We start from the raw sequence: 57,671 nt of genomic DNA, 5'->3' as shown, positions 1-57,671 counted from the left end.
GAGGCCATGAGAAGAGGTGCACACCATGTGACACATCTTTATAATGCCATGCAGCCACTGGCGCACAGAGAACCAGGACTGATCGGAGCTGCCTGTGATGATGGGCAGTGTATGGCAGAGATGATCTGTGATGGCATTCACATTCATCCCGCTGTGATCCGCGCTACATTTAAGATGTTTGGACCAGAGAGGATTGTACTGATCAGTGACTCTATGATGGCTACTGGAATGGAGAACGGAACCTACCAGCTGGGTGGACAGGAAGTAACGATGAAGGACTGTAAGGCAACTTTGAAGGACGGTACGATTGCCGGTTCTGCTACGAACCTGTATGATTGTATGCGCAAGGCTGTTTCTTTTGGTGTTCCCCTTGAAGAAGCGATTTTTGCAGCAACACGAAATCCGGCAAAGAGTATTGGTATTTATGATGAAGTTGGTTCCCTTTCTGTTGGAAAGAAAGCGGATATTCTTCTTGTAACAGATGATCTGGAGCTGAGAGAAGTGCTATGACAGAACTTTTTTGCGGAAAATTTTTTCCACTATGTAACGAGAGATAAAGAGGGAATATGAATGGATAGAAGGGTTTTGCGCGAAAGAATGCGCAGGAAACAGCGCCAGATAAGACGAAGGAAGATCATTAAGCTGGTTACCTATGTTGTGGCAATGGTGCTGGCTGTGATTTTTGTAATAAGAGGAGTGATTTTTCCAATCGTAAGTCGTGTGGGAGGAAAGAGTACTGGAAAATCACAGAGCGTGCAGGCGGATGCAGGTGACGGAGCTGCTTCGAATGCGGATTCCAATTCTACAGATGCTCTGAGACAGCCTCTGAAAGGACAGAGCGATGTGACCAAGGTTTCTTCACTGACTCCAGGCTGGCATGAGGATTCCAGCGGACGCTGGTATCAGAATGCAGATGGTACATATTATACCAATGGTTTTGCAGAGATTGACGGAGTGAAATATGCATTTGATTCCAATGGATACATGCAGACCGGCTGGGTGACCAAGGGGGTAAACGATTATTATTTTAATGAGGATGGTTCTTACAATGCTGAGAAGAAACGCCCTTTGATCGCACTTACCTTTGATGATGGTCCGGGACAGTATACAGACAAGCTTCTGGACTGTCTGGAGGAGAACAATGCACATGCTACCTTCTTTATGTTGGGACAGCTGGTTGGACAGTATCCGGACGAAGTGAAGAGAATGGTGGAACTTGGCTGTGAGATCGGAAACCATTCCTGGGATCATCTGGATATGCTGAATCTGAGTATTGATGATGTTATAAAGGAATTCGGCGATACCGATCAGGCATTGATTGATGCCTGTGGACAGGAGTCCACGGTAATTCGTCCGCCTTATGGAGACTGCAATGATGAAATTATTTCGGCAGTTGGGAAACCTTTTATTTTGTGGTCTATTGACAGTCTGGACTGGAAATATCTGGATGCAGATCTGGATTACAATGGCATTATGAATGACAGCAATCTGGGAGACGGAGCCGTTATTCTGATGCATGATATTCATGGTCCTTCAGTTGATGCGGCACTCAGACTGATTCCAGATCTTATTGCACAGGGATATAAACTGGTAACGGTAAGTGAGATGGCAGCGGCGAAGAATGTTACCCTTCAGCCAGCAAAATATGCAGAGTTCTGGCAGAGCGCCCTTGATGCAGGTTATGTGCCTGGATATAATGGAAATGGCTCTTCTGAGGACTCTTCCACAGATGGAACTTCTGATGGCAGTTCAGATGACAGCAGTAATGGAGATGAGAGCGACTTCAGTGATGGTTCCGGTGATGGAAGCGACGGCAGTGAAAGTGACGGATACACAGATGGCAGTGAGAATAGCGAAGGGGATTTTAGCAGCGACTCAGGCGAATAACGGAGAAAATAAGAGGCTCTAGAGCCTGTCTGGCATATGTGTTAAGCTTCGGGACTTCCGGAAATCGCAGATGCTGTATAGTGTGAATGATAGTATACGCTTGTACTTATGAGAAAAATGTCAAAGTACAGGCGTATTTTTTTACAGTAAAAATGAATTTTGATGTAGATTTTTTATGAATAATAGACAAGTTTTTGGTGGCATGGAGGAAAAGAGTATGCTATAATGTGCATAAGAATTTGAAAGTTTAGGGAGGTAACTTTCTGATGGGAGAGAAATTACAGTTTACAGAGCTTGACCAGTATCTCTTTGGTCAGGGAACCCATTATGATGTTTACAGAAAGCTTGGCGCACATCCTGAGAAACAAGGGAAAAAAGAAGGTGTTTATTTTGCTGTATGGGCACCTAATGCGCAGGCTGTTTCTGTAATTGGAGAGTTTAATGACTGGAATGAACAGGCTGCTCCAATGAAAAAGGCAGGTCCGATCGGTGTATTTGAGACATTTGTCCCTGGAGCAAAAATTGGACAGCTGTATAAGTTTTTTATTGTAGGAATGAACGGGGAGCATATTTATAAAGCTGACCCTTATGCAAATGAGGCAGAATTAAGACCGGGAACGGCATCCAGAATCACGGATATCGGGGATTACAAATGGAAAGATACCACCTGGATGAAGAATCGTCAGAAATTTGACGAGACTAAGGATGCCATGGCGATCTATGAGGTACATCCTGGCTCCTGGATGAAGCATCCGGCTACAGAGGAGAATGAGAAAGGCTTTTTCAATTACAGGGAACTGGCGGTGAAGCTTGCCCAGTATGTGAAGGATATGGGCTATACACATGTGGAGCTGATGGGGATTGCAGAGCATCCCTTTGACGGTTCCTGGGGATATCAGGTCACCGGTTATTATGCGCCTACTTCCCGCTATGGAACACCCCAGGATTTCAAATATCTGGTAGATTATCTTCACAGACAGAAAATCGGGGTTATTCTGGACTGGGTGCCGGCACATTTTCCCAAGGATGCCCATGGACTGGCGAATTTTGACGGAACTGCAGTTTATGAGCATGCAGATCCCAGACAGGGAGAGCATCCGGACTGGGGAACCAAGATCTACAATTATGGCAGACCGGAGGTAAAGAACTTCCTGATCGCAAATGCTCTGTTCTGGATCGAGGAGTGTCATGTGGACGGTCTTCGTGTGGATGCCGTTGCATCCATGCTGTATCTGGATTATGGAAAGAATGATGGTCAGTGGGTAGCCAATAAATATGGCGGAAATCAGAATCTGGAAGCAATTGAGTTTTTTAAGCATCTGAATACAGTGGTTCTTGGAAGAAACCATGGTACTGTGATGATTGCAGAGGAGTCTACCGCATGGCCGAAGGTTACAGGTAAGGCAGAGGATGACGGCCTTGGATTTTCCCTGAAATGGAACATGGGCTGGATGAATGACTTCCTGGAATATATGAAGCTGGACCCCTATTTCCGTAAGTTTAACCATAATAAGATGACTTTCTCCATGACATATGCTTACAGTGAGAAATATGTGTTAGTAATCTCCCATGATGAGGTGGTTCATCTGAAGAAGTCTATGCTGGAGAAAATGCCAGGTGAGCTAGATGATAAGTTTAAGAATCTGAAGGCTGCTTATACATTTATGTTCTGCCATCCGGGCAAGAAGCTTTTATTTATGGGGCAGGAATTCGGTCAACTTCGAGAGTGGAGCGAGGAGAGAGAACTCGACTGGTTCCTTCTTGGGGAAGAGAAGCATCGGGATTTGAAGGATTTTGTGCAGACATTGCTGAAGATGTATCGCAAATATCCTGCGCTCTATGGAACGGATACGGATCCGTCTGGCTTTGAGTGGATCAATGCAGATGACGGGGACAGAAGTATTTACAGCTTCGTAAGGAAATCCCCTACAAAAAGAAATAACCTTCTGGTAGTATGCAATTTCACTCCTGTAGAACGTCCGGATTACCGTGTTGGTGTGCCGAAGAAGAAACAATACACACTGGTTCTGGATGAAAACGGACAGACTGCGAAGAAGGTATTTAAGGCAGAAAAGCAGGATTGTGACAATCGTCCGTTCTCCTTTGCTTATCCGCTGCCAGCTTACGGGGTTGCTGTGTTCCAGTATTAGAAGCTGCCAAATTCCGCAAGGAACAATTCTCACAGACAATTTTCAGATTGCTGTGATAATTTAGTATTAAAAATACCCAAAGAATGGGGCAAATTCGGGTTTTGTTTGTGACTGTTGGGGATTTTTTCCCAGAAGGTGAAAAACCTGTTGCTATTTGGAAAAAGTTGAGATATAATGAGCCCGAACAAAAAGAAATGGAAAAAGTTGTACATGTTGAAAGGAGAATATTGACATGAAGGTATCTAATATTAAAGACATTCAGAAATTTTTTGATGTAGTAGACAGCTGCGCTGGTAAAGTAGAGCTTGTAACTGGCGAAGGTGACAGACTGAACCTGAAATCTAAATTATCACAGTATGTATCTCTTGCGAACATCTTCTCTAACGGTGAGATTCCGGAGCTTGAGATCGTTGCATATGAGAAAGAAGACATTGATAAGCTTATGCACTTCATGATCAACGGCTGATTTGCATAAAACTGTGAAATTGGGATAAATATATTAGGGGATGTGACTTGGTCATGTCCCCTTTTTCTGGCATAATAGAAAGGGGAATACAAAATGGTAAAGATTGACATTATCTCCGGTTTCCTTGGAGCTGGTAAGACAACTCTTATTAAGAAACTGCTGAAAGAAGCATTTGAAGGTGAGCAGGTAGTTTTGATCGAGAATGAGTTCGGTGAGATTGGTATTGACGGGGGATTCCTGAAAGATGCCGGAATCGAGATCCGTGAGATGAACTCCGGATGTATCTGCTGTTCTCTGGTTGGAGATTTTGGTGCTTCCCTGAAGGAAGTTGTAGAGAAGTATCATCCGGACCGTATCCTGATCGAGCCATCAGGTGTTGGTAAGCTTTCCGACGTTATCAAGGCTGTACAGGGTGTGGAAGAGGATGTTGATATTCAGCTGAACAGCTACACTACAGTTGTTGATGCCAAGAAATGCAAAATGTATATGAGAAACTTCGGCGAGTTCTTTGACAATCAGGTTCAGTATGCAGGCGCGATTATCATGAGCCGTACCGATATTGTAGACGAGAAGAAAGCAATGGAGTCTATGGAGCTTCTTCGTTCTATCAATGAGAAGGCAGCTATTATTACCACTCCGATTGAGAAGCTGGATGGAAAGAAAATCCTGGAGGTTATGGAGCATCCGGTATCTCTGGCGGATGAGCTGCTGAAAGAGGAGCATGAGCATCATCACCATCACGATCATGACGACGAGTGTGACTGTGGACATGACCACGATCACGAGCATCATCATCACGACCATGATGAGTGCGGCTGCGGACATGACCACGATCACGAGCATAATCACGACCATGATGATGAGTGCGGCTGCGGACATGACCACGATCATGAGCATCATCATCACGACCATGACGAGTGTGGCTGCGGACATGACCACGATCATGAGCAGCATCATCACGACCATGATGACGAATGTGGCTGCGGACATCATCATGATCATCACCATCATCACGCAGACGAAGTATTTACCAGCTGGGGACGTGAGACTATTAAGAAGTTTACAAGAGAAGGGCTTGAGAAAATGCTGGAGAGCCTTTCCGCTTCTGAAGAGTATGGCGTGATCCTTCGTGCTAAGGGAATGCTTCCGGCAGAGGACGGAACATGGATCTACTTCGATATGGTTCCGGAAGAAACTGAGATCCGTGAAGGTTCACCGGAGTACACCGGACGTCTTTGCGTAATTGGTTCCAAGTTAAATGAAGAGAAACTGGTCAAGCTGTTCGGCGTAGCTTAATGATTGACATATAAACGGGATAAAAGACTTTTGGTAAGCTTATTTGTTGCTGTTTATAAGCGATATATGCGAACGTACTGCTTTTAATTAAGAAAAATACAGGGAGGTTTCTGTAAATGGATGAAATTACAGTACCGATTTATCTCATAACCGGCTTCCTGGAAAGCGGCAAGACCTCTTTCCTTAGCTTTACCCTCCAGCAGGATTACTTCCGTACAGAGGGAAAGACACTTCTCATTCTCTGCGAAGAGGGAGAGGAAGAGTACGATGAAGAGGCTCTTGCAAAAGATAATGTTGTAGTTGAGGTTATTGAGAAAGAAGAAGATTTTACACCGGAGCGCCTTCAGGCACTGGATATTATCCATCAGCCGGAGCGTGTGGTTATGGAATATAATGGAATGTGGCTGGTAAGCAAATTTGAGGAGATGAAGCTCCCGGCAGGCTGGGGAATTGAACAGCACATTACCTGTGTAGATGCAAGCACATTCCAGGTATATATGCAGAATATGAAATCCATTTTTATGGATATGGTTCGTAATGCGGATATGGTTGTGTTTAACCGCAGCAAGAAAGAATATCCTCTTGCAAACTTCCGCAGAAGCATTAAGGTTGTAAACCCAAGTGCAGAGGTTATTTTTGAGGACGAAGAAGGCGAGATGACGGATATTTTCGCAGATCAGATGCCATTTGACCTGGATGCAGAGATTGTAGATATTCCGCCTGAAGATTACGGAATCTGGTTTGTAGATGCTATGGATCATCCGGATCGCTATGTGGGAAAAACTCTTCGCTTTAAGGCTCGTGCAAGACGTCCGAGAGGAATGGGCAGCAAGTTCTTTATTCCAGGACGTACTGCCATGACCTGCTGCGCAGATGATACTTCATTCCTGGGCTATATCTGCAAGAGTGCATATGCCCCGAAGCTGAAGCCAGGTGAATGGGTTGAGGTGACTGCCAAGGTCGCCTTTGAAAACCGTTCTGAGTACCAGGGCGAGGGAATTGTTCTTTATGCAGAGAATGTGACCCCATGCGAACCTCTGGCTGATGAGATGGTTTATTTCAACTAATTTGATGATACCAGTGTCAAAAGGTCAAAAAGCTGTTCGTGCTTGCACGATAAGGCTTTTGAACTTGGGACACGCCAAATATGAGAAAGTAGCGATTTACGCAGTAAATCAGCGGATTTCGAATATTTGGAGGATTGCGGGAGCAGCGTAGCAATCCGGGTATCAAATGAGTGTCAAAAGACCTTTTGACACTCATATCATTCGATAATAAATGAAAGTCATCTGTTTTATGCTATTGGCTAAGCCGGTTGCGGCAGTGATTACAGGGCTGTGGCTGACCAGAGCTTTGGAATTGCTGTGGAGGACTTTCGTAGTAGAATAAGGAAAATAAGATTATGTATTTAGTTGTTGGACTGGGAAACCCCGGGAAGCAGTATGAGGCGACCCGCCACAATATGGGTTTTGATACGATCGATGTGCTTGTGGAACGTCATAAGATTCCGCAGGGCGGCGTAAAATTTAATGCTATGTACGGTTCCGGATTCATCGGAGGAGAGAAGGTAATCTTTATGAAACCTTTGTCCTTTATGAATTTAAGCGGTGGTCCGGTACAGGAGATGGCTGCTTATTTCAAAATCGATCCGGAGAGTGAGTTGATCATTATTCAGGACGATATTGATCTGGAGCCGGGACAGCTTCGTATCCGGAAGCAGGGCAGTGCAGGCGGCCATAATGGTCTGAAGGACATTATTGGCAGACTTGGCACACAGAAATTCATGCGTGTAAAAATTGGTGTAGGAGCCAAACCAAAAGGATGGGATCTGGCAGACCATGTGCTTGGCCGTTTTTCATCCGGGGACCGCAAGCTCGTGGATGAAGCAATTGAGTTTGCAGCAGACGCTGTAGAAAAAATCATAACAGATGGTCCGGATGCGGCGATGAATGAATACAACCGAAAGAGGGTTACTGAGTAACAAAGGAAGTCCAGCAACAAGCTGGGCTTCTTTTGCCCCTGGAGCGTCCCCCAAAAGCTTTGTGAAAATTATGACGTGCAGATAGCTTGCAGGAATGGTTTCATGTTTTGGGGGGGCTCTGAGGTGAGGCTTTTGAGAAAAGGAGGAAAGCCATGCTTTCATTTACCCAGCCCCTGAAGGGGATGGCAGAATTTGAAGAAATAGAGAAAAGCCTTGAGAAAAATCAGGGCATTGTGCAGATCACAGGCTGCCTGGAATCCCAGAAGGCACATCTGATCCATGGGCTTTCCGGCAAAACACCTATGCGCCTTGTGATCGCAGGAGATGAGCGCCAGGCTAAGGAAATCTTCGAGGACTTGCGCTTTTATGACAAAAATACCATGTTTTACCCGGCGAAGGATCTTCTCTTTTTCCAGGCAGATATTCAGGGAAATCTGTTGATCCGCCAGAGAATGTGTGTGATAAAGGCACTTCTGGAGCAGAAAGAACTGACGGTGGTTACTAGCATTGACGGCTGTATGGATTATTTGATGCCTCTAGAAGAAATTGGGAAAAAGGTGCTTCATTTCTATTCTGACAGCGTGATCAACATGGATGTGCTGAAAAATACCCTTGTGCAGCTTGGATATGAACGCGTAGGACAGGTGGAAATGCCGGGACAGTTTTCTGTGCGCGGTGGTATAGTAGATATTTATTCCCTTACAGAAGAGAATCCATGGAGAATTGAGCTGTGGGGAGATGAAGTGGATTCTATCCGAAGCTTTGACGCAGAGAGTCAGCGCTCTCTGGAAAATCTGGATGAGATTGCCATTTATCCAGCTGTGGAGTGGAATGACGGCAAAAAGATGGTATCTTTTGTGGATTATTTTCCTAGGGAAAAAATGCTTCTGTTTCTGGACGAACCCAACCGTATTCTGGAAAACGGACTGGGCGTAGAGGAAGAGTATGCCGCCAGCCGCACACATCGTGAAGAAAAAGGGGAAAAGAACCTTCCGGTTCAGTGGCTTTGTGAATTTTCCAAGGTTCAGAAAGAACTGAATAAGCTTCGTGCTGTGTCATTGTCAGCACTGGAGCCAAGAGGCGTGGAGTGGAATTTTGCCCCGGAGAAATACAATCTGACGGTGCAGAGCGTAACTTCTTATAACAGCAGCTTTGAGCTTCTGGTGGAGGATCTGAAAAAGTATAAGAAAAAAGGCTACCAGATTGCCTTGCTTTCCGGTTCCAGGACAAGGGCGGAGCGTCTGGCGAAAGATCTGCAGGAGCATGAGCTGAATGCTTTTTACGGTTCAGATTATGACCGCGTGATCAATCCAGGGGAAATTATGGTCCTCTATGGACACGCCCGGAAAGGCTTTGAGTATCCACTGATCAAATTTGCGGTGATCACAGAGTCCGATATTTTCGGTCAGGAGCAGAAAAAAAAGAAAAAGAAAAAAGTCTACAACGGCAAGCGGATCCAGGATTTTGCAGAGCTGTCTATCGGGGATTATGTGGTCCATGAAAAGCATGGACTGGGAATTTACCGTGGAATTGAAAAAGTTGAAGTAGATAAGGTCTTAAAAGACTATATCAAGATTGAATACCGTGACGGAAGCAATCTGTATATTCTGGCGACGCAGCTGGATGCGCTGCAGAAATATTCCGGCGCAGATACAGCCAGGGCACCGAAGCTGAACAAGCTGGGAACCCAGGAGTGGAATCGCACGAAGTCCAAGGTAAAGGGCGCTGTCAAAAATATCGCCAAAGAGCTGGTGGAGCTTTACGCTGTGCGTCAGGAAAAAGAGGGGTATGTGTGTGGCCCGGATACAGTGTGGCAAAAGGAATTTGAGGAAATGTTCCCATATGAGGAGACAGAGGATCAGCTGAACGCCATTGAGGATACCAAGCGGGATATGGAGAGCACCAAGATCATGGATCGTCTGGTGTGCGGAGATGTTGGATATGGTAAGACGGAGGTTGCTCTTCGCGCAGCGTTTAAAGAGGTGCAGGAGAGCCGGCAGGTTGTTTACCTTGCACCAACTACCATTCTGGCGCAGCAGGTGTACAACACCTTTGTCCAGAGAATGAAGGAGTTTCCGGTGCGCGTGGATCTGCTTTGCCGATTCCGTACACCTGCCCAGCAGAAAAAGACTTTGCAGGATCTGAAAAAAGGACAGGTAGACGTTGTGATCGGTACTCACAGAGTTCTTTCTAAGGATGTGGAGTATAAGAATCTGGGGCTTCTGATCGTTGACGAGGAACAGCGTTTCGGTGTTACCCATAAGGAGAAAATCAAGCAGCTGAAAAAGGATATTGATGTTCTGACTCTGACTGCGACTCCCATTCCACGAACCCTTCATATGAGTATGATCGGAATCCGTGACATGAGTGTGCTGGAGGAGCCGCCTATGGATCGTATGCCGATCCAGACTTATGTAATGGAGTATGATGAGGAGACTGTCAGGGAAGCTATCGGAAGAGAGCTGCGAAGAGGCGGCCAGGTTTATTATGTTTATAACCGGGTTACAGATATTGATGAGGTTGCCCTGCGGATTTCCAAACTGGTGCCGGACGCAAGGGTGGATTTTGCCCATGGACAGATGAGCGAGAGAGAACTGGAACGGGTTATGTACGATTTTATCAATGGGGACATTGATGTGCTGGTTTCCACTACTATTATCGAGACAGGACTGGATATTTCCAATGTAAATACCATGATCATCCATGATTCTGACAAGTACGGACTTTCCCAGCTTTATCAGCTGCGAGGCAGGATCGGACGTTCCAACAGGACGGCGTATGCGTTTCTGATGTACCGAAGGAACACCATGCTTCGGGAGGTGGCGGAAAAACGACTTTCTGCTATCCGTGAGTTTACAGATCTGGGAAGTGGATTCAAGATCGCCATGCGTGACCTGGAGCTTCGGGGGGCTGGAAATCTGCTGGGAGCACAGCAGCATGGGCATATGAACGCAGTGGGCTATGATCTTTACTGTAAAATGCTTAGCGAGGCGGTCAAAGAGGCAAAGGGTATTCATACTATGGAAGACTTCGAGACTACCATTGATCTGAATATGGATGCTTTTATTCCGGATACCTACATCAGCAATGAATTCCAGAAGCTGGATATTTATAAGCGCATTGCAGGGATTGAGTCCCAGCAGGAGTATGATGATATGCTGGAAGAACTGATCGACCGGTTTGGGGAGCCGCCGAAAGCAGTGCTGAATCTGCTGGCTATTGCAAGACTGAAAGCACTGGCACATCAGGGCTACATTACGGAAATCAAGCAGATGCAGCGTGAGATCAGGATCACCCTTTACGAAAATGCACATCTGAACCCGGAAGGAATTCCGCCGCTGGTTGCCAAGTACCGCAGACAGCTGCAGTTTAAACCGGATAAAGAGCCGAAGTTCCTGTTTGCACCAGTGGGGGATATTGTGCAGGCGCTGACGGTGTTTGCAAAGGAACTGATGGAATTGGTGGAAGAGGAAGGAAAGAGCGAAAAGTAGTAGACGGCTGGGCTGTTGAATGCTTTCGGATATTTTGATTTAAAGTAGTCTCTGGGTGGGGAAGATCCGATGGAAATTCGCGAAAATTGTGTGAATTCTATCAGATTTTCCCCTTTCTACTTGCCCTCATGGGAAAAAAGTTTTATACTCTTATTAGCGTGTCCGCATTGGGAAATCATGCTGGCTGTGCGTGGTGACTAAGCGGCACATCAGTGAAAGGGTAATTGGTGATCAATATGAAGAAAATCGTGAAGAACACAACCGTAGTGGCATTAAGTGGCGTAATGGCAATTGGAATGCTTTCCGGATGTGGAAGTAAGTCTATAGATGGAGAGAAGACTGTTGCAACTGTAGATGGCACAGACATTCCTATGGGTGTTGTAAGTCTGTATGCACGTGAGTCACAGGCACAGACGGTTGCTATGTATAAGAGCTTTATGGGAAGTGCAGGAAATATCTGGAGCCAGGTAGTAGATGAGGATGCTGGTACTACATACGGTGAGCAGGCTGTAGGACAGTTCCTGGAGCAGGTTGAGCTGATGTACATCATGAAGGAGAAGGCAGCTGATTACGGTGTTGAGGTTACTTCTGATGATGAGACTGCTATTGCAGATGCAGCAGCACAGTTTATGCAGGATAATGACGAGGACACTCTGAAGGAGCTTGCTGTTTCCGAAGACCAAGTTAAGACTCTTCTGGAGCTTGAGACTTATCGTCAGAGAATTTACGATCCGATCCGCAATGAGGCTGAGGTTAACATAACGGATGAGGAGGCACAGCAGTCTTCTTTCAGCTATGTAAGTATTTCCATCAGTGGAGATGACCTTACCGATGATGATATTGCTACCCGCAAGGAGCAGGCACAGGAGATCCTGGATAAGATGAAAGAGGATCCGACAGCAGACATGGGCGAGACAGCCAAGGCTGTTGATGATACTTACAGCGGACTGACCGGAACTATTTTCACAAATGACAGTGATGATGAGGATATTTCCAATTCTTATGATGACGCTGTTGTAGAAGCGCTGAGAACTCTGAAGGACGGCGAAGTTTACGGCGAGCTGGTTGAGACTGATAGCAGCGTATACGTGCTTCGGATGGACAAAGTAAATGACGAGGATGCAACCGCTTCCAAGAAAGAGTCCCTTGAGAACACCAAGCGCAGCGAATACTATTCCGAGACAACTCAGAAATGGCTGGATGATGCTGATATTACTGTAAATGATAAGGTGCTTTCTACTTTGACAATTACAGATGAGCACAGTTTCACAATTAAAGAGACTACAGCGGATACAAGTGAAGATGCAGCAGCAGATACAACAGATGCTACTGAGGATACTACTTCTGAGGATGCCGAGGCAGCAGATGAGAGCGATGATGCTGATACTGCTGAGACAGATGCTGCAAAGAGCGACAGCGCAGAGGAAGCTGATACTACAGACAGCGCTGACAGTACAGACGAGACTGCAGAAGCGAACAGTGCAGACAGCAAGGCCGAGGACAGCAGCGAGAGCGCTGATTCTGAGGAGAACGCAGAGGATACTGCAGAAGAGACAACTGAGGAGAACTAAAAGTGAGATAAAGACCGAAACTTGTTATATCGTATGTATTGCAAAATGTTTTCTGAAAGAATTGAGATTATATAAAGTGGAGAAAATGATAAAAGAGCCTGCCTGGGGTGATTCGGGCGGGCCCTTTGTCTATACAAAGTAAAATACTTATGAAAAAAGCTTTTCGCTACAAAGTAAGGTTTCAGAAAATGCAGGTACAGCAGATTGAACATGTGGATAACAATTACACAGGGGGACAACATGAAAAAGATACTTCTTATTGCAACCGGGGGAACCATTGCTTCCAAATATACAGCAGAGGGGCTGGCACCGCAGATTTCCGCAGATGAGCTGTTGGAATATATTCCTGAAGCCCGGGAATTCTGCACCATTGATACCGTTCAGCCTTTTGCCCTGGACAGTACCAATGTGTGTGCAGACCATTGGCTGAAGCTGGCCAGACTGATCGAATCCAAATATGAATTTTATGATGGCTTTGTGCTTTGCCATGGAACGGACACTATGGCATATACAGCTGCTGCTTTGTCTTATCTGATCCAGAATAACCGCAGACCTATCGTGATTACCGGTGCCCAGAAACCTATTGACCTGGCAATTACAGATGCACGTTCCAATCTTCTGGACAGTCTCCGCTTTGCCTCTCACGACCGCGCTCATGGAATTTCCATTGTGTTTGGGGGAAAAGTGATCGCAGGAACCAGAGCAAAGAAGGAATTTTCCAAAAGTTACAATGCCTTTTCCAGTATTAATTATCCGGATATTGCATCCATTCACGATCAGAAGATTATTTTTTATATTGATGACAAAGACCAGTCCACCAAGCCACTGGTGTTTTATCATGAGATGAATCAGAAGATTTTTCTGCTCAAATTGATTCCGGGGATTGACGGGAAAGTATTGGATGCTCTTTTTCCCTCTTATTCCGGACTGATCATTGAATCCTTCGGCGTAGGCGGTCTGCCTCATTACGAAAATGATAATTTTATAGATGCGATCGCGCATTGGATTGAAGCTGGCAAGCCTGTGTGCATGGCGACCCAGGTTACCCATGAGGGAAGCGACATGGAAGTTTATCAGGTTGGAAAGGTCATCAAGGAACGGTTCCCGGTGCTGGAGTCGTATGATATGACGCTGGAGGCGTCTGTGACGAAAATGATGTGGGCGCTGGGACAGACACGGGATATGGAGAAGTTTAAGGAGTTATTTTATACGACCATTAATCATGATTTATTGTTTCTGTAAGTAAGTCTTGAAATTTTCTGGAGTGTTAAGCTAAAATAAAAAAGCTGAAATTATGGAGCTGATAATACTTTCAGAGAATCTTTATGGATGGAGCGCAAGGCAACAGACTCAATTCATATCAGAGATGGGATATCGGTTTTGAAAACATATTTTCTGGAATACTGGAGGACATATATAAATGAACAAAAAAGAAATTTCTGAAATCAAGAAACAGCTGACACCAGCCAATTGCAACATTACCAGAATTTGTGGATGCTATGTGGATGCTGAAAAGAATAAAAAAACAGAACTGAAAGAAGCGTTCCTTTCCCTCTCCGAGGAAGAAATGTTCAAATATTTTGAAATATTCAAGAAAACCCTTTCTGGTACTCTTGGAAAGAACCTGATGAATATGGAATTCCCTCTGGCAGAGGAAAAAGAGGGTGGCAAACACGAATTCCTCATGAAGCTCCGCGCCAGTAAACTGAAGGATGACGCTTTAATTGAGAGCTTTTATGACAAAATTATCGAAAATTACGATTATCCGGAAAATTACTACATAATCCTGGTACACGCTGTGTACGATATCCCGGGAAGAACTTCAGATGGAATCGATATGGATGATGCTTCTGAAGAGATTTATGAGCACCTTCTTTGCAGTATCTGTCCGGTGAAGCTGTCTAAGGCAGGTCTTTGCTACAATGCGGAGGCAAATCTGATCCAGGACCGTATCCGTGACTGGATCGTGGAAATGCCAGAGAACGGCTTCCTTTTCCCGTTATTTAATGACAGAAGCACAGACATCCACGGCATGCTCTACTATTCTAAGAATGCAGAGCAGCTTCACGATATTTTTGTGGATGAAGTGTTTGGCTGTACTGCTCCGCTTTCCGCAGGCGGACAGCGTGATTCCTTCAATATGCTTGTAGAGGAAACCCTTGGGGACGACTGTCAGTATGACACCGTTATAGGAATCCATGAGAAGTTGAATGAGATCATCGAAGCCCAGAAAGATTCTCCAGACCCGGTTGTGCTCACCCAGTCTGAGGTGAAACGTCTCTTTGAGGACTGTGGTGTAGAAGACGAAAAACTGGAAACCTTTGATAACCAGTATGAGGCTGTTGCTGGGGAAAAAGCCACCATGGTAGCGTCCAACATCACCAACACTCGTAAGTTCGAGATCAAAACGCCGGATGTAGTGATCCATGTAGAACCAGATAAAGTGGAACTGGTGGAGACCAGGATCATTGACGGCCGCAAGTGTCTGGTGATTCCTATGGAAGACGTAGAGATCAACGGAATCCGTGTGCGGATGGGTGGGGAGAACGGTGAGGAATCCGAGGAAGAGTTTGAGTAATATTCTTGGTTGTGATAAAATTTTTTTGCCGGATATGAAGTATAAAAGGCTTGTTGTAAAAGAAATAGTTGTAAAACAAATAGTTTTAAAACAGGAAGGATGCAATTCTTGGCGAGTTGCATCCTTCCTGTTTTTGCCTGGATGAGGGTTTCACAATTTGGGAATGTAAATTGTGGGAATGATTTTGGGGCGTAGTCTGGAATTAAGAATATCAGAAGTAAAACCTAAACAATTCTACAATTGTAGAAAAAAGTGATTGACATTTAACTTCTACAGATGTAGTATATAACCAACTTCTACAAAAGTAGAAAATGAAAGGGGATTTTACCATGAAAATAAAAATGGTTAAAATGATAGCACTTATGGCGGCGGTGACATTAAGTGGTTGTTCAGCTGGAACTTTAGAAAATACCGGAAATTCCGCCTCTAATTCTGCTGCAAATATGGTATCTTCAAATAAAAAGGCTTCTTCATCCACGAAGGGATCAAATACTGCAAGTTCCACTGGTACGGCAAGTAATACTACAAGTGGTGCAGCAGGTAATACCGCAAATAGCACAGCAAGTAATACCACAGCTGGCACAGCAGGTAATGCCACAGCTGGCGCAGCAGGTAATACCACAGCTGGCACAGCAGGTAATACCACAGCTAGTACAGCAGGTAATGCCACAGCTGGTACGACAAGTAATACCACAACTGCCCCAACAGATGATGCATCCGATATTCTTTCCACCACAACAATCACCCTGTATGATAGTGATGGAAATACAGTTTCTGTGGAAAGAACAATTTACAAAAATTATGACTGCGAATATGTAGATGCTGATGGTATGGAATACAGCACCGATGATGATGTCTATTTTACAGATGAAAATGGAAAGACCTACCAATCCTTAAATGACAGTACCCATTATTTTGGTGCCGAGTTAGAGCAGCATGTATTACAGGATGCCAATGGAAACAGTGTGACAGTTACAGAAACAACTAATGGAGATTATTACTATATGGATGATAATGGCACTGGTTATATTGACAACGGCGACGGAAGCTGGAGTGATGAGAACGGCAATAGTTATACAGAATAAGAGGAGGAATGCGGCTGAAAGCTTTTTTCAAAAAGGTGTCAGGCTGTATACCATTCTCGGACTGTAGAAATGTGGTGTTTGGCTTTTTTAGTCAGACACCTTTTTTCGTATTAAAGACTGGCAAAAATCCTCAGTGGAATAAATCGCAGTGCTGTGTTAATATAGAAGAAAATTGTTATTGTTCATTGGTAACGCAAAATCGCAGAAAGGACGGCTGGCTTATGGGAAGCTACCTGAATCCGGGGAATAATAAATTCAAAAGAGCGGTGAATTCGGATATTTACGTGGATAAAACAGGATTAATGAAATATACAAATAGTATTGTCGATACGCTGCAGTCCTGTGTATGTGTCAGCAGACCAAGGCGTTTTGGAAAGTCTATGGCAGCAGATATGCTTACGGCTTATTACAGTAAGGGCTGTGATTCCAGAGAACTCTTTTCCAGTTTGGAAATTGCCAAGGATGAAAACTTTGAGGAACATTTGAATAAATACGATACCATTTTTCTGAATATGCAGGAATTTTTGAGCAGAAGTTCAAATGTGAAGGAATTGTTGGAGAGAGTAGAAGGCAAAGTAATCCGCGAATTGAAGAAACAGTACCCTGATGTGGAATTATATGACGAAAATGATCTGGCGGAAACTATGCAGGATATTTTTGCAGAAAGTGAGTGCCCTTTTATAGTTATCATTGACGAGTGGGATTGTATTTTCCGGGAGTTCAAACATGATAAGGCTGCGCAGGAGATTTACCTTGATTTTCTGCGTGATCTGCTTAAAGATAAAGAATACATTTATCTTGCCTATATGACGGGGATTTTGCCAATAAAGAAATACGGAACCCACAGTGCACTGAATATGTTCGATGAATTTTCCATGATTGATCCAGGCCCATTGGCTGAATATGTAGGTTTTACAGAAAAAGAAGTAGAAGCACTTTGCCAGAAGTATCAGATGGATATTAATGAGATCAAAAACTGGTATGATGGTTATTCTTTTGAAGAAGTGGAATCTGTATACAGCCCGAAGTCGGTTGTGAGCTGCATGCGCCTAGGAAAACTGGGAAATTATTGGAATCAGACAGAGACTTTTGAGGCATTGCAGATTTATATTGATATGAATTTTGAAGGACTCCGGGATGATGTTCTGAGAATGATTGCAGGAGAAGCAGTACCAGTAAATACAGGAATTTTTACCAACGATATGATAACTTTCAGAATTAAAGATGATGTGTTGACATTGTTGATTCATTTGGGGTATCTGGGGTATCATTATGCAGAAAAGACTGTTTTCATTCCAAATAATGATATTCGCTTAAAATTTATCTGTGCATTTTTAGATATATATGTAAAAGCTAGTTTGAAAATACAATACAGAAAAGAGGAATCCATATGACTCTGGCACAACTTCGTTACGCGATTACGGTGGCAAATTCCAATTCCATGAATGAAGCTGCCCGGAATCTTTTTATATCACAGCCCAGTTTATCCTCAGCAATCCGTGAACTGGAGGAGGAAATCGGAGTAGAGCTTTTTCGCAGGACCAACCGTGGAATTTCCGTCACCCCAGAGGGAGAGGAATTCCTGGGCTACGCCCGCCAGGTGGTAGAGCAATACGAACTGATCGAATCCAAATACGTTTCCAAAGAACATACCAAGAAGAAATTCAGTGTTTCCATGCAGCACTACACCTTCGCAGTAAATGCCTTCGTGGAAATGGTGAAGCAGTTCGGAATGGACGAATACGAATTCGCCGTCCACGAAACCCGCACCTACGACATCATCACCGACGTAAAAGATTTCAAAAGCGAGATCGGCATCCTTTACCTGAACGACTTCAACCACAAAGTCCTGGAGAAACTTTTCCATGAGTTCAATCTGGAATTCCACCCAATCCTGGAATGCAGCATCTATGTCTACATGTGGAAAGGCCATCCCCTTGCTGACCGCGACCTGATCACCCTGGAAGACCTCCGCGAATACCCTTGCCTCTCCTTCGAGCAAGGCACCTACAACTCCTTCTACTTCGCCGAAGAAGTCCTGAGCACCTACGAATACAAACGCCTTATCAAAGCCAACGACCGCGCCACCCTCCTGAACCTGATGGTAGGCCTCAACGGCTACACCCTCTGCTCCGGAATCATCTGCGAAGAACTAAACGGCTCCGACTACTGCGCCGTAAAGCTTGACTCCGACGAGGTCATGACCATCGGCTACCTTGCAAGAAAAGGCACCACGATCAGTAAGTTAGGACAGAAGTACCTGGAAGAAATTGCCAAATACAAAGACAAAGCATTACGATAATCCACATACTTACATAAACTTCCATTTGGAACTAAAGCTGAACCTAACCACCCACTACATCCCCCCACTTTCAGTTTGGGCGGAAACAGCGCAGCGCCTTCCCGCCCAAACGTCCGCTGCGCTCAACTGCCCAATACCCAGTACACAGCCAGTGGGGGAGGGATAAATCTAAGCGAGCCATTTAAGGAGCGCCCTTAGTGGCGGTGAGATCCATGACTTACGGAGACTTATGCGAGAGGGCTCTCCCGAGCGCATTAGTCGCAGTTAGTCATTAGCTCACCAGAACGTTGCGACGGCGAGCGTGATTTATCCCTCCCCCGCTGGCGTCCACTTTAGCTATAGCTTTACCCTATAACTAGCCCTAACTTTTATGAATTAACACTTTTACTCCAATTGTGTTATAGTAACCATATCGACGATGAAACACCACTTAAAGGAAAGAGGAAAGACATGTCTTCAATATTAATCCAAGATGTGAGCAAAACCTTCGAAACCAAAGACGGTTCCGTACAAGCCCTGAAACACGTAAGCCTCTCCATTGAAACCGGAGACATCTACGGAATCATCGGAATGTCCGGTGCAGGAAAAAGTACCCTGGTACGATGTATGAACTTTCTGGAAGTACCATCCGAAGGAAAAGTATTAATAGACGGAAAATCCCTCAGCGAATTTTCCCCAAAAGAACTCCGCAAAGAGCGAGAGAAAATAGGAATGATTTTCCAGCATTTTAACCTGCTCATGCAGAAAAACGTACTGGAAAACGTCTGCTTCCCACTGTACATCCAGGGGAAGAAAAAAGCCGAAGCAAGAGCAAAAGCCCTGGAGCTTCTGGAAATCGTAGGACTGGCAGACAGAGCGAAAGCATATCCCGCACAGCTCTCCGGTGGACAGAAACAAAGAGTGGCAATCGCCAGAGCCCTGGCCTCCGATCCACAGATACTGCTCTGTGACGAAGCCACAAGCGCTCTGGATCCCCAGACCACATCCTCCATACTTGAACTTTTGCAGGACATCAATCAGAAATTCGGAATCACCATTGTGATCATTACCCACCAGATGTCAGTTGTCCGTGAGATTTGTACTCATGTGGCAATTATGAAAGACGGTGAAGTAAAAGAACAAGGCCTTGTAGAAGAAATCTTCAGCCACCCAAAATCACAGGTAGCCAAAGAACTGATTAGCAAGGATTCTGGAAACGACGTAGAAAGCAAAAAGCTTACCCAGTCCGAAATCCAGGACGGCGAAATCGTTCGAATCGTATTCTCTGAGAACTCCGCATTCGAACCAGTAATCGCAAACCTTATATTAACCTTCCACGAACCTGTAAACATTCTGAAGGCAAACACCAAAAACGTAGGCGGTGTAGCCAAAGGAGAAATGATCCTCCAGTTCATGAGTGACAGTACCAATGTACCGGAGATGAAGAAATTCCTTACAGAACGTGGACTTGAGATAGGGGAGGCGAACTGATTATGTGGACGAAACAAGTAACCGATATGATAATCGCAGGTGTAGGGGAAACATTATATATGACCCTGTTTTCCACCTTCTTCGGATATGTATTTGGAATGCCCCTTGGAATCCTGCTGAAAGTATCCGACAAAGAGGGTCTGCGGCCAAACGCAGTACTATATAAGATCCTAGATGTGATCGCAAATATTTTCCGAAGCATCCCATTCCTGATCCTGTTGATCCTGCTCATTCCATTCACCAGATTTCTGGTAGGAAAAAGCTATGGAACCACAGCCACTATCGTACCCCTTACCATTGCGGCAATCCCTTTTATCGGACGAATGGTAGAGTCTTCCTTAAATGAGGTAGACCCGGGAGTTATCGAGGCTGCAAGATCCATGGGAGCAAGCAACCTTCAGATCGTATTTAGGGTAATGCTGGTAGAAGCAAGAACATCCCTGATCTCAGGAGCTACCATTGTAACAGGAACTATCCTTGGTTACTCCGCAATGGCAGGAACTGTAGGAGGAGGCGGACTTGGAGACATTGCAGTCCGTTACGGATACAACCGCTGGCAGACAGACATTATGCTGGTGACAGTTATCCTTCTGGTAGTACTGGTACAGATTTTCCAGACTATTGGTATGTTGATCGCCAACAAGCTGGATAAAAGAAAATAAGTCAAAAAATGATTGTAATGTAGAAACTAAATATATTTTTAAAAAAAGAGGAGGAACTTTATTATGAAAAAATTAATCGCAGCAGCACTCACAGGAGCATTAGTACTTGGAACCGTTGGAACATCCGTTGTTTTCGCAGCAGATGATGACAAAACCATCACAGTAGCAGCATCCGAGACACCACATTCCGAGATCCTTGAAGCAGCAAAACCGATCCTTGAGGAAGAGGGATACGACCTTGAGGTAACGGTATTTGATGATTATGTACAGCCAAACGAAGTTGTAGAGAGCGGCGATTTCGATGCAAACTACTTCCAGCACATTCCATATCTGAACAGCTTCAACGAGGAAAAAGGAACCCACCTTGTAAATGCAGGCGGAATCCACTACGAGCCATTTGGAATTTATCCTGGAACAAAATCCAGCCTTGATGATATCGCAGATGGCGACACAATCGCAGTACCGAACGATACCACAAACGAGGCAAGAGCACTTCTTCTTCTCCAGGACAACGGAATTATCAAACTGAAAGACGGTGCTGGCCTTGAGGCAACTGTAAACGATATTGAGGAGAACCCATACAACGTAGAAATCGTTGAGCTTGCAGCTGAGCAGGTAGCACGTGTTGCAGAAGAGACTTCTTACATTGTCCTTAACGGAAACTATGCACTTCAGGCAGGTTATTCTGTATCCAAAGATGCACTTGCATATGAGACCTCTGATTCCGAAGCTGCAAAAACATATGTAAACGTAATCGCAGTAAAGGAAGGAAACGAGAACAGCGACAAGATCAAAGCTCTTGTAGACGTATTAAAATCTGACGAGATCAAAGATTTTATCAACGAGAAATATGACGGAGCAGTTATCCCGTTCGAGGACAGCGATGACGCTGAGACAGGAGATGCTGAAGCAGCAGATGACGCTGACGAGACTGCAGCTGCAGAAGCTGACACAGCAGACGAGACAGCCGAGGAGACAGACGCTGAATAATCTGTAAAAATTAAACAGGGTTTTATTAAGAGAGTGATTATAAATCGGATTGAAATGCATTGGAAAAGATACATTTCAGTCCGATTTTTGCCTGTAAAAAAAGCAGTGTCCAATATATGGAACAGTACATAATTATGGAATAGGGTGACCTTCAGCCCTCTGCAAAAACAGTTGAAAAACCTTATAAAATCTGCTATTATAAAAACGAATTTTTGTAGGTATCGAGGTGAGGCCAAGTGAAAAAAAACGAATGTGCGAACCGGCTTGTCTGCCTGTTTTTCAGTGTGGCAGTTGCGGTTTTGTGTGTGCTTTTTGCAGGCATGGAAGCGAAGAGCATTATGCATGTTTACGATCTGAAACCGGCCTCAGCTTCTTTGATTTCACCAGAGCTTTCCAGAAGCACCCGGACAAGTGCAGAAGAACTGACAGGACTTCGGCAGGTGTCTGTAAGGCTGGAGGCGGACCAGCGCCTTCGCCACAGGTCAGGCGTGGAAATTGTGGTGCTCATCATGTTGGCAGTTCTGCTGGCGAATACCGTATTTTATAAAGCAAAGAAACGTCTGCTGACCAGAAATGATGCTGACGGCAGACGGTTTATTATCTGTTACATCCATCATCAGGATGGACAGAAACACTGAAGATCATATACCATTGTTTAATATTGCTGATTGCTGCAAGTGTTTTCATTATGAGTAAAGCATTGCAGTGGAGAGCAATTATTTTCCATGTAAACAAACGTATATGATTGGAGGTATGACACTATATGTTACTTAATATTTTTATAGGAGTAATGATTGTTGCAGCCATTGCTGTCGGCATCTGGATGGCATGGTTTGACAGTCATGGAGGAAAGAAATGATAGCACAGATTTTTGCAGTAGTAATTTTCCTGGCGATGTTCATTCTGATCATCACAGAAGTATGGGAAAGACATATTGTTACGCTGGGATGTGCGCTCCTTACATTGATTCTTGTATTTGGAATCTGTATGCACAGCCCCTCAGCAATTATTGAAACACTGAACATACATAGTATTTTTTCACCGGGATTCTGGCACACAGCAGGTGAAGCAAGCGAAGCTTCTGCTGGAATCAACTGGGAAACTATCGTGTTCATCGCTGGTATGATGATCATGGTAGAAGGCATGGCAAACTCCGGATTTTTCCGCTGGTTATGCATGAAGATCGCGAAACTGGTTAAATACCAGATTATCCCGATCTTTATCACATTTATGCTCCTGTCCTTTGTACTTGCTATGTTTATCGATAGTATCACCGTAATCCTGTTCCTTGCAGCGGTTACCGTAGAACTGTCACAGCTGCTGAAATTTAATCCGGTACCAATGATCCTTGCAGAGATCTTCTGCGCCAACCTTGGTGGATCCGCTACCATGTGCGGAGATCCGCCGAACATTATCATTGGAACATCACTTGGATTTTCCTTTGCAGATTTCGTGACAAACACAGGTCTTATCGCGGTGATCGCACTGGTGCTGGTTGTAATCTATTTTTACTTTATTTTCCGCAAAGAGCTTACCGAAAATGCGGGAAAAATTGATCCGTCTACGTTACCGGATCCGGAAGAAGCGATTGTAAGCAAGAAGGGTTTCACCATCAGCTGTGTGATCTTCCTCTGCGCTGTTGTCCTTCTGGTAACACATTCCCAGACAGGGCTTACCGTATCCTGTATCGGTGTATTTATCGCAGCAGTGACACTGATCACTTCCGGAAAAGATGCTTTGGACCTTCTGAAAAAGGTTGATTACAAGACACTGCTGTTCTTCGTAGGACTTTTCGTAGTTGTTGGCGGTCTGGAGCAGACCGGTATCCTTACGATCCTGGCTGGATTTATTGGAAAAGTCAGCGGCGGAAACCTGATGGTAATGATCGCCATCATTATCTGGGTATCTGCTATCGCAAGTGCATTTATTGATAACATTCCGTTTGCAGCTACCATGATCCCGGTTATTGACAGTCTGGCAGCCGCACAGGGAGTTGATATTTCCATTCTGGCATGGGCTCTTGCAATGGGTACTGACATCGGCGGAAGTGCAACCCCGATCGGAGCTTCTGCAAACGTAGTCGGTATCGCAACAGCAGCCAAGAGCGGTCACATGATCAAATGGGGAAAATACTGCAAGGCAATGGCACCTGCCACGATCCTGGTTGTCCTCGTTTCCATGCTGATGATTTATGCTAGATATTTATAATGCCATAAGGGGGAAGTGTAGAACTGTCAATTATCAGAGAAAAAGCAGTGCCAAAGATCTGGCATGCCATGAATAACTGACAGTTGGTCTTGCCCGCTTTTAACGGCATTTTATCCGGAAAAATCCGTGAAACAAGAGCGGATTTCTCTGGTTAGAAGGGAGGATACCATGAAAACACAAAAACAGGTGATCATTTCCATCGGACGAGAGTTCGGAAGCGCAGGCCATGAAATTGCAGAGCGAATCGCCAAGCGCTATGGACTTTCTTTATACGATCACAATCTTTTACGCGAGGTGGCAGACAGCCATAACGTAAATCCAGAAGAGCTGGAAATCTTTGACGAGATGAAGCACAACAAATTTCTTTACCGCACAGTGAAAGGAATGAGCAGTTCTCCGGCAGACAACGTTGCTATGATGCAGTTCAATTTTCTTCGGGAAAAGGCTGAAAAAGGAGAATCCTTTGTAGTTGTAGGACGTTGCTCTGAGACAATCCTGAAGGATTATGAGGGCCTGATTTCCATCTTCATTATTGGAGACATGGATCAGAAAATTGCCCGTGTAGCCCGTCTTTATGGAAAAACCGATAAAGAAGCTGAGCGCTTTATCAAAGAGAAAGACAGAAAGAGAAAGAAATACCACGACAGTCATTGCAATTCCAAATGGTCAGATTCCCATACCTATGATCTGAGTCTGAACAGCAGCACTCTTGGCGTGGAGGGAAGCGTTGAATTTCTTTCATCTTATATTGACAAAAGGATATCAAAAATGAAATAATAAGCTTAATGACAAAGGTTCTGCCAGGACGCATACAAGTGTCAGGGCGGAACCTTTGTGGTTTTTGTGGCCGCAGTCAGTAAGAGTAGTCAGAAATAGTTCTGATGTTGGGAAGGTGCTACCCTAAAGCCACGAACTCTCATTTATCCAGGAGGAAAATTTATGTTCACTGATGACGAAAAAGACTACATTATGCGTATGATCAAAGAGATTGCCCGTGTCCTTGCCAGCGTCATGCTTGGGAAAAAATATGTCCAGGTGGAATTGCCGGTAGAATCCAAATATCAGATTTCCGGAGACAAGCTTCACCATATGAAAACCATGGTGGACAGAGGCGAGATCAACGAGGCAGAGAACGAACTTCTTGACCGGATCGATTACGCTGACAAAGAAGCTCTGGCAGAAGCTATGTTTTTCTACGAATATGCTGCATCCAAAGGGGATGAATTTCTGGAAGCGCACAACTATTCCCTGGAGGAAATAAGGGATGGGATCCAGCAGCTGGCAGAAGATGCTGGATATGGAAATATTATAAATATGCTTGATATAAAATAGAATCTCTTGTGATATATGAAATACTGCGATTTTATTAAGTCTGCGCCCAAAAGTATTTTTGCCAAGTGGGAGCGCCATAGGCGTGGAACAGCTGACTTTCCTATATGGAGATGTCGCCGACAGGCGGCATGTCCGTTTAGAGTGAAATTGTGATCACGCTTAAAATGATGAGGAGATTATAAGATGTTTCTTGAAAAAAACAGAGACCGGATAGAAAAAGACTTTGAAGATTTTTCCAGGGAACTGCCAGGAAAAGCGGAAGAGATAAAGAAGAGAATGGAAGCACTAAGTCCTGATATTGTGATCGGAATGAAATATCTGTACAGCAATATGCCCTACAGCGATGTGGGAAACTATACCTTTGACACTTATCTGGATTATGTGCAGCAGGGAATCTATCTCTGGGAAAATTCCCCTTATGTAAAGAATTATCCAGAGCTTTATTTCCTGAATTACGTGCTTTTTCATCGGACAAATGATGAAGAAATCAAACCATGCCGTACCTATTTCTGGAAAAAAATAAAGGATAAGGTCCAGGGGAAGGCCATGGTGGAAGCTGCACTGGAAATCAATCACTGGTGTGCGGGAGAAGTGATGTACCAGGGAACGGACATGCGTACCGGCTCCGCACTGGAAATTTACAGAAGCGGTGTAGGCCGCTGTGGTGAGGAAGCCGTCTTTGTGGTAAATGTAATGCGAAGTGCCGGAATCCCTGCAAGACCAGTGTATGTGCCGAGATGGTCCCACTGTGATGACAACCACGCCTGGGTAGAGGTCTGGTGCGATGGCGACTGGCATTATCTGGGAGCTTGCGAGCCAGAAGCTGTTCTGGACAAGGGCTGGTTTACCAATGCAGCATCCAGGGCCATGATGATCGGCTCCAGATGGTATGACCGCGCTATGCCAGACGAAAAAGTGATCGGAAAAGACGGAATGAACCGGATCATCAATCTTCTTGGTAAATATGCCAAAACCAGGTGGATCACTATTACAGTGGAAGATCTGGATGGAACTCCGGCTGCTGGGGCAAAAGTACGGGCTGAGGTAATGAACTATGGGGAATTTTCCCCGATTGCAATAATGGAAGCAGACAAAAATGGCTGTATTTCCTTTGAAACCGGTTTTGGAAGCCTGCTGATCTGTGCTGTTTATGATGGTGCTTACGGGGAAAAGGTAATCGACACAAGAGAGGACGACCATTTTACCTGTACTCTTGGTGAGGAATATGAGGATGAGCTTTGGGTGGATTTTGACATGAATGCACCGGAGGATACCGGCAGAATAAGATGGAATATTACCCAAGAACAGGAAGAAGAGAATAATCACCGGATTGCCGCTGAGGCAGAACACTGCCGCCGTAAGATTGAGAAATTCCAGCCGCTGTGGAAGCGCTGCCTTTTTGGACATACCATGAAGGAAGTGGAGCCTATGATGGCTGTTTTGTCTGAGAAAGACAGAAGGGATGCTTTTCCAGAAGTGCTGGAGGGCCATTATCAGGAGGCCTCGGTTTATCGCGAATTTAATCCAGATGAGATTTACATTCCATATGTATGGAATCCCCGCGTGGAAAATGAGGTCCTTACCAGGTGGAGGAAGAAGATCCTGGGCTATTTTGACAAGGGGCAGAGGGATGCTTTTGAAGCGGATCCCAAGAGCATCTGGACCTGGATCGAAGAGAACATTTCAGTCCGCAATGACAAAGAGCGCCTGACTGCATACACCACTCCTGGTGCAGCACTGGAGCTTGGAATTGCCGGAGAGAAATCCCACAAGGTGCTTTTCGTGGCAATCGCCAGAACCCTGGGAATCCCGGCACGTCTGAATCCTGCTGATGGAGCTATTGAATATTGGGATGGAATGAGGTTTGTAGCAGTATTGGAAGAGAGCCGGAAGGAATCCCATCTTACAGTCTTCGCCGGGGAAAAAGGGGACTGGAATTATTTCCAGAACTGGACCATTGCGGTGACAGACGGAAGAGGATACCTTACCCTGGATTTCAGCGACCGCAAGTGGGAAGCTGGAAAACTGGAATTGGATATTATGCCGGGAGATTACCGGATCCTGACTGGAAACCGTCTGCCAAATGGAAACATTCTGGGAAAAAGATACGATTTTCATATTGAAAAAGATGAGACGAAGCGGGTGGAACTGGAGCTTCGGGAGTATTGTCTGGAGGAAATGTTCAACCGTCATTCCATTCCGGATTCCAAGCTGACCGATCGGGCTGGAAATCAGGTGCTGGTGTCTGAATTGACGGGAAGAAGGCGCTGCGAACTGTCTGATGCAGAGCACATAGATGTTCCTTGCAAGGCAGACGAAGGGCTGGATGCGGCTGTAGCCTTTGGAGACGCTGCCAAACGGGAGAATAGTCTGGTTGCGCGCAATATTCTCTTCTGGTTAGAAGAGGGCCGCGAGCCTACCGAGCACATCCTCAATGAAATGATGGATTTGAAAGAAAAATATGAAAAAATCCAAAAGCAGGTTATATTTATCCTTCGCAGTAAAGATTCTTTAAAGAATGCTACTATGGTGAAATGTCTGGAACTGTTCCCTGAAATTCAGGTGTACTTCCACGATTTCGGCAAGGACAAGGAAATGACCGCCCGCCGCATGTACGTAGATTCCGAGAAGCTGCCGCTTATGGTCATTACCGAAGGCCCTTGCCAGGGCATTTTTGCAGCAGCTGGATACTCTGTGGGTATGGCGGATATGCTGATGAGGATTTTTGAGGCATGAACCGGGACCAGATTAAATATGCAGCCATGTTTACCATGCTATTAAACCATATTGCAAACGTTTTCCTGGAACCAGGTACCTTCCTTTTTGAGGTGATGGTGGACGTGGGTTATTTTACCGCTATCACCATGTGCTACTTTCTGGTAGAAGGCTACGGCTACACCCGCTCCAAAGAGAAATACGGCAAACGGCTTCTGCTGTTTGCCCTGATCTCCGAAATTCCCTTCTGTCTTGCATTTACAGAAGAAGGAACTATCAGTTTCGTAAGTATGAACATGCTATTCACTCTTTTCCTGTGCTTCCTGATTCTCTATGCAATGGAAAAAATCCCTTCAGGAACCCGGCGGATACTCTGCATCTTGGGCCTGGTATTTGCCTCCGCCTACAGTGACTGGGCCCTTCTTGCCCCCATCTTCACCTACTGGTTCGCAAGCGGTGGCCTCCGGGATGCACAGGGGAAAATGCTGCCAGCCGGCGGCCGGAATGCTGATCAGAAAAGCCATCTGGCTGGCGGCCAGAATCCTGAACGAAAAAAACTTTTATGGAAGGTTTTCGGAAAGGCAATGCTGTTCTTTGGTCTGTTAAACCTTGTAGAAAACATGGAGCAGACCACTCCTGCCAGGGCTGTTATCCAGTCCCTCGGCGCCACCGCCGGAATTTTGCTCTCAGCACTTTGCATCATCTATCTCTACAACGGAAAGCGCTCCGAAAAACATCGAACCTTTTCTAAGTGGTTCTTCTACATTTTTTATCCGGCACATTTGCTAATATTAGGTATATTGAGAATTGCTATTTAGTGGGTTGAAAAGTTCTTCAGGAGGGACGCATTTGGACAATGTGTATTACTCACTCGCCGGCGCAACGCTGCAGCGAACTAATCGCTAACTGCGACTAATGCGTTCGGGAGAGCCCTCACGCATAAGTCTCCGTAAGCGCTGGATTTCGCTTACGCTAAGAGCGCGCCTGAAATGGCTCGCTGGAGTAATACACATTGCCCAAATGCTGTGTGTCGGCTGGAACTTTTCAACACACTAAATAGCAACTGAGAAAACCTTGTACAATAAAACCGGCTATGCTAAAATAAAGAAAGATTTCAGGGACAAAGCAGTTTGTCCCTTGTTTTACGTTTAAAGAAAGGACACCCCTATGTTTCACATAATCCCCGACAACTTTTTTGTCCCATTATCTTCTCCAAACCGAATTGTATACTGGGAATGTATCAGCCGCCTTTTTGCCATTATGGAACACCAGTTCTCCTTTGGCGTGGAAAGAGAAGTGCTGGTAGACGAGCTGGAATTTTATTTTGGACAGGAAAATGCGGCCCAGCTGGTGGAAGAAGAATTCCAGGCTGATGACAGCCGAAGCCGGGCTAACGGCATTTTGCGCCGCCTGGAATACTACGGCTGGATCGAAGTGGAAACAGACAAAAGCTACGTACAGCGTGTAAACTTCAAGGAATACGCTGTGAAAATAATCAAAACACTCCTGGATATCGCAGATGGGAAACAAATTGAATACCAGGGGTACATTTATACCATCTACAGTCTGGTAAAAGGCACCATGGATAAGCCGGGTATCGTGCTCATGCAGATCTGGGAAAACACTGACTACCTGATCACTGGTCTGAAAAACCTCAATTCCAACATCAAACACTACATTGATGACCTTACCAGACACAGCACGGTTGCCCAGATTATGGATGCACTGTTTAACGACTACATTACCAATATTGTAGACAAAGCCTACCACCGCCTGTTGACTTCTGACAATGTTTCCAAGTTTCGTCCGGAAATTATGCAGTGCCTGGAGAAAAGAAGCCACAATGAGGAATTTCTGGAAAAGGCATCTGCAGAGATTGCAGCTATCCGGGAGGTTTCCGAGGAAGAGGGGCGGGAATTGACCTACCGTTATCTTCACGAAATTATTGAGGCTTTCCGCAATATGGACGAGATTCTTCAGGAAATCAACCAGAAAAATACCCAGTACCAGCGAGCTGCCATCAACCGTGCCAAATTTCTCCTGGCAGGAAATGAAGATGTGCGGGGGCAGCTGAAAGAAATACTCATGGGAATTAATGAAGAAATCAACCGGGAAAATATGGATCTTGGGGGAATCTACCGCATTGATTTTCTGGATGATCTGGTGCGTATTTACCAGTGCTCTATTCTGGAACAAAGTTCTCTGTATCTGGCAGTAGAAGGCAAAAAGGAATTCATCCCCTCCAGTCTGGAGAGTGAGGAACCAGACGAAGAGCTTCGCCGTGAGAAAATGAGAAAGATGGCAGAAAAGATCCGGAAAGTGATTAGTGTAGAGAAAATTCAGAACTACGTAAACCGTTATCTGGCGGAAAAGGATGAGCTGGAAGCAAGCCAGCTTCCTCTCAATAATGAAGAGGATTTTATCAAACTGATTTATGTGCGCCTTTACGGTCAGCGCAAAAATATGGGATATGTAATAGAAACGCTGGAAGAACGGGAAGTAAACGGCTACCGTTTTAAAGATTTTCGGATACGGAGGAGAGAAAATGGAATATCTGGAAGGAATGCTGCAAAGAGAAAAGGATAATTTCAGCAGGGTTTGCAACCGTCTTCTGGGAACCTGCTTTTTGTGCAAAGGAAACCAGAATACCAAAGCAGATTATTATTTTGTGCTGAAATACAGGAAAGAATTTAAAGAATATCTGGGCGTTCTTGGCTATCGTCTTGAGATAAACGAGGAATATGGAGTGATTCAGCTGACCAGTCCGAGAGGGTATAACCGGATGAATCTGAAGCTTTATGATTCCATTGTACTTCTGATCCTGCGAATCCTTTACGATGAAAAGAAGCGTGAGCTTTCCGCAATAGAGGAAGTAATCGTAAACCTTGGAGACATTCAGGATAAGTTTGTGAGTCTTAATATCCGTGACAGATTAATCGACAAAACCACCATGCGAAATGCCCTGAGCCTGTTCCGAAGATATCAGATCGTGGAGCTTCTGGATAAGGATATGGGAGATGAAGAATCTCGTGTTCTGATTTACGACTCCATTCTGATGGTGGTACGTGCAGAAGACATTAAGGCAACATATGAGAAACTTGAGACATACAGAAAGGGAAGAAACGAAAGCGATGAAGAAACTGACGAGGATGAAGCTGATTAACTGGCACAGGTTTAATAACTGTACCATAGAGTTTGGAGATTCCACTCTTTTATCTGGTGAAAACGGCGCTGGAAAATCCACTCTTCTGGACGCAATCCAGTTTGTGATCATCTGTTCCACCGGTTATTTTAATAAGGCGGCCCACGAGAATGGCAAGCGAAGGCTTACCGGATATATCCGTTGTAAAACAGGAAAGGAAAACCAGCCTTATGAGCGTACCGGTGAGATCAGCGCTCATGTTGCCCTGGAATTTTATGAGGAAAGCAAGGATAAATATTTCATTATCGGTGCTGTTGTGGACTCTGCTTCTGAGGGCCAGGAGACTACAGTGCGGTATCTGATGGAGAATACCAGGATCTCAGATGATCTTTTCCTGTACGGAAACCAGGTGAAATCCATTGCAGAATTCCGTGGTTCCAACATTGATATCCGCCAGTGGTGCAAGACCAATGTAGAAGCCCGTAGAATGGTCACAGCAAGACTTGGAAGGATTGAAGATAAGTTTTTCCGTCTGATTCCAAAAGCGCTTGCATTTAAGCCAATCGACGATATTAAGGACTTTGTTTACTCTTACGTGCTGGATGAAAAAGAAGTCAATATTGATGTACTTCGGGAGAATGTGCGTACTTATCAGGATATGGAACGTACCCTTGATAACGTGAAAAAACGCATGAAAAAACTGAAAAAAATACAGGAATTGTACCAGCGTGTACAGGAGCGTATTGAAAAGGACAGGATGTACGAGTATTTCCTGAAACGTAGTGAGCTGGAGCTTGTGGAAGGACAGCTTTCCAATCTGGAAACTGCCAGAAAGAACGAAGAAATCCGTCTTTCCCAGGCGAAAACCCAGCTGGAAATGCTTCAGAAAGAGCGCTCTGAAAAGCAGGAAATTGCCACAAATATCCGTGTAGAACTGCGCCATAACCAGGAATTTGTAGCTTTGGAAGAGGAGAAAAAAGAGCTGAAAAGGCTTCGGGATAAGAGACAGGAAGCTCTGAATGAGGAGACGGAATTGAAGAAGAGCGTGGCTCAGGCGGCCAGGGACTGCGAGAGTTTATTGCAGACTATGGGGGCAGGGAACACTTCCAGATATTCTGCAGCAGTTTCTACCGAAATGAGTCAGTCTGCAAATGCAGAAAATGAAACTGGCGTAGATTTCGCTTCCTGTATCCGTGAATACCGGAAAAAACTTCAAACTCTGGATGGTGATATCAATGTAACAGAAATAAAGAGCCTTACAGATGATGTAATCCATTTCAAACAGATGCGCTATGGAGAACTGCAGGAAGAGCAGGCGCAGCTGAAGATCCGGCTGAATCAGAACCAGACAGAATGGGAGAAATTAAGCAAAAAGATCAATAAACTGAAACGCAAAAAGCTGACTTATCCATCTGGAGTAGAGCTTCTTGTGGAGTCTGTACAGGAAGAATTTGCGGGTATTGGAAGAGAAATCCAGCCTGGAGTGCTCTGCGAAATGCTGGAAATTAAGGATGAGGAATGGCGAAACGCAATAGAGGGGTATCTGAATACGCAGCGTTTTTATGTGCTTGTAGAACCGGAGAACTTCGATATTGCACTTGGTATTTATGACCGTCTTCGAAGAGAGAAAAAGGTTTACGGAGTAGGTCTGATCAACACGAAAGATCTGGAAAAATACGACACTGCGCCTGCTGGAACTCTGGCAGAAGTAGTCACATCCCAGAACAAATATGCCCGTCAGTACAGCAACATGCTCCTTGGAAAAGTACAGATGTGCGAGCGTTACGAAGACCTGAAAAAGTATTCTGTTTCTATCACAAAGGGCTGTATGAGATATCAGAACTGTGTGGCAAGTGCCATCAAACCAGAGGTATTTCGTGTGCCGTTTATCGGCAAAAATGCTTTTACCGTACAGCTGGCACAGGCTGAAGAAGAATTTCAGAAGCTTAGTGAAACAATGGAAAATCAGGAGAAAAAGCTGTCTGACACAAAAGAGATTCTGGGACTTCTTTCTACAGAAAGTGACGTGGATATTAAGTACCGTCTGGATGTGATCGCTACCCTTCGTATGTTAAATAAATCCATTGATAAATGTGAGGAAAATATACGAAAACTGAAAGAAAATTCCACCCTGATCCAGAAGCAGCTGCAGCTGGATGAGCTGGAAAAAATGCTTAGGGGATTGGATTACACCATCAGCTCCGACACGGAAAAAATCGGTGGAATGCGTGCCCGGATCCAGGATTTGGTTGCCAGAAAACAGACACTTCTGGAAAAACAGATTACCGGAAAGAGTGAGGTAACCACTCTTGCAGCAGATGCGGGAGAACGTTTAAATAGCTGGAATCGGGAATATAAGGAGGCTCTGGGAGTAAGATCAATTGAGCAGTTTCAAAGTGAATATTTTTATAAACTGCCTTCTAATAAGAGAAAATATAACAGTGAGAGATGTCAGATTGCCAAAGACAATATGATAAATGCCATGGTGGAGTATAAGACCGAGCATGATTTTGGTGCAGCTGCCAGTCTGGATGGTTTTCCTGAATTTGAGGCGGTATATGAACGTTTGAAAAACTCTGAACTTCTTGATTATGAGGAGAAAGTACAGTCTGCCCATAAAGCGGCAGAAACAGAATTTCATGAGCAGTTTCTGGCGAAATTACAGGAGAATATGAAGCTTGCCCAGGGGGAATTTAAGGAACTGAACAAGGCGTTAAAGGGCATTGATTTTAGCAGTGAACGCTATGAATTCCAGTTTATGCCAAGTAAAAAATACCGCAATTATTATGAAATGATCATGGATGATTTCAATGTGACACAAGGCGAATCCCTATTTTCGGGAATCTTCCATGAGGCTCATAAAGATGTAATCGAGGAGCTGTTTGAACAGCTTTCGGTAAGTGGAGATAACAGTGCACAGGCTCTTGACGAGTTTACGGATTACCGTACTTACATGGATTATGACATTAAGATCATTCATAATGACGGCACCTATTCTTACTATTCCAAGGTATGTGAAGAGAAGAGCGGCGGTGAGACACAGACCCCGTTTTATGTGACAGTGGCAGCCTCTTTTGTGCAGCTTTACAGCAATAATATTGGTGGCGAGGCAGCTGGACTGGTGCTCTTTGATGAGGCCTTTAATAACATGGATGATGAAAGAATCGGCGGCGTTTTGGAATTCCTGAGACGCCTTCCATTACAGCTTATTATCGCCGCTCCTCCAGATAAGATCCAGTATATCGGCCCGGCTATGGATGAAGTGATGCTAGTAATGACAGATCAGAAGCAGAGTTATGTGGAGGAATATCACAATGCAGTATGACTAGTACATCGAATATTAAGTAACTGCCATATTGACTTGTCTGATTTTTCATCTGCTGCGTTGTCGTCGGTCGCCGTAGCCACCGCTACGCCTCCTTTCTCCGCCTTGCATATGAAGAAATCATCCTGCGTCAATATAGCAGATACTTAATTTTCGATGTACTAACTGGTATTAGAGCGTGTTTGAAAAATCATTCCCGCAATCTGCACGCCCCACTTTGCGGGAGATTTCACCCGAATTCGGTTGCCGTAGCCCGCTACGGCGCCCTCATCCGGGCGAAATCTCCCACAAATTGTGACGCACATCTTGCAGAAAGCCTTTTTTAAACACGCTCTAGAAAACCTGCTGGATTGCAGATGAATCCTGAAATTAACAGTTGCGCACAGATAGCTGAGGTATTAAAATATATGAAAATAACACAGCTGAAGCTGGAACAGGAATGCCAGCATGTCTGATAAGAATGCTTTTGAGTGGTGAGTAGAGTTCACAACAGCCTTCTGTGAGCATAGCTGCAAAAAAGGAGGTACCGCATATGACAACATTGGAAATTCTGGACCGTCTGCAAGGTGATGCACTGAAAGATGGTGAACTTCGAAGAAAGCTTCTGGCAACCCGTTTGGAAAAGGATCCTCTCACTGTTTTTTGCAGATTATGCAGGGAACTTGGTTATGAATTGTATGAAATGGACCTGGTATCTGCCGGAGAAGACTTCTATGCCACCATGCGCCGCAGTACCAATGGCGGTGGAGAAAACTCCCCGAAGCTGGAGGGGGAAGATGACTTCTATGAGCTTCTGATGGCAAGCCTGGAGGCAGCAGAGAAAGCAGAATAGAATTTGCTCAAATTGACATCAACTATAAGTGTTTCAGATAAGTCAAAAGCATTATGTAAAATGTTATGTAAATTAAAAAGACGACAGTTGAAAACCTCAATTTCGTTGAAGATTAGAGGAAAATGTCTGTTATAGGCTGAAAAAAAGGGAGTATGTATGGCAGAATTAACGGAATTGCAGAAGCAGTTATTCGAATTACAGGATATAAAATATCGGGATTTCCACAGCAAATTAATGCCCGAAACAGCCAAGGAAAAGATTATTGGAATCCGTACTCCTGTGCTTCGGAATTTTGCAAAAGTATTCGCCGGTACTCCGGAATTAGAGGACTTTTTGCAGCAGCTTCCTCACCAGTTTTATGAGGAAAATAACCTTCATATGATGCTGATCACTGGGATAAAGGACTATCCGAAATGTATGGAAGAAGTACAGCGATTCCTGCCCTATATCGACAACTGGGCCACCTGTGATTTCCCAGAGCCAAAGTGTTTCCGTAAGAACAAAAAAGCAGTATTAGAAGAGGTCCGGAAGTGGATCGCCTCCACTGAAACCTACACTATTCGCTACGGGATCGGCATGCTTATGCGCCTTTTTCTGGACGAGGATTTTTCCCCGGAGTATCTTGAAATGGCAGCTGGCGTACAATCACAGGAATATTATGTAAACATGATGATTGCCTGGTATTTTGCCACCGCTCTGGCCAAGCAATGGGATGCTGCAGTACCTTATATTGAGCAGCACAGACTGTCGGACTGGGTACATAAAAAGACTATCCAGAAGGCAGTGGAAAGCTATCGGATTACGTCTGAACAGAAGGAATATTTGAAAGGCTACCGTTAAAAATAGGATTTTATGGTTTAGAGACTGAGAAATAAAAAACGCCAGAATGAAAAGCTTTATCATGCGGTAAAGCGAATTTCATTCTGGCGTTTTGTATTTATGCAGGCATAAGATCCTGGTGGCTGCCGCAAATCAGCGGAAGCTCTTCAGCCAGTTCACCAGGGAATCATGCCAGATATTGTCATAAACGGTTTTCTTCATCTGGTCGGTTACCGGACCATTGTTTGCCATTTTCGCAAGGATTCCGGCTTGAAGCTCTTCTACGGTCATGTCCTCTGGGGACTTGGACCAGTCTACGGTTATCTGAGATTTTTCGGAGGCTGGTTCGGATGCGGTAGTAGTATTAGATGTTGTACCATCAGCTGCTTTTTCAGAAGCATTTGCGGTGCAATCAGAGTTACCTACAGTAGTCGCAACCGTTTCCTTTATGCTGTCCGTATTCGCAGCATTTTTCAGTGCCTGAGAGATCGGAGTTGTATTTTGCTCTGCGACAGTGGCAGCAGCTTCCTCTTTTGTCTGGTCTGCGTTGTCAGCCTTAACTGTTGTATTAGTAGTTTCCGGTGCCTTTGCATTCATCTCTACCGGCTTATACTCTGGCATATCCCCAGTCGGAACCCAGATATTGCCGCTGTTTCCGGCAACGGTTACATGAATGCGTCCATTTTCTACAGAAACTTTTTCACCGGTCAGAGTACCTACATACTCAGCTGCATTTCCAGCAGCCAGATCCATAGAAGCGGCATTGTCATCATTATTTACAGTGACGATCACACGCACCCCATCCAGGTCACGGGCAAAAGCATACTGGCGGTTGGTGAGCATAAGCTCTGCATAGCTTCCATAATTAAGAGCCGGTGTATTCTGGCGGACTTTTCCAAGAGCAGCAATAAGAGCTGTGCAAGGATTTTTCTCCACTGCGTCAGCATAATCAGCAAGATTTAAGGCTGGTCTTAAGCTGTCATCTGAGGTTCTTTCCTTACGTCCCTCAATTCCAAATTCAGAACCATAATAAATACTTGGAACTCCCGGAAGGGTGTAGAGAAGCACATGAACTGGAGCAAAATGCGCCTTATTGGAAAGTTTGGTGTAAATTCGTTCTACATCATGGTTGTCCACGAAATTATAAAGATCAAGGTCGCCCATGTTCTGCAGATATTTTACAGTGTGCGCGATCTCAAAATAGTTATGGTCATTGTGTCCGCTGTAAAGAGCCTTGTGAAGTGCATAATTTGTAACACTGTGAAGGGTGCTGCCATTTACCCAGCGGCTGTAATCGCCGTGGATAACTTCGCCCATCAGCCAAAAATCCGGTTTCACTTCCTCAGCGGTGCGGCGCAACTGTTTCATAAAATCAAAGTCCAGAACGTCCGCAGCGTCAAGACGGATACCATCCACATCAAATTCAGAAACCCAGAAACGGATCACATCGCAGATGTAGTTCTGCACATCAGGATTGCGCTGGTTTAATTTTACCAGAAGATTATATCCGCCCCAGTTTTCATAGGAAAAACCATCGTTGTATTCGGTATTTCCAGAGAAGTTCACATTACAGTACCAGTTTACATAAGGTGAATTCTGTCGCTTCTCCTGAATATCTTTAAATGCGAAAAAGTCACGTCCGGTGTGGTTGAATACGCCATCGAAGATAACCTTGATCCCTTTTTCATGGCAGGTTGCAACGAAATTCTTCAGATCCTCGTTGTCACCCAGACGGGAGTCAAGCTTCCTGTAATCAGTAGTCTCATAACCATGTCCCACACTTTCAAATAAAGGACCTATATATAAAGCGGTGCACCCGATTTCTTTAATATGATCGATCCACGGAAGAAGCGTATTCAGCCTATGCACAGGCTCCCCATACTCATTCTGCTTCGGCGCCCCCGTCAAACCCAGTGGATAAATGTGATAAAAAACTGCCTCGTTATACCAACTCATGTCTAACACCTCTGTCGTTTAAAATAAATTTGTACATTCAACGTCTTCTATAATAGCAGATTTTAGGAGCTTATTCCATATAAAATTGAAATCCACCCAAAACCCGACGCTGCGCTAATCCCGTGGGGCGAAGCCCCACCGCCCCAAGGAGTAAGAGCGGGCGGAGCCCTCGGCACATGGGGCACCACGCAAAAAATCCACCGTCCCGGAAACACTGCCGGTTCGGTGGATTCCCATTTCCACACTTTTAGGAAAGCAAAAAGTTCTCTACAGCAATGGCCGTAGACCCGATATATTTTTTCTTTTTTCGGAAGGTGCTCTTCACGCAGAACTGTTCCGGCAGGGTGGAGTTTATTTCAACTAACTGTTCGGTAAAAAGAGACACAATAGAATCGTGCTCGAAAATATCCCCAAAAAGCACCAGCTTATCCGGTGCCAGGATAAGAATGGCATTGTTGGTCACTTCTGCAAGATCAAAAGAGCACTTGGAAACATACTCCCGAAGCTCCTGATTGGGATGATTCAGATAACTCTCCAGATTGGCAGAGCAAGGCTCTCCCACAGTTTTGGAAAATTCCAGAATATCCTTCCCATTCTCAGAGTGCATCAGCTCTTTAATGTGATCAATAATCGCCGCCTCAGAAATCAAAGTCTCCAGACATCCATTCCGTCCACAGATACATTTCGCTCCTTTTCCCTTGGCAAAGTGATTATGCCCAATCTCAGAAGACTGATAATTATATCCCTTGTAAATATGTCCGTTGATCGCAGTAGCAGAACCCACTCCAGGTCCCCACTTCAGCATCAGGATATTCTGTGCGTTCTCAATATTCGTTCTATAAAGAAGCTCACTCTGGAGAAAGGCACAAACATTGCTCTCCACAGTAATAGGAAATGGAAGTTCATTCTCCAGCAGTTCCTTAAAAGGAACCGGCCCCTCAAAAACACGATAAGGGTGAAGGGCAATTCCCTCCAGGTGGTTTACCGGTCCGATCACAGAAACACCGGCACCCAGGATCTGATTCAAATGGATAGAATGATTCCACAAAATCTTGATACACTCCTTGGCAAGCTCTGAGCAGAACTCCTTCTTATTCCAATTAGAAGAAAATGTAAAAGGCTCTTCCACAATGAGCTTTCCGTGAAGGTTGGTAATGGCGATATTAACAGATGCCGGATGTATGTCAAAGCAGACGATGTACTTCCAGTCATAATTAATCTTTAATGGGCTTTGTTTGCGTCCCGCCTTCTTATTAGGAGAATCTACACTTTCTTCACACTGTATGATAAGACCACTTTCTAAAAACTCGTTTACTATAGATGTCACTGCCGCTGTTGATATTCCGAGAAAACTGGCTATTTCCGTGCGGGAAAGGGATTCGTTGGCGAAAAGCAGCCGCAGCGCATTCAGGCGGTTATTTGCTTTTGTCTCAAGGAACGCAGAATTGATATTATTCATACGGTACGAATGCTCCTTCCTGTCTTATGGAATGCATTTATAAAGAATCTTAATTATTTGAATAGTTAAGATTCTTAATTAAATAAAAATGCTTACTGTAATTATACGAGATATATCTATATAATGCAAGGGAAAAAATGGGAAAATCCAAATTAGTCATATTATTGAATGACAAAATGCACAAAAACAAATCAAAATATATGTATAATTGTACAGATTGACAAATGAATAACGATATAGTATGATACAACCATATTAATTAACAAAGTTGATTAATAAAACGTACACATATTCAGTAAACAAAATGAAGGAGGTATTTTATGAACAAAACAGCAAAGAAGGTTGTAGCAACAATTTTAACAACGGTCATGACAGTGGGGGCTGCCACCGTTGTATCCGCTGATGATCTTTCCATTACATTAAGCCATCAGCCCTACAGCCACGCACTACCATCTTACATTGGGGAAGAGGAAGGAATCTTTGAGGAGAACGGACTTAACACAGAAATCCTGTGGTTCTCATCAGGAAACACCCAGAACGAGGCACTTGGAGCTAACGAGTGGGATGCAGGAGCTTGTGGAACACCGCCGGCAATCGCAGCAGGAATCGCTTACAACGCTAAGATCGTAGGATTCAGTGTTGATGATACAGTTTCCGTTGACTACTGGGTACGTGCAGACAGTGACATCGCAGCGATTTCAGGAGAGGTTGAAGGATATCCGGACATCCTTGGAAATGCAGACACATGGAAAGGCAAAACAATCCTTTGCCCAACACAAACAAGTGCTCACTATATGCTGATCGCAACCTTAAGTGCTATGGGACTTACCCAGAACGATGTAAGTATCGTACACATGGATGTTCCATCCGCATACACCGCATTCAAAGCTGGCCAGGGCGACATCGTAGCTCTTTGGGATCCACAGTCCTATCAGGCTGAGGAAGAAGGCTGGGTAAAAGCTTCCAGCGGTGAGGCTTCCGGCGAGACAATGCCAACCGTTCTCGTTGCTTCCGAGCAGGCAATCGAAGAAAACTGGGATGCAGTTTATGCATGGGTTAAGAATTATTACGAAATTTCCGGAAAATACAAAGACGATATCGATACCCAGAGTGAATATCTGCTTCAGATGCAGCTGGATAACGGAATTGACACAGATGAGGAACTAGCAAGACGTTTCGTAGAGGACAGACCACTTCCTACTCTGGAAGAGAATGTTGAATACTTCAAAGGCGAAGCTGGAAATACAAAAGCTGATGAAGTTGTTAATAAGATCGTTCAGTTCTTTATCGATCAGGGAACCTACACAGACGATGACATGACTACATTAAAAGAAAACGGTTTTGTTGATGGCGAATTCATTCGTGCAATAGCAGAGGAAAAAGGTATTTCTATGGAGTAATTTCTGTAGACGTGTATTGCCGGTATGAGAACAGAAACTGTTTTTATGCCGGCATTACTTATAAACATCGGAAAGGTGATTGGGATATAAACATATGAATAAACGTTCTAATGGAAAGATGAAATACAGAATGCTCAGTATTCTGGGACTTGTTATATTTTTTGGAGTCTGGGAAGCCGCTGTGCGGCTTGGCTGGGTTTCACACAGATCATTGAATGCTCCGTCAGAAGTTGTGGAGACGTTTATATATAAACTGACAAATGCAAATCCAGATGGTTCCACACTTCCACAGCATTTCTTCCAGAGCTTAAAGCTTGCTCTTACAAGTTTTATTATCGCAACTATAATCGGTGTTCCACTGGGATGGATCATGGGATATTACAAAGTGGCAGATTTCCTGCTGAACCCATTATTTGAAATTATCCGACCAATCCCTCCGATCGCATGGATCCCGATTGTAATCCTTACAATGGGTATCGGAATGTCTGCAAAAGTATTCATTATCTTTGTAGCTGCTTTCGTACCAAATGTTATCAACTCCTACTTAGGAATCAGGCTAACGGATGCCACGTTGATAAATGTGGCGAAAACCTTCGGGGCCAGTGACTGGAAGATATTTACCACAGTATGTATCCCATCTTCCATGAATATGGTTTTCACCGGAATCCGCTTATCCCTGAACGCATCCTGGACAACACTGGTAGCAGCAGAGATGCTTGCTTCCATCCGTGGCCTTGGTTACATGATCCAGATGGGCCGTACCATTATCCGTCCGGACATCATTATTGTTGGTATGTTTACGATTGGTTTAACAGGAGCCATGCTCAATGGAATCCTGGGATTGTTTGAAAAGAAAGTAGCACCATGGAGGTACAGAGACAATGGATAGTAAAGAGACGAAAAAATGGTATTATGTACTGCCGGTTGTTTCAATAGGAATCTTTATCCTGGCATGGGTGTGGTTATCAAGCGCTGAGAACAGTATGATCCCTACACCGCTGGCCACCTGGGAAAAATTCCTGAACATTATGACAAACCCAATTTCACAGGCAATCCTGCCAGTACATATCTGGGTAAGTTTAAGACGAGTTCTGATCGCATTCTTCTTTGCTATCGTTCTTGGAGTTGGACTTGGTGTAGGCCTTGGCTGGAGCAAAACCTTCAATGCAGTTGTTGACCCAATCTTTGAAATGCTCCGTCCTATCCCGCCAATCGCATGGATTCCGCTTATCATCTTATGGTTTGGAATTGGTGAGACATCAAAGATCATCATTGTATTTATTGGTTCATTTGTTCCGATTGTTCTGAATACTTATTCAGGAATTAAAGAAATCGATCCGCTGCTTGTAAGTGCCGGTAAGGTACTGGGAGCAAACAGAAGACAGATCTTACTTGAGATCACACTTCCTGCAACTGTTCCGGCAATCCTGGCTGGTATCAGAACTGCTTTATCAAGTGGATGGATGTGTGTAGTTGCAGCTGAGATGATCGTTGCGAAACAGGGAGTTGGTTTCCTGATCGTACGTGGACAGGAATCTGGTGATACAGCGCTCATCGTTGTATGTATGCTGGTAATCGGAATTGTCAGTATGCTTCTGTCTACAATTTTAAGTAAACTGGAAGGAGTGCTTTGTCCATGGCAGTTCTCAAAAACAAAATAGAGTTAAAAAATGTCTCCAAAGTATATGAGACAAGAGATAAACAAGTGGAAGTATTAAACAACCTGTCCTTTGAAGTACATGAAAACGAGTTCCTTGTTCTTCTTGGACCAGGCCGTTGTGGAAAAACAGTTCTTCTGAACATCCTTGCAAATCTGGAGAAACAAACATCCGGAACCATTGAATTTGCAGGTGGAAGACCGAAGATGGGCGACCTTGGAATGGTATTCCAGAAATACGCTCTGTTCCCATGGAAAACAGTTATGGGAAACGTAGAGATGAGCCAGAAGTTAAAAGGCGTTGACAAAAAAGTACGTCAGGAAAAAGCTCAGGAATACATCAATCTGGTTGGACTGAAAGGATTTGAGAATTCTCTTCCGAAACAGCTTTCCGGTGGTATGAAACAGCGTGTTGGAATCGCAAGAGCCTATGCATCTGAATCCGATATCCTTCTTCTGGATGAGCCATTCGGAGCTTTGGATGCACAGACAAGATACCAGATGGAAGATGAGATCATCAAAATCTGGGAAAAGAATAAAAAGACAATTATCTTTGTAACAAACAACGTAGAGGAAGCTCTTTATCTTGGTGACAGAATCCTGCTTCTTTCTTCAAGACCGGCAGAAATCAAGAAAGAATACGTAGTAGATCTGCCTCGTCCGAGAAGCTATACAGATAAAGCTTTCCTGGAATATAGAAATGAGATCGTAGACAATACAGATCTGGATATTTAACGGAGGGCAGAAAATGAGTGATGATACAAAAGTAAAAGTAGTAGGATTGACAAAGAAGTTCGGTGATCTTCTTGTACTGAATGATATTTCATTTAACGTAAAGAAGGGAGACTTCGTTTGTATTGTAGGTCCTACAGGATGTGGAAAAACTACATTCCTGAACCTTCTGGTAAAACTGATCGAGCCAACATCAGGACAGATCTTAATCGACGGAGAGCCGGCAGACCCGAAGAAACACAATATCGCCTTTGTTTTCCAGGAGCCATCTGCATATCCATGGCTGACTGTAGAAGAAAATCTTCAGTACGGCCTGAAAATAAAGAAAGTAGACCAGAAAACAATCGAAGAGAGAACAAAAGAAATTGCGGAATCCTTAGGACTTACAGAGGTTCTGAAATCCTATCCACGAGAACTGAGTGCTTCTCTTGAGCAGCGTGTTGTAATCGGAAGAAGCTTCGCACTTCATCCAGACCTGCTTCTGATGGATGAGCCTTATGCACAGATGGATATCAAGGTACGTTATTACCTTGAGGATCAGGTTATCAAGCTGTGGCAGAAAACAGGAAGTACAGTACTTTTCATTACTCATAACATTGAAGAGGCTGTTTACCTGTCTGAGAAGTGCCTGATCTTATCTCAGAAACCTACAACTATTAAGGAAGAGAAGATCATCGACCTTCCAAGACCGAGAGACATTGCATCTCCGGAATTTATCGAACTGAGAGAGTATGTAACAAAACAGATTAAGTGGTGGTAATTATGGCAGAAGAAAAAAAGTCACTTTTTCCATTGCTGATCCTGCCAGTAATATGGGGAACCTATTACGTGGCGAGCCAAAAGCTGGTAGGATTTACATCCTCCTTTACCTCAGGCCTTTCCATTCGTTTTGTGGTTATGCTGGCCCTGATCGTGATCATGGCCAAAAGAGGCGAACTTGGACTGTTATGGAAAACAGAAGGGGTAAGAGCAAGACTGGTAATGATCGGAACCCTTGGCTTTCTGCTGGACTGGACAGCGTTCTTAGGTTTGTCCATGTCCTCAGCAGCTACAGGAACAGCGCTTCTCAAGTGTGACGTTCTTATGGTAAACATCATATCAGTCATCGTTTACAAACAGAAATTTACATGGAAAGCATGGGTTTGCACCTTTGTGATGCTGTTCGGCGTATTCATGGTAATGGGAATTGACTTTACCAACTTCAAGATCGCTGAACCGGGAAATATCTTTTTCCTGCTCAGTGCATTGTTTGTTTCCATCAATGCATTCGTGATCAAAAGCGTGCAGTTGGATAAGAAAAACCCGATCTGTGATGATGTAGTTGCTTTTTATAACAACTTTATCACAATGATATTTTTTACAGCGGCATCTCTCATTGCCGGAACTGTAAAAGAAGTACAGAATATTTTTACTGATAAATATGTGGCACTGGCACTGTTATTTGCAGCAGCAGGACAGACGCTGGTATACGTAGTTTATTATCATAACCTTAGAAATTATCCTGTATGGCTGGTAAAAGTTTTCCTTTTGTTTATGCCCATCGTTTCAACGATCATTACCTTCGTTCTTTTCGGAGAACACATGGTGGGAAAACAGTATATCGGAATGGCTGTTGTAATTCTTGGAGCATTGGGAATCCTCATGCAGCAAAAAGCCATGCCAGCAGATAAAAATAAAAGATAAAAATTAAAAGTGTATCAAACAGGAGGTACAGGTATGAAGTGGGAATATATACAGCCGGTAACAATTCGTTTCGGTGAAGGAATCGTGAAGGAAGTTAAAGACGTAGCAGCATCCATGGGATGCAAAAGAGGAATCCTGGTAAGTGACCCGTTTTTCCTTACAAACGGTCTGGCAGATAAGATCGTGAAAGACAGCGACGGCACACTGGTTTGTGTTTACGGAGAGGTTTCCCCGAACCCTGAGGTAAAAGAAGTAGATGCCTGCGCAAAACTCATCCGTGAGAATGATATTGAGTTCGTAGTTGCACTGGGCGGTGGAAGTGCTCTTGACTGTGCAAAAGCTTCTGCAACCATGTGTTTCCGTGAAGGTGAATCCGTAAGAACCTATCATGGAACCGGCGTACCGATGCCACAGAAACATCTTCCACTGATCGCAGTTCCCACAACAGCAGGAACCGGAAGTGAAGTTACCTGTGTTGCAGTATTAAGCGACCATGAGCTTGGAAAGAAAGGCCCTATCGTTTCTAATGGATTCTATCCGTCTATCGCAATGATCGATCCGGAGCTGACCTACACATTACCTCCGAGAATCACAGCAAGCACCGGAATCGACGTTCTGTGCCACGCACTGGAAGGCTTCTGGAGCAAAGGTCATCAGCCTGTATGCGATGCACTTGCACTTCATGCTTGCGAGATCGTTTTCAAATATTTGAGAAGAGCTTACAAAGATCCACAGGATAAAGAAGCCAGAGCAAAAATGGCAGAGGCATCCGTTATCGCTGGTCTTGCATTTACTCTTCCAAAGACAACAAGCTCCCATGCTTGCTCCTTCCCGCTGACCAATCTCTATCATATTCCACACGGCGAGGCTTGTGGCCTGACCCTGGACTGCTTTGCAAGAATCAATGCTGAGGTAGAGAACGGAAGAGTTCATGAATTTGCAAGGAAGCTCGGTTTCGCTGATACCTATGCACTGGCAGATGCCATCCATGAGCTGAAGGTAGATCTTGGCCTGAGACTTGACCTGAAAGACTTCAATTTAACAGATGAGCAGGTTGCAGAACTGGTTAAGACCAGCCATCATCCGAATATGTTAAATAACCCTGTAGAGATTACAGATGAAATATTAAATGAAATGTATCAGTCCATGAGGTAAGTAACCGAAAGGAGAAATGACAGTAAAATGAGCAAAAAAATAGAAATGCTGAATGAAAAAGCAAAAGAAATCAGAAAATTAACGGTGAAAACCATCGGAGGACTTGGCGTTGGACATATCGGTGGTGCAGTTTCCATCTGCGAAGTATTAGCTGCTTTGTACTTTGATGTGATGAACGTAGACCCTGAGAATCCAAAGATGGAAAACCGTGACCGTTTTGTATTATCAAAAGGCCACGCAGGCCCTGCAGTTTATGCCACTCTGGCGTTAAAAGGCTTCCTGAAAGAGGAAGAGCTGGACACCCTGAACCGTCCTGGAACACATCTTCCAAGCCACTGTGATATGCGCCTGACAAATGGCGTAGACATGACAACCGGTTCTCTTGGCCAGGGCTTTTCCGCAGCTGTAGGAATGGCTCTTGCAGCACAGGCAGATAAGAGAGACTTGAATGTTTACACCATCATTGGAGACGGTGAAAGCCAGGAAGGCCAGATCTGGGAGGCAGCACTTCTTGCAGGAGACAGAAAGCTGGACAACCTGATCGCATTTACTGATTACAACAAAATGCAGATTGATGGTTATGTAGGAGATGTAAACACCCTGGATCCTCTTGAGGACAAGTGGAAAGCTTTCGGATGGGATGTGCAGTCTGTTGACGGACATGATATCCAGCAGATCCTTTACGCTATCGACAATGCGAAGAAAGAAAAAGGACGTCCGTCCATGATCATCTTAAATACAATCAAAGGAAAAGGCGTTTACTTTGCAGAGAATCTGGTTGCCTGCCACAACATGACAATTACAGAAGAAATGTGGAAAAAAGCGGTGGATATGATAGATAAGGAGGAAATATGATGGTTTTAGAAGATAGATGGCTTCGGGAAACATATGTAGATCTGCTTATTGAATATGCCGCCAAAAATAAAGACATTGTTATTTTGGAAGCGGATCTTATGAAAGCTGGCGGAACCTTCCGCTTCGCTGAGAAATATCCGGAGAGAACATTTGATGTTGGAATCCAGGAAGCAAACATGATCGGAACAGCAGCTGGTATGTCAGAAATGGGCAAAATTCCATTCACCCATACATTCACAGCTTTTGCCACCAGACGAGTTTGCGACCAGGTTACCCTGTCCGTTGCTTATGCAGGACTGAACGTAAAGATGATGGGAAGCGACCCTGGTGTAACAGCAGAGTACAACGGCGGAACCCACATGAGCATGGAAGATGTTTCCATTATGAGAAATATTCCTGGAATGATTGTTTACGAGCCAGTTGACAGCGCACAGTTAAAAGCAATCTTCCCACAGATCGTAGACCACTACGGACCTGTATATATCCGACTTTTAAGAAGAAATGCAGTGAAGGTTTTTGAAGATGGGGAAACCTTTGAGCTGGGAAAAGGCAAGCTGATGCGTGAGGGCAGTGACGTAAGTATCTTCGCTACAGGAATCATGGTAGCAGATGCTGTGGAAGCAGTGGAAGAGCTTGAAAAAGAGGGCATTCATGCAGAGCTTATCAATATCCATACAGTGAAACCTCTTGATGAGGAGATGGTCCTTGCAAGTGTTGCAAAGACAGGCTGTGCAGTAACAGCAGAAAACCATTCCGTAATCGGTGGACTTGGAAGCGCAGTTGCAGAGCTTCTGGTAGAGAAGGATCCGGTACCTGTAAAGAAGGTTGGCGTTATGGACCACTTCGGAGAGGTTGGACTTACTCCATATCTGAAAGAGAAATACGGACTTACAGCAAAAGATATTATAGCAGCGGCGAAAGTAGCCATTGCAATGAAAAAGAGGTAAGAATATGAAGAAGATTATCATTGGTTCAGACAAATCCGGATTCCAGTTAAAAGAGGCTGTAAAGGCTCATCTTGTGGAAGCTGGATACGAGGTAACAGATGCAGGCTCTCAGAGCGAAGAGAATGCAATGTTCTATTACGAAGCAGCTGAGAACGTGGCTCCAAGAGTAGGAGGCGGAGAATTTGAAAAAGGAATCCTCATCTGCGGAACCGGAATGGGAATGTCCATCGTGGCAAACAAACACAAAGGTGTATACGCTGCAGTTTGCGAGAATACATACGCAGCAGAGAAATCAAGAGCAATCAATAATGCCAACATTCTTACAATGGGTGGTTGGATCACAGGCGAAGTTGTGGGATGCCAGATCGCAGATACATTTTTGAACACAGAGTTCACACAGAACCTGGAAGAGTGGAGAGCAAATAACCTTAGAAACGCAGAGAAAAAAGTAAAAGAAATCGAAGAGCAGATTTACGGTTAAGGAGGATTATCATTATGAAGTATTTTCTGGACAGTGCGAAATTAGACGAGATTAAATATGCATACGAGAACTATGGAATCGATGGAGTAACCACAAACCCGAAACACATCAAATTAAGCGGAAAGCCATTTATGACCTGTGTAAAAGAGATTGCACAGTGGCTGAAAGATGCAGGACTTGAGGGAAAGGATTTCCCGGTATCCTTCGAGATCAATCCACATCTTGACAAGGCAGATGACATTGTGGCAGCAGCAAAAGAAGTTGCTTCCTACAGCCCAAACTACTGCATTAAGATTCCATGCTGCAAAGAGGGTCTGATCGCAGCAAGAAGACTGGAGAAAGAAGGGGTTCGTACAAACGTTACTTTAGTATTCTCCCCATCTCAGGCTATCCCGGCAGCAAAGCTTGGTGTAAAATTTGTTTCCCCATTCGTTGGCTGGAAAGAGAACAGCGGTGACAGCTCCGCATATCTGAAAGAGATCGCTAAGATTTACAAGAACTATGGATACAAGACAGAGATCATTGCAGCAGCAGTTCGTAACGGAAGACAGATCAGCGAACTGGCAGAGGCTGGTATTGATATCGTAACCTGTGGACTTGCAGTATATGAAGCAAGCTTTGAGCACCCATTTACCACTCACGGCTTAGGTATTTTCCGTGAAGCATGGGACAGCACAGCAACAGAATAAGGAGGAAACGAGAATGGAATATTTAGGAAAACTTCATCAGGCAGCAGTAGAGTTCCCACAGACTGATATCTGGATGGATTCCTGTGGAGAAGAAGAGCTGGAATATGGTTTAAAAAGAGGAATCGTAGGCGCTACCAGTAACCCGATTATCGTTGGAAACGTTATCAAAAACGAGCTGAACATCTGGGAAAAACGAATCAAAGAGATGGTAGTGGAAATGAAGGATGCTTCTGAGGAAGATATCGCATGGGAACTGATCTATGAGATCGGTGCACTCCGTTCCAAAAAACTCCTTCCTGTTTTCGAGGCAAACAAAGGCAAAAAAGGCCGCCTTTCCCTTCAGGTAAACGCAAAATATTACAGAAATAAAGATAAAATGGTTGAGCAGGCAGTTAAGATCAATAGCCTTGCACCAAATATGCAGGTTAAGATCCCGGCTTCCGCAGCAGGTGTTGAGGCTATGGAAGAGGCTACTTACCGTGGAATAAGCATTAATGCAACTGTTTCCTTTACAGTAGCACAGGCAGTAGCAGTAGCAGAAGCAGTAGAGAGAGGTCTGAAACGCCGTGAGGCAGAAGGCCTTGACAACAGCCAGATGGCTCCGATCTGCACCATCATGATCGGACGTACCGATGACTGGTTAAAGAAGAACACAACAAAGACCGGACAGGTTGTTCTTCCGGAAGCTCTTGAGTGGAGCGGTGTTGCAGTTATCAAAGAAGCATACCGTATTTACAAAGAGAGAGGATATACAACAAGACTGCTTAGCGCAGCAAACAGAAATGTTTACCACTGGTGTGAGATCCTTGGCGGTGACCTTGTTCAGACAATCAACTACTCCTGGCACAAACGTTTGAACGCTTGTGACGTAGAAGTAAAAGACCGTATGGCTGATCAGGTTCCGGAAGTATACATGAACGAGCTGAACAAGATCGAGGAGTTCCATAAATCCTTCGAGGAGAATGGAATGAAACCGGAAGAATTCGTTACCTATGGTGGATTCAGAGATACCCTTACCACATTTATTGCCGGATATGATGATCTTTGCAAATTAATCAGAGGTTATATGATATGAAAAACTATGCAATGAAAATGTGCTCTGTAAAGCGTCTAGAGAGAACAGAGCTGGAAATGCCTGTTGCAGCAGCAGATCAGGTAGTTGTAAAAATTGAATATTGTGGAATCTGTGGTTCTGATATGCACTTTTTCCAGAATGGAGCCATCGGAACAAGAAAGGCTCCGCCGGATTTCATTCTGGGACATGAGAGTGCTGGTACCGTTATCGAAGTTGGAAAAGATGTTACAACCTTGAAGGTTGGGGACAGAGTTGCCTTGGAGCCTGGTGTTCCTTGCGGAAAATGCCAGTACTGCAAATCTGGAAAATACAATCTTTGCCCGGATGTACATTTCCTGGCAGCAGCGAAACCGCCTACAAACGGTGCTTTAAGAAATTATTTCGCATACCCGGCTGAGTGGTGCTTCAAGCTTCCGGATAACGTATCTACTATGGAAGGAACTATGCTGGAGCCATTATCCGTGGGTATGCACGCTGCAGGACGAGGTGGCGCAGAGCTTGGAAAAACAGCGCTGATCATCGGTGTTGGAACCATCGGATATATGACAATGCTTGCCTGCAAGGCTATGGGCGTAAGCAAGATCATCGTTTCTGATGCGCTTGAGAACAGACTGGCACTTGCACTGCAGCACGGCGCAGATTATGCCATCAACGTAAAGAATGAAGATGCTGTGGAGAAGGTAATGGAATATACAGACGGCGAGGGTTGTGACATCGTATTCGAGACAGCCGGAAGCCCGGTAACACTTGCATCTACCTGGAAATACGTTAAGACAGCCGGTGTGATCGTAAACGTAGGAAATGCCAGCGGCGAGATTCCATTTGTATTCGGCGAGCTTGCCCGCAAGGAAGTTGACATCCGAAGCGTATGGCGTTACCGCAACATCTACCCGATCGCCATCGAGGCTGTAAGAACCGGAAAGATTGACCTGAAACACATTGAACCTGCAATGTTCCCGTTTGAGAAGAGCCAGGAAGCTTTTGAATATGCGTTTGAGCACAGAAGCGAAGTTCTGAAGACAATTATTCAGGTAACGGAATAAGGGGTTAATGAAAAAATAGAAATGGCTGGAAATCCAAAGATGTAGAAAAATCTTCGGTTTCCAGCTGTTTTTTTATGGTGGAGCTCTATACAGGTAAAGGATATTTGATGTATTATTTATGGTAACAAAATAAAACAGTAAGTTTTCAGGAGGAGATTAGTGTGAAAGAAAGTAGAGGACAGCCATAAATGGGTGCACTTTACTAAGCTGTCTAAATCAGGCAACTTTTTAGAGTGTTATAGATATAGTGAATTAGATTAAGAAGCTAATGGTTCATCAGGAGGAAGTATTCCCTCCCGTTGCAATAGTTTCTTGGCTTGCTTGATAGCTTTTGCCTTTTGTTTTTCAACAAGAGCTACAGGCATATCGATTTTGTAAAGATCGCTCGGATTCCACTGCTCACCAGTAGACAGCATCTGGTAGATGGCAGTAAGAATCATACGGGCAATAGCGATAATGGCTCTTTTCTTGCCACGACGTTTAACAAGTGATTCATATTTCTTTTTGTAGTAAGGAGATTTATCAGATTTTACGGCTGCATGAGCACACTGTACTAATGCAGGTTTGAGGTAGACACCGGCACGTGTAATCCGAACAGATTTCTTCTTACCAGCAGATTCATTGCTGCCTGGTGTAAGACCAGCCCAGCAACATAAACGTTTGGAACCCCCGAACTGAGACATATCAGTACCGATTTCGGAGATGATAGTGATTGCACTATCACGTTTGACACCCGGAATGGTACAGAGAAACTGGACAGCATTTTCAAAATCAGGATTAGAAAAAATCATATTTTCTATCATTTTATCAACATCGTTGATTTCTGCTGTGATATAATCCATATGTGCGCGGACGAGGCGCACACGATATTTTTGGGCATCAGTCATTTGATATCCTTCGACGGATTCTATAACAGCATCTTCTTTGGATTTGAGGCTCCGAAGAAGCTTGGATGCGATTTCTTCGTGGTTAATGGATGTACCCGATTGTTCAAGCAGATAGTCGATAATGGACATGGATGACTTCCCAAAGATATCGGAAACAACAGAATCTAATGCAACATTACAGACAGTAAGAGTATTCTGATATCGATTCTTTTCACTTGAACGGCAGGAAACAAGCTTGTAACGATAGCGAGTGTATTCCCTGAGAATACGGACTATCTTACAAGGGATATAGCTGCCTTTGACAAGTCCGAGACGGAATAAATCCCCAATCCATTTAGAATCTTTGGTATCATCTTTGTTGCCTTTCACAGCCTTTACCCACTTGGGATTGGCAATGACAACATTGATCTCATCTTCCAGAAGATTAAAGACAGGAACCCAGTATTTACCTGTGGATTCCATACAGACATCATGGCAATCATTGTCGAGAAGCCATTGCTTGAATTCAAGAATTGAACTGTTAAAGGTGGAAAAGCGCTTCTTTTGGTAAGAAGGCTCAATGCCACCAGTGGTTTTTACACTTGTGGCAACGAGAAAAGATTTGTGAACATCGACACCACAACAGGTTTGATAAGTAACTTTCATAGTCAGACTCCTTTCGTGAATGATAAGAAGCCATTGACTGAACTGCCACACAATTAAACTAAGGTGCTTAAACAATTCTTAGTGTACGGATTCATGATGCCACTTATTTGTGCTTGAAAAGGCAGAACTTACACTGATTATTATGCTGTCTAAAACGAAGAAAGTTATTACAACTCCTCCTCCCGTGCTTTGTAGTGTAGCTTCTTGCAAACTATTTTACAGCACAGTGTAGAGAGTTGGAACACTTTCATTACTATTTGTGCCGCCAACCGAAGGCGGCGGAATGGAGATTATTATGGAAGAAAGACGGGTAGACTTGCGGATTCCCAATCCGGAGCGCTCTAAAGAAGGAAAACGTACTACAGGGATTTTGCACAGATTTAATGCAGCGGACCCTTTATCAGTGGAATATCAGGAGCTGATGAAAGAGCTGTTTACAGGAGGCTTCTGGGAGAAAAGCAAGGTGGTGGCGCCTTTTTATGCGAATCTAGCTGCGGATATTCATATAGGTAAGAATGTAGTCATCATGCCGTATTGCAAATGTATGTCAGCTGGGAATATTTATATAGAAGATAATGTGCGTATTGCTTTGAATACATCAATTCTTACCAACAATCATGATTTTTATGAGCGTGATGTCCTCACAGTGAAGGATGTGCGCATCTGCAAAAACGCCTGGAACGGCGCCGGAGTTACCATCCTTCCAGGGGTCACCATCGGCGAAAACGCCATCGTAGGCGCCGCCAGCGTAGCAACCAAAGACGTCGCCCCCAACACCGTCGTCCCCAACACCGTCGTCGCCGGAAACCCGGCGAAGGTTATTAGAGAGTTGGATGGGGAGAGGTTTAAGGAAGAGTGACACAAAACGTAACGGAACCAACATATAGCAGTTGAGTATATTGATATTGAATCGTGAAAAGCTTTCCGCCGCCGGAGAAATCTGGCGGCGGTTTTTGTATATTGTTGTGGAATTTATATATGGTATAAAGTGTAAAAATTTGTCGAAAATTGCAGAAATGAAAATTATAACGATAAATATGAGATTTTACCTCATAAATCATTGCGAAAAGCAAAAAACTGGATATAATAAAGGTACAGATAAAAAGTTTAGACGAATGGAGGTAAATAAAATGTTATGCCAATTTACAGTGAAAAATTTTAAGAGTATACGGGATGAGGTAACATTTGATATGCAGGCTGCCGCCATTTCTGAGCATGAAGATCGGATTATAAAAGATACAGATGGGGAATTATATTTACCGGTATCTGCTGTATATGGACCAAATGGTGGAGGAAAAACCAACGTTCTTGAAGCACTCCATAGCCTGGTTACAAAAGTATTAAGGCCATTATATGCCACAAGTAATAGCGAAGAGACTGCAATGAAAATGAAAAAGGTCGTGATAGAGCCATTTGCTTTTGACGAAGCGACAAGAAATGAACCGACAGAATTTGAGCTGTTCTTCAGAACGGCACTGACAGAGTATCGTTATGAATTGATTGTTAAAAAAGAAGTGATTGAGTACGAAAGGCTAGACCGCATAAAACTGGAAACTGGGAGGAAATCTGCACTTTTTGAACGCAATAAAAATGAAATTATTTTGAAAGGTGCTTTTACAAAATTAAAAACCAGTGATGAGTTATCTGATACATTACCATTGTTATCGTATCTTGGAATTACTTATAGGAAAAATGAGGTGGTACAGGATGTACTTGGATGGTTCGATGAAGAAATTGATTTTTTGAATTATGGAAACCCTATACAGGAATTACGAATGGCTGTTTCAAAGTCAGAGGAGGTAAAAAGCTTAATGCTTCAGATGATCCAGGAGATGGATTTGGACATTGTAGATTTTCGTGTAGAAGAAAAAGAAAAGGATCAGATTGAAGTGTTCACAAAACACGTAGTAGATGAGTTTGAAGCAGAGCTGAATTTATTTGACGAATCCAGTGGAACAAGAAAATTATTTGGCTTGCTTCCGTTTATTGCAAAAAGTCTGCTAAGAGGGACAACTCTTGTAATAGATGAGTTAGATGCAAAGATACACCCGGTATTACTTAAATACCTTATTATGATGTTTGGCAATATGAAAAAGAATAAAAAAGGTGCACAGCTGATTTTTACATCACATGATTTATCTACTATGAACAGCGAAGTGTTCAGGAGAGATGAAATCTGGTTTGTAGCCAAGGGAAAATGTCAGAACTCAAAGTTATATTCTCTTGTAGAGTTTAAAAATAAGAAAGGTGAATCTGTTCGTAAAGATGCCAAGTTTGATAAGCAGTATCTGGAAGGAAAATATGGTGCAGATCCGTATCTCAAAAGAATAATAGATTGGGGGAGGGTGAATGGCTAAAAGAGAAGGGAAAGAGAAGAATAACTGGAAGAAGAAACGTCGGCAGGAATATCTGGAAAAGAAAGAATTTCGCTACTATATTTTCTGCGAAGGACAAGCAACGGAACCCAACTATTTTCAAGGATTCAAACGATATATCGAAGATAATCCTATTTATCGTGATATGGTTTTGATCGAAATTGAAGGCTGTCAGGCTGAGACGATGCGTGTGATTGGAAAGGCTGAAGAGTATGTACGTGAGAATAAGATTACGAAAGGGCAGATATGGTGTGTTTATGATAAAGACAGTTTCCCGTCCTGCGATGTTAATGGAGTGGTCCAGCGGGCAAATATGTTGAACCAAAAGAATCCAGAACTTCAGTATCATGCAGCATGGAGTAATGAGTGTATTGAATTTTGGTTTATGCTGCATTTCGCATATTATACCTCAAATAATCATAGGTCTGAGTATAAGAAATTTCTGAATGAAAAATTTCGAGAACTAGGAATTGGAAAATATGAGAAGAATATGGATAACATATTTGAAACGCTGATGAATGGTGGTAGTCCGAAATTAGCAATTCGATATGCGAGGCGGATTATAAAAAATGGAGAGGGAAAAACACCGGCGGAAATAGCACCAGGAACAAAGGTGCACGAGTTAGTGGAGGAATTGGCGAAATATTTGCCAGAAGAAATGCAGAGAAAATTTAAAGAGAACTAGAGCGTGTTTGAAAAATAAAAGTTGCACAAAACATATATTCGTTTACCCTTTTTCATGTTAAAATAAAGAAAAAGGGGTGTTGATTATGTTGCGCCGATACGAATTAACCGATGATGAATGGAATCGTGTTGCTCCCTTACTGCCACCTGAAAATTCTGGAAAGCAAGGTCGTCCTTCAAAATGTAATCGGACAATTCTAAATGGAATTGTTTGGATTGCTCGCAGTGGGGCTCCCTGGCGGGACCTCCCAGAACGTTATGGGGCCTGGCAAACGGTTTATTCCCGTTTTCGTAAATGGATTGAAGATGGCATCCTTGATAATATTTTTCGTGTCTTGAGCTTAGAAGCTGAATTAACGGAACTATCAATTGATGCCTCTATCGTCCAGGCTCATCAGCATAGTGCTGGAGCAAAAAAAGGGGGCCATCAAACGAAATTGGACACAGCCGTGGTGGAGCCAGCACAAAAATCCATGCAGTTGTAGATGCATACGGTTATCCGGTTTATTTTATGATCAGCGAAGGGCAGCGTAACGATATTAATTACGCAATCCCTTTGTTAGATCATGTCGACACAAACGGAAGCAATGTATTAGCTGACCGTTGATACGATAGCAACAAGCTGATTGACTATATTTATACCCACGGTGGAGAGCCAACAATTCCTTCTAGAAAAGGAGCTAAGTTTGATCGTTATTGCGATTGGTGGCTTTACAAAGAGAGACATTTAGTAGAAAACTATTTTCTCAAATTGAAAGCGTTCCGTCGAATAGCTACGCGTTACGATAAACTGGCTTCAACCTTCTTAGGAATTATATGCATTGCCTCAATATTAATTTGGTTAAAATGAACAACTTAGAATGTTTTTCAAACACGCTCTAGAGCGTGTTTGAAAAATCATTTCCTGCCGCCGGAGAAATCTGGCGGCGGTTTTTGTATATTGTGGTGGGGATGGTGCATACACTGTAAAAACGGTGCCGATGGAGGCCTTACCCATGAAAGACTATATCGAGGAGCGGGCGGTGGAAGTTGGGAATTATATTATAGAAACAAAAGCGACGGTGCGACAGACAGCGAAGAAATTTGGAATATCGAAATCTACGGTACATAAGGACGTGACGACCAGACTTGCAAGCTTAAATCCAGCACTTGCAAGGCAGGCCAGGGCTGTGTTGGAGGTGAATAAATCAGAGAGACATATCAGAGGTGGTTTAGCTACCAGGGAAAAGTATTTGCATCAACATATGCTGGAAAACAATCTGCACAAAAAAATATGAATTTTTTTGTAAAAAGTGCTTGACGATTCTTTGCGGCAGTGGTATAGTAAACAAGCTGTCGTAAGGAATTGCTTCTGAAATACTGAAAAATAAAATAGTTTTCAGAAAATTCAAATTAACTGTTGACAAATGACTGAACTTATGATAAAGTAACCAAGTTATTTGAACAGAACGACGGAAACAAACAGCTTTAGACAGGATCTTGAAAATCTTAAAAACTTTTGAAAAAAGTGCTTGACAAGATTTGAAAGATATGATAAAGTAAATAAGCTGTCGCAAAGAGATGACAGCGAAACAACCTTGATAACTAAACAGTGAAACACATACGATTCTCGAAAATTCTTAACGAATCATCATTCGAATGAATGA

At 43.9% G+C, this 57,671-nt stretch carries 48 protein-coding genes and 3 pseudogenes (1 of these 51 running past the window's edge); 47 read left to right on the top strand and 4 right to left on the bottom strand.

Going from position 1 to position 57,671, the window contains the following annotated elements:
- The 27 genes and pseudogenes from nagA to AB5618_RS04415 all read left to right on the top strand — a co-directional run.
- Positions 1–510, top strand: the 3' portion of a protein-coding gene (gene nagA, locus AB5618_RS04545) for an N-acetylglucosamine-6-phosphate deacetylase (protein ID WP_118577548.1). It extends 594 nt beyond the left edge of the window; 510 of the gene's 1,104 nt are visible here — the last part of the coding sequence; the start codon falls outside the window, past its left edge; the stop codon is at positions 508–510.
- A 60-nt stretch (positions 511–570) separates the two neighbouring features.
- Positions 571–1,887: a polysaccharide deacetylase family protein gene (locus AB5618_RS04540; RefSeq protein ID WP_173719230.1), complete on the top strand. Its 1,317-nt coding sequence runs from the start codon at positions 571–573 to the stop codon at positions 1,885–1,887.
- A 266-nt stretch (positions 1,888–2,153) separates the two neighbouring features.
- Positions 2,154–4,037 (top strand): 1,4-alpha-glucan branching protein GlgB, encoded by a 1,884-nt coding sequence (glgB, locus tag AB5618_RS04535; RefSeq protein ID WP_195379916.1) that lies wholly within the window; start codon positions 2,154–2,156, stop codon positions 4,035–4,037.
- 232 nt (positions 4,038–4,269) lie between these two features.
- A complete protein-coding gene (locus AB5618_RS04530; protein WP_118577545.1) occupies positions 4,270–4,503 on the top strand; it encodes a polya polymerase in 234 nt (77 codons plus the stop codon).
- A 93-nt stretch (positions 4,504–4,596) separates the two neighbouring features.
- Positions 4,597–5,799 carry a CobW family GTP-binding protein gene (locus tag AB5618_RS04525; protein ID WP_195982738.1) on the top strand — a complete coding sequence of 401 codons (1,203 nt, stop codon included), beginning with the start codon at positions 4,597–4,599 and terminating at the stop codon, positions 5,797–5,799.
- Positions 5,800–5,915: 116 nt separating this feature from the next.
- Positions 5,916–6,866: a GTP-binding protein gene (locus tag AB5618_RS04520; protein WP_148461569.1), complete on the top strand. Its 951-nt coding sequence runs from the start codon at positions 5,916–5,918 to the stop codon at positions 6,864–6,866.
- A gap of 335 nt (positions 6,867–7,201) precedes the next feature.
- Positions 7,202–7,780 (top strand): aminoacyl-tRNA hydrolase, encoded by a 579-nt coding sequence (gene pth, locus AB5618_RS04515; protein WP_118583700.1) that lies wholly within the window; start codon positions 7,202–7,204, stop codon positions 7,778–7,780.
- Positions 7,781–7,932: 152 nt separating this feature from the next.
- Complete coding sequence (gene mfd, locus AB5618_RS04510; protein ID WP_173715774.1) at positions 7,933–11,271, top strand: transcription-repair coupling factor; 3,339 nt, start codon at positions 7,933–7,935, stop codon at positions 11,269–11,271.
- Positions 11,272–11,507: 236 nt separating this feature from the next.
- Complete coding sequence (locus tag AB5618_RS04505) at positions 11,508–12,842, top strand: FKBP-type peptidylprolyl isomerase (protein WP_195982739.1); 1,335 nt, start codon at positions 11,508–11,510, stop codon at positions 12,840–12,842.
- A gap of 240 nt (positions 12,843–13,082) precedes the next feature.
- Positions 13,083–14,084, top strand: a complete 1,002-nt coding sequence (locus AB5618_RS04500) for an asparaginase (RefSeq protein WP_118583704.1) — start codon at positions 13,083–13,085, stop codon at positions 14,082–14,084.
- Between the two features lie 178 nt (positions 14,085–14,262).
- Positions 14,263–15,420, top strand: a complete 1,158-nt coding sequence (locus AB5618_RS04495) for a DUF4317 domain-containing protein (protein WP_173719236.1) — start codon at positions 14,263–14,265, stop codon at positions 15,418–15,420.
- A 329-nt stretch (positions 15,421–15,749) separates the two neighbouring features.
- Positions 15,750–16,505, top strand: coding sequence for a hypothetical protein (locus AB5618_RS04490; RefSeq protein WP_173719237.1), 756 nt, complete (start codon positions 15,750–15,752; stop codon positions 16,503–16,505).
- Positions 16,506–16,726: 221 nt separating this feature from the next.
- Positions 16,727–17,899: an AAA family ATPase gene (locus AB5618_RS04485; protein ID WP_173719238.1), complete on the top strand. Its 1,173-nt coding sequence runs from the start codon at positions 16,727–16,729 to the stop codon at positions 17,897–17,899.
- Entirely contained in the window at positions 17,896–18,807 is a 912-nt protein-coding gene (locus tag AB5618_RS04480) for a LysR family transcriptional regulator (protein ID WP_118583712.1), read from the top strand. The genes AB5618_RS04485 and AB5618_RS04480 overlap by 4 nt, the downstream gene beginning before the upstream one ends.
- 450 nt (positions 18,808–19,257) lie before the next feature.
- Positions 19,258–20,277: a methionine ABC transporter ATP-binding protein gene (locus tag AB5618_RS04475; protein WP_173719240.1), complete on the top strand. Its 1,020-nt coding sequence runs from the start codon at positions 19,258–19,260 to the stop codon at positions 20,275–20,277.
- Between the two features lie 2 nt (positions 20,278–20,279).
- Positions 20,280–20,939: a methionine ABC transporter permease gene (locus AB5618_RS04470; protein WP_173715778.1), complete on the top strand. Its 660-nt coding sequence runs from the start codon at positions 20,280–20,282 to the stop codon at positions 20,937–20,939.
- A gap of 63 nt (positions 20,940–21,002) precedes the next feature.
- Positions 21,003–21,929 carry a MetQ/NlpA family ABC transporter substrate-binding protein gene (locus AB5618_RS04465; protein WP_148461575.1) on the top strand — a complete coding sequence of 309 codons (927 nt, stop codon included), beginning with the start codon at positions 21,003–21,005 and terminating at the stop codon, positions 21,927–21,929.
- A gap of 236 nt (positions 21,930–22,165) precedes the next feature.
- Complete coding sequence (locus AB5618_RS04460; RefSeq protein WP_173717209.1) at positions 22,166–22,567, top strand: hypothetical protein; 402 nt, start codon at positions 22,166–22,168, stop codon at positions 22,565–22,567.
- Between the two features lie 217 nt (positions 22,568–22,784).
- Positions 22,785–24,137 (top strand): SLC13 family permease, encoded by a 1,353-nt coding sequence (locus AB5618_RS04455; RefSeq protein ID WP_148461577.1) that lies wholly within the window; start codon positions 22,785–22,787, stop codon positions 24,135–24,137.
- 168 nt (positions 24,138–24,305) lie between these two features.
- Positions 24,306–24,914, top strand: coding sequence for an AAA family ATPase (locus AB5618_RS04450; RefSeq protein ID WP_148461578.1), 609 nt, complete (start codon positions 24,306–24,308; stop codon positions 24,912–24,914).
- Between the two features lie 162 nt (positions 24,915–25,076).
- On the top strand, positions 25,077–25,469 hold the full coding sequence (locus tag AB5618_RS04445) for a DUF6483 family protein (protein ID WP_148461579.1): 393 nt from the start codon (positions 25,077–25,079) through the stop codon (positions 25,467–25,469).
- Positions 25,470–25,652: 183 nt separating this feature from the next.
- Positions 25,653–28,205: a transglutaminase domain-containing protein gene (locus tag AB5618_RS04440; RefSeq protein ID WP_195589235.1), complete on the top strand. Its 2,553-nt coding sequence runs from the start codon at positions 25,653–25,655 to the stop codon at positions 28,203–28,205.
- A complete protein-coding gene (locus AB5618_RS04435) occupies positions 28,202–29,002 on the top strand; it encodes a TraX family protein (protein ID WP_368366524.1) in 801 nt (266 codons plus the stop codon). Before AB5618_RS04440 ends, AB5618_RS04435 begins: the two co-directional genes overlap by 4 nt.
- 349 nt (positions 29,003–29,351) lie before the next feature.
- Positions 29,352–30,770: a Wadjet anti-phage system protein JetA family protein gene (locus tag AB5618_RS04430; protein ID WP_368366523.1), complete on the top strand. Its 1,419-nt coding sequence runs from the start codon at positions 29,352–29,354 to the stop codon at positions 30,768–30,770.
- Positions 30,730–31,347: a DUF4194 domain-containing protein gene (locus tag AB5618_RS04425; protein WP_173734757.1), complete on the top strand. Its 618-nt coding sequence runs from the start codon at positions 30,730–30,732 to the stop codon at positions 31,345–31,347. Before AB5618_RS04430 ends, AB5618_RS04425 begins: the two co-directional genes overlap by 41 nt.
- Entirely contained in the window at positions 31,316–34,651 is a 3,336-nt protein-coding gene (locus tag AB5618_RS04420) for an ATP-binding protein (protein WP_173734756.1), read from the top strand. Before AB5618_RS04425 ends, AB5618_RS04420 begins: the two co-directional genes overlap by 32 nt.
- A 182-nt stretch (positions 34,652–34,833) precedes the next feature.
- A pseudogene (locus tag AB5618_RS04415) lies at positions 34,834–34,914 on the top strand (DUF6783 domain-containing protein); the annotation flags it as partial.
- Here the strand turns inward: AB5618_RS04415 and AB5618_RS04410 are convergent.
- Positions 34,879–34,956: pseudogene (locus AB5618_RS04410) on the bottom strand (DUF6783 domain-containing protein); the annotation flags it as partial. The pseudogenes AB5618_RS04415 and AB5618_RS04410 overlap by 36 nt on opposite strands.
- A gap of 227 nt (positions 34,957–35,183) precedes the next feature.
- Here AB5618_RS04410 and AB5618_RS04405 point away from each other — a divergent pair.
- Complete coding sequence (locus tag AB5618_RS04405) at positions 35,184–35,483, top strand: hypothetical protein (RefSeq protein ID WP_118583740.1); 300 nt, start codon at positions 35,184–35,186, stop codon at positions 35,481–35,483.
- A 156-nt stretch (positions 35,484–35,639) separates the two neighbouring features.
- On the top strand, positions 35,640–36,323 hold the full coding sequence (locus tag AB5618_RS04400; protein ID WP_148461585.1) for a DNA alkylation repair protein: 684 nt from the start codon (positions 35,640–35,642) through the stop codon (positions 36,321–36,323).
- 132 nt (positions 36,324–36,455) lie between these two features.
- On the opposite strand, the gene AB5618_RS04395 is transcribed toward AB5618_RS04400, so the two are convergent.
- Together AB5618_RS04395 and AB5618_RS04390 are read right to left on the bottom strand one after the other, a co-directional pair.
- Positions 36,456–38,258 carry an alpha-amylase family glycosyl hydrolase gene (locus tag AB5618_RS04395; protein WP_148461586.1) on the bottom strand — a complete coding sequence of 601 codons (1,803 nt, stop codon included), beginning with the start codon at positions 38,256–38,258 and terminating at the stop codon, positions 36,456–36,458.
- 247 nt (positions 38,259–38,505) lie between these two features.
- Positions 38,506–39,717 (bottom strand): ROK family transcriptional regulator, encoded by a 1,212-nt coding sequence (locus AB5618_RS04390; protein ID WP_148461587.1) that lies wholly within the window; start codon positions 39,715–39,717, stop codon positions 38,506–38,508.
- Between the two features lie 320 nt (positions 39,718–40,037).
- Between AB5618_RS04390 and AB5618_RS04385 the strand changes: the two genes are divergently transcribed.
- From AB5618_RS04385 to AB5618_RS04325, 13 genes are all read left to right on the top strand, one after another.
- The gene (locus tag AB5618_RS04385; protein WP_148461588.1) at positions 40,038–41,117 is read left to right on the top strand and encodes an ABC transporter substrate-binding protein; all 1,080 of its coding nucleotides are present in this window, start codon (positions 40,038–40,040) and stop codon (positions 41,115–41,117) included.
- 94 nt (positions 41,118–41,211) lie between these two features.
- Entirely contained in the window at positions 41,212–42,006 is a 795-nt protein-coding gene (locus AB5618_RS04380; protein ID WP_148461589.1) for an ABC transporter permease, read from the top strand.
- Complete coding sequence (locus AB5618_RS04375) at positions 41,999–42,778, top strand: ABC transporter permease (RefSeq protein WP_148461590.1); 780 nt, start codon at positions 41,999–42,001, stop codon at positions 42,776–42,778. The genes AB5618_RS04380 and AB5618_RS04375 overlap by 8 nt, the downstream gene beginning before the upstream one ends.
- Entirely contained in the window at positions 42,754–43,509 is a 756-nt protein-coding gene (locus tag AB5618_RS04370) for an ABC transporter ATP-binding protein (protein ID WP_148461591.1), read from the top strand. The genes AB5618_RS04375 and AB5618_RS04370 overlap by 25 nt, the downstream gene beginning before the upstream one ends.
- Positions 43,510–43,522: 13 nt before the next feature.
- Complete coding sequence (locus tag AB5618_RS04365) at positions 43,523–44,266, top strand: ABC transporter ATP-binding protein (RefSeq protein WP_148461592.1); 744 nt, start codon at positions 43,523–43,525, stop codon at positions 44,264–44,266.
- 2 nt (positions 44,267–44,268) lie between these two features.
- The gene (locus AB5618_RS04360) at positions 44,269–45,189 is read left to right on the top strand and encodes a DMT family transporter (RefSeq protein ID WP_148461593.1); all 921 of its coding nucleotides are present in this window, start codon (positions 44,269–44,271) and stop codon (positions 45,187–45,189) included.
- 33 nt (positions 45,190–45,222) lie between these two features.
- A complete protein-coding gene (locus AB5618_RS04355; protein ID WP_148461594.1) occupies positions 45,223–46,344 on the top strand; it encodes an iron-containing alcohol dehydrogenase family protein in 1,122 nt (373 codons plus the stop codon).
- Between the two features lie 27 nt (positions 46,345–46,371).
- Entirely contained in the window at positions 46,372–47,199 is an 828-nt protein-coding gene (locus tag AB5618_RS04350; protein WP_148461595.1) for a transketolase, read from the top strand.
- Complete coding sequence (locus tag AB5618_RS04345) at positions 47,199–48,146, top strand: transketolase C-terminal domain-containing protein (protein ID WP_148461622.1); 948 nt, start codon at positions 47,199–47,201, stop codon at positions 48,144–48,146. The genes AB5618_RS04350 and AB5618_RS04345 overlap by 1 nt, the downstream gene beginning before the upstream one ends.
- 4 nt (positions 48,147–48,150) lie before the next feature.
- On the top strand, positions 48,151–48,627 hold the full coding sequence (locus AB5618_RS04340; protein ID WP_148461596.1) for an RpiB/LacA/LacB family sugar-phosphate isomerase: 477 nt from the start codon (positions 48,151–48,153) through the stop codon (positions 48,625–48,627).
- Positions 48,628–48,641: 14 nt separating this feature from the next.
- Positions 48,642–49,316 carry a transaldolase family protein gene (locus tag AB5618_RS04335; protein WP_148461597.1) on the top strand — a complete coding sequence of 225 codons (675 nt, stop codon included), beginning with the start codon at positions 48,642–48,644 and terminating at the stop codon, positions 49,314–49,316.
- Between the two features lie 13 nt (positions 49,317–49,329).
- On the top strand, positions 49,330–50,391 hold the full coding sequence (locus AB5618_RS04330) for a transaldolase family protein (RefSeq protein WP_148461598.1): 1,062 nt from the start codon (positions 49,330–49,332) through the stop codon (positions 50,389–50,391).
- Positions 50,388–51,434 (top strand): NAD(P)-dependent alcohol dehydrogenase, encoded by a 1,047-nt coding sequence (locus tag AB5618_RS04325; RefSeq protein WP_148461599.1) that lies wholly within the window; start codon positions 50,388–50,390, stop codon positions 51,432–51,434. Before AB5618_RS04330 ends, AB5618_RS04325 begins: the two co-directional genes overlap by 4 nt.
- A gap of 257 nt (positions 51,435–51,691) precedes the next feature.
- Here the strand turns inward: AB5618_RS04325 and AB5618_RS04320 are convergent, their stop codons facing one another.
- Positions 51,692–52,966, bottom strand: coding sequence for an IS110 family transposase (locus AB5618_RS04320; protein ID WP_148461600.1), 1,275 nt, complete (start codon positions 52,964–52,966; stop codon positions 51,692–51,694).
- Positions 52,967–53,261: 295 nt separating this feature from the next.
- On the opposite strand from AB5618_RS04320, the gene AB5618_RS04315 reads away from it, so the two are divergent.
- The 5 genes and pseudogenes from AB5618_RS04315 to spoIIID all read left to right on the top strand — a co-directional run bounded on the left by AB5618_RS04315 (position 53,262) and on the right by spoIIID (position 57,302).
- Positions 53,262–53,825, top strand: coding sequence for an acyltransferase (locus AB5618_RS04315; RefSeq protein WP_148461601.1), 564 nt, complete (start codon positions 53,262–53,264; stop codon positions 53,823–53,825).
- A gap of 94 nt (positions 53,826–53,919) precedes the next feature.
- Complete coding sequence (locus AB5618_RS04310; protein ID WP_226815296.1) at positions 53,920–55,323, top strand: ATP/GTP-binding protein; 1,404 nt, start codon at positions 53,920–53,922, stop codon at positions 55,321–55,323.
- Positions 55,316–56,026, top strand: coding sequence for an RloB family protein (locus tag AB5618_RS04305; RefSeq protein ID WP_148461602.1), 711 nt, complete (start codon positions 55,316–55,318; stop codon positions 56,024–56,026). The genes AB5618_RS04310 and AB5618_RS04305 overlap by 8 nt, the downstream gene beginning before the upstream one ends.
- Positions 56,027–56,105: 79 nt before the next feature.
- Positions 56,106–56,875, top strand: a pseudogene (locus AB5618_RS04300) (IS5 family transposase).
- 145 nt (positions 56,876–57,020) lie between these two features.
- The gene (gene spoIIID, locus AB5618_RS04295) at positions 57,021–57,302 is read left to right on the top strand and encodes a sporulation transcriptional regulator SpoIIID (RefSeq protein WP_148461603.1); all 282 of its coding nucleotides are present in this window, start codon (positions 57,021–57,023) and stop codon (positions 57,300–57,302) included.
- Positions 57,303–57,671: the final 369 nt, after the last annotated feature.

Source organism: Ruminococcus sp. J1101004sp1_RTP21198st1_B9_RTP21198_201120 (genome assembly GCF_040924245.1).
GTDB lineage: Bacteria > Bacillota > Clostridia > Lachnospirales > Lachnospiraceae > Blautia_A > Blautia_A faecis.
The sequence above is the reverse complement of the archived record's forward strand: the minus strand, read 5'-3'. Positions and strand labels throughout refer to the sequence as shown.

What these genes read in the sequence shown, in the direction of transcription:
- AB5618_RS04540 (WP_173719230.1), top strand. Translation starts at nt 571, where the DNA reads ATGGATAGAAGGGTTTTGCGCGAAAGAATGCGCAGGAAACAGCGCCAG.
- glgB (WP_195379916.1), top strand. Translation starts at nt 2,154, where the DNA reads ATGGGAGAGAAATTACAGTTTACAGAGCTTGACCAGTATCTCTTTGGT.
- AB5618_RS04530 (WP_118577545.1), top strand. Translation starts at nt 4,270, where the DNA reads ATGAAGGTATCTAATATTAAAGACATTCAGAAATTTTTTGATGTAGTA.
- AB5618_RS04525 (WP_195982738.1), top strand. Translation starts at nt 4,597, where the DNA reads ATGGTAAAGATTGACATTATCTCCGGTTTCCTTGGAGCTGGTAAGACA.
- AB5618_RS04520 (WP_148461569.1), top strand. Translation starts at nt 5,916, where the DNA reads ATGGATGAAATTACAGTACCGATTTATCTCATAACCGGCTTCCTGGAA.
- pth (WP_118583700.1), top strand. Translation starts at nt 7,202, where the DNA reads ATGTATTTAGTTGTTGGACTGGGAAACCCCGGGAAGCAGTATGAGGCG.
- mfd (WP_173715774.1), top strand. Translation starts at nt 7,933, where the DNA reads ATGCTTTCATTTACCCAGCCCCTGAAGGGGATGGCAGAATTTGAAGAA.
- AB5618_RS04505 (WP_195982739.1), top strand. Translation starts at nt 11,508, where the DNA reads ATGAAGAAAATCGTGAAGAACACAACCGTAGTGGCATTAAGTGGCGTA.
- AB5618_RS04500 (WP_118583704.1), top strand. Translation starts at nt 13,083, where the DNA reads ATGAAAAAGATACTTCTTATTGCAACCGGGGGAACCATTGCTTCCAAA.
- AB5618_RS04495 (WP_173719236.1), top strand. Translation starts at nt 14,263, where the DNA reads ATGAACAAAAAAGAAATTTCTGAAATCAAGAAACAGCTGACACCAGCC.
- AB5618_RS04490 (WP_173719237.1), top strand. Translation starts at nt 15,750, where the DNA reads ATGAAAATAAAAATGGTTAAAATGATAGCACTTATGGCGGCGGTGACA.
- AB5618_RS04485 (WP_173719238.1), top strand. Translation starts at nt 16,727, where the DNA reads ATGGGAAGCTACCTGAATCCGGGGAATAATAAATTCAAAAGAGCGGTG.
- AB5618_RS04480 (WP_118583712.1), top strand. Translation starts at nt 17,896, where the DNA reads ATGACTCTGGCACAACTTCGTTACGCGATTACGGTGGCAAATTCCAAT.
- AB5618_RS04475 (WP_173719240.1), top strand. Translation starts at nt 19,258, where the DNA reads ATGTCTTCAATATTAATCCAAGATGTGAGCAAAACCTTCGAAACCAAA.
- AB5618_RS04470 (WP_173715778.1), top strand. Translation starts at nt 20,280, where the DNA reads ATGTGGACGAAACAAGTAACCGATATGATAATCGCAGGTGTAGGGGAA.
- AB5618_RS04465 (WP_148461575.1), top strand. Translation starts at nt 21,003, where the DNA reads ATGAAAAAATTAATCGCAGCAGCACTCACAGGAGCATTAGTACTTGGA.
- AB5618_RS04455 (WP_148461577.1), top strand. Translation starts at nt 22,785, where the DNA reads ATGATAGCACAGATTTTTGCAGTAGTAATTTTCCTGGCGATGTTCATT.
- AB5618_RS04450 (WP_148461578.1), top strand. Translation starts at nt 24,306, where the DNA reads ATGAAAACACAAAAACAGGTGATCATTTCCATCGGACGAGAGTTCGGA.
- AB5618_RS04445 (WP_148461579.1), top strand. Translation starts at nt 25,077, where the DNA reads ATGTTCACTGATGACGAAAAAGACTACATTATGCGTATGATCAAAGAG.
- AB5618_RS04440 (WP_195589235.1), top strand. Translation starts at nt 25,653, where the DNA reads ATGTTTCTTGAAAAAAACAGAGACCGGATAGAAAAAGACTTTGAAGAT.
- AB5618_RS04435 (WP_368366524.1), top strand. Translation starts at nt 28,202, where the DNA reads ATGAACCGGGACCAGATTAAATATGCAGCCATGTTTACCATGCTATTA.
- AB5618_RS04430 (WP_368366523.1), top strand. Translation starts at nt 29,352, where the DNA reads ATGTTTCACATAATCCCCGACAACTTTTTTGTCCCATTATCTTCTCCA.
- AB5618_RS04425 (WP_173734757.1), top strand. Translation starts at nt 30,730, where the DNA reads ATGGAATATCTGGAAGGAATGCTGCAAAGAGAAAAGGATAATTTCAGC.
- AB5618_RS04420 (WP_173734756.1), top strand. Translation starts at nt 31,316, where the DNA reads ATGAAGAAACTGACGAGGATGAAGCTGATTAACTGGCACAGGTTTAAT.
- AB5618_RS04405 (WP_118583740.1), top strand. Translation starts at nt 35,184, where the DNA reads ATGACAACATTGGAAATTCTGGACCGTCTGCAAGGTGATGCACTGAAA.
- AB5618_RS04400 (WP_148461585.1), top strand. Translation starts at nt 35,640, where the DNA reads ATGGCAGAATTAACGGAATTGCAGAAGCAGTTATTCGAATTACAGGAT.
- AB5618_RS04395 (WP_148461586.1), bottom strand. Translation starts at nt 38,258, where the DNA reads ATGAGTTGGTATAACGAGGCAGTTTTTTATCACATTTATCCACTGGGT.
- AB5618_RS04390 (WP_148461587.1), bottom strand. Translation starts at nt 39,717, where the DNA reads ATGAATAATATCAATTCTGCGTTCCTTGAGACAAAAGCAAATAACCGC.
- AB5618_RS04385 (WP_148461588.1), top strand. Translation starts at nt 40,038, where the DNA reads ATGAACAAAACAGCAAAGAAGGTTGTAGCAACAATTTTAACAACGGTC.
- AB5618_RS04380 (WP_148461589.1), top strand. Translation starts at nt 41,212, where the DNA reads ATGAATAAACGTTCTAATGGAAAGATGAAATACAGAATGCTCAGTATT.
- AB5618_RS04375 (WP_148461590.1), top strand. Translation starts at nt 41,999, where the DNA reads ATGGATAGTAAAGAGACGAAAAAATGGTATTATGTACTGCCGGTTGTT.
- AB5618_RS04370 (WP_148461591.1), top strand. Translation starts at nt 42,754, where the DNA reads ATGGCAGTTCTCAAAAACAAAATAGAGTTAAAAAATGTCTCCAAAGTA.
- AB5618_RS04365 (WP_148461592.1), top strand. Translation starts at nt 43,523, where the DNA reads ATGAGTGATGATACAAAAGTAAAAGTAGTAGGATTGACAAAGAAGTTC.
- AB5618_RS04360 (WP_148461593.1), top strand. Translation starts at nt 44,269, where the DNA reads ATGGCAGAAGAAAAAAAGTCACTTTTTCCATTGCTGATCCTGCCAGTA.
- AB5618_RS04355 (WP_148461594.1), top strand. Translation starts at nt 45,223, where the DNA reads ATGAAGTGGGAATATATACAGCCGGTAACAATTCGTTTCGGTGAAGGA.
- AB5618_RS04350 (WP_148461595.1), top strand. Translation starts at nt 46,372, where the DNA reads ATGAGCAAAAAAATAGAAATGCTGAATGAAAAAGCAAAAGAAATCAGA.
- AB5618_RS04345 (WP_148461622.1), top strand. Translation starts at nt 47,199, where the DNA reads ATGGTTTTAGAAGATAGATGGCTTCGGGAAACATATGTAGATCTGCTT.
- AB5618_RS04340 (WP_148461596.1), top strand. Translation starts at nt 48,151, where the DNA reads ATGAAGAAGATTATCATTGGTTCAGACAAATCCGGATTCCAGTTAAAA.
- AB5618_RS04335 (WP_148461597.1), top strand. Translation starts at nt 48,642, where the DNA reads ATGAAGTATTTTCTGGACAGTGCGAAATTAGACGAGATTAAATATGCA.
- AB5618_RS04330 (WP_148461598.1), top strand. Translation starts at nt 49,330, where the DNA reads ATGGAATATTTAGGAAAACTTCATCAGGCAGCAGTAGAGTTCCCACAG.
- AB5618_RS04325 (WP_148461599.1), top strand. Translation starts at nt 50,388, where the DNA reads ATGAAAAACTATGCAATGAAAATGTGCTCTGTAAAGCGTCTAGAGAGA.
- AB5618_RS04320 (WP_148461600.1), bottom strand. Translation starts at nt 52,966, where the DNA reads ATGAAAGTTACTTATCAAACCTGTTGTGGTGTCGATGTTCACAAATCT.
- AB5618_RS04315 (WP_148461601.1), top strand. Translation starts at nt 53,262, where the DNA reads ATGGAAGAAAGACGGGTAGACTTGCGGATTCCCAATCCGGAGCGCTCT.
- AB5618_RS04305 (WP_148461602.1), top strand. Translation starts at nt 55,316, where the DNA reads ATGGCTAAAAGAGAAGGGAAAGAGAAGAATAACTGGAAGAAGAAACGT.
- spoIIID (WP_148461603.1), top strand. Translation starts at nt 57,021, where the DNA reads ATGAAAGACTATATCGAGGAGCGGGCGGTGGAAGTTGGGAATTATATT.